The sequence below is a fragment of the Neorhizobium sp. 05N33 genome (assembly GCF_056397445.1).
In genome coordinates this window covers 56,231-103,141 of record NZ_JBFTNK010000016.1, presented here as the reverse complement: position 1 = coordinate 103,141, position 46,911 = coordinate 56,231, and the positions used below count along the sequence as shown (strand labels likewise).

At 61.3% G+C, this 46,911-nt stretch carries 48 protein-coding genes and 4 tRNA genes (1 of these 52 running past the window's edge); 32 read left to right on the top strand and 20 right to left on the bottom strand.

Annotated features, from left to right (window positions below; translation table 11 throughout):
- Positions 1-153: 153 nt before the first annotated feature.
- Complete coding sequence (gene sthA, locus AC1DLT_RS26815; RefSeq protein ID WP_477488762.1) at positions 154-1,641, bottom strand: Si-specific NAD(P)(+) transhydrogenase; 1,488 nt, start codon at positions 1,639-1,641, stop codon at positions 154-156.
- 217 nt (positions 1,642-1,858) lie between these two features.
- On the opposite strand from sthA, the gene AC1DLT_RS26810 reads away from it, so the two are divergent.
- The 7 genes from AC1DLT_RS26810 to AC1DLT_RS26780 all read left to right on the top strand — a co-directional run bounded on the left by AC1DLT_RS26810 (position 1,859) and on the right by AC1DLT_RS26780 (position 10,527).
- Positions 1,859-2,599: a FadR/GntR family transcriptional regulator gene (locus tag AC1DLT_RS26810; RefSeq protein WP_038542456.1), complete on the top strand. Its 741-nt coding sequence runs from the start codon at positions 1,859-1,861 to the stop codon at positions 2,597-2,599.
- 89 nt (positions 2,600-2,688) lie between these two features.
- Positions 2,689-4,194, top strand: a complete 1,506-nt coding sequence (locus AC1DLT_RS26805) for an ABC transporter substrate-binding protein (RefSeq protein ID WP_477488764.1) — start codon at positions 2,689-2,691, stop codon at positions 4,192-4,194.
- A gap of 85 nt (positions 4,195-4,279) precedes the next feature.
- Positions 4,280-5,227 (top strand): ABC transporter permease, encoded by a 948-nt coding sequence (locus tag AC1DLT_RS26800; RefSeq protein WP_345921987.1) that lies wholly within the window; start codon positions 4,280-4,282, stop codon positions 5,225-5,227.
- Positions 5,224-6,099 (top strand): ABC transporter permease, encoded by an 876-nt coding sequence (locus tag AC1DLT_RS26795; RefSeq protein ID WP_046601392.1) that lies wholly within the window; start codon positions 5,224-5,226, stop codon positions 6,097-6,099. The genes AC1DLT_RS26800 and AC1DLT_RS26795 overlap by 4 nt, the downstream gene beginning before the upstream one ends.
- Positions 6,100-6,136: 37 nt before the next feature.
- Complete coding sequence (locus AC1DLT_RS26790) at positions 6,137-7,921, top strand: gamma-glutamyltransferase family protein (protein WP_477488761.1); 1,785 nt, start codon at positions 6,137-6,139, stop codon at positions 7,919-7,921.
- 3 nt (positions 7,922-7,924) lie between these two features.
- Positions 7,925-8,689 carry a DUF1028 domain-containing protein gene (locus AC1DLT_RS26785; RefSeq protein ID WP_477488760.1) on the top strand — a complete coding sequence of 255 codons (765 nt, stop codon included), beginning with the start codon at positions 7,925-7,927 and terminating at the stop codon, positions 8,687-8,689.
- Between the two features lie 26 nt (positions 8,690-8,715).
- A complete protein-coding gene (locus AC1DLT_RS26780) occupies positions 8,716-10,527 on the top strand; it encodes an ABC transporter ATP-binding protein (protein ID WP_477488759.1) in 1,812 nt (603 codons plus the stop codon).
- Between the two features lie 110 nt (positions 10,528-10,637).
- Here the strand turns inward: AC1DLT_RS26780 and radC are convergent, their stop codons facing one another.
- Positions 10,638-11,441: a RadC family protein gene (radC, locus tag AC1DLT_RS26775; protein ID WP_477488758.1), complete on the bottom strand. Its 804-nt coding sequence runs from the start codon at positions 11,439-11,441 to the stop codon at positions 10,638-10,640.
- A 3-nt stretch (positions 11,442-11,444) separates the two neighbouring features.
- Positions 11,445-12,281 carry a type I methionyl aminopeptidase gene (map, locus tag AC1DLT_RS26770; protein ID WP_477488757.1) on the bottom strand — a complete coding sequence of 279 codons (837 nt, stop codon included), beginning with the start codon at positions 12,279-12,281 and terminating at the stop codon, positions 11,445-11,447.
- Between the two features lie 175 nt (positions 12,282-12,456).
- On the opposite strand from map, the gene AC1DLT_RS26765 reads away from it, so the two are divergent.
- Entirely contained in the window at positions 12,457-12,705 is a 249-nt protein-coding gene (locus tag AC1DLT_RS26765) for a type II toxin-antitoxin system Phd/YefM family antitoxin (RefSeq protein WP_038542472.1), read from the top strand.
- A complete protein-coding gene (locus AC1DLT_RS26760; RefSeq protein WP_477488756.1) occupies positions 12,695-12,976 on the top strand; it encodes a type II toxin-antitoxin system RelE family toxin in 282 nt (93 codons plus the stop codon). Before AC1DLT_RS26765 ends, AC1DLT_RS26760 begins: the two co-directional genes overlap by 11 nt.
- Here the strand turns inward: AC1DLT_RS26760 and sfsA are convergent.
- Entirely contained in the window at positions 12,952-13,680 is a 729-nt protein-coding gene (sfsA, locus tag AC1DLT_RS26755; protein WP_477488755.1) for a DNA/RNA nuclease SfsA, read from the bottom strand. The genes AC1DLT_RS26760 and sfsA overlap by 25 nt on opposite strands.
- Positions 13,681-13,692: 12 nt before the next feature.
- On the bottom strand, positions 13,693-15,552 hold the full coding sequence (locus AC1DLT_RS26750; RefSeq protein WP_477488754.1) for a PHA/PHB synthase family protein: 1,860 nt from the start codon (positions 15,550-15,552) through the stop codon (positions 13,693-13,695).
- A gap of 123 nt (positions 15,553-15,675) precedes the next feature.
- Here AC1DLT_RS26750 and AC1DLT_RS26745 point away from each other — a divergent pair, with 123 nt between their 5' ends.
- The 5 genes from AC1DLT_RS26745 to recJ all read left to right on the top strand — a co-directional run bounded on the left by AC1DLT_RS26745 (position 15,676) and on the right by recJ (position 21,176).
- Positions 15,676-16,077, top strand: coding sequence for a hypothetical protein (locus tag AC1DLT_RS26745; protein ID WP_038542480.1), 402 nt, complete (start codon positions 15,676-15,678; stop codon positions 16,075-16,077).
- A 162-nt stretch (positions 16,078-16,239) separates the two neighbouring features.
- Positions 16,240-17,457: an LL-diaminopimelate aminotransferase gene (locus AC1DLT_RS26740; RefSeq protein ID WP_038542482.1), complete on the top strand. Its 1,218-nt coding sequence runs from the start codon at positions 16,240-16,242 to the stop codon at positions 17,455-17,457.
- Between the two features lie 63 nt (positions 17,458-17,520).
- The gene (locus tag AC1DLT_RS26735) at positions 17,521-18,843 is read left to right on the top strand and encodes a homoserine dehydrogenase (RefSeq protein WP_477488753.1); all 1,323 of its coding nucleotides are present in this window, start codon (positions 17,521-17,523) and stop codon (positions 18,841-18,843) included.
- 205 nt (positions 18,844-19,048) lie between these two features.
- The gene (locus tag AC1DLT_RS26730) at positions 19,049-19,255 is read left to right on the top strand and encodes a hypothetical protein (RefSeq protein ID WP_247136842.1); all 207 of its coding nucleotides are present in this window, start codon (positions 19,049-19,051) and stop codon (positions 19,253-19,255) included.
- Between the two features lie 88 nt (positions 19,256-19,343).
- Complete coding sequence (recJ, locus tag AC1DLT_RS26725; protein WP_477488752.1) at positions 19,344-21,176, top strand: single-stranded-DNA-specific exonuclease RecJ; 1,833 nt, start codon at positions 19,344-19,346, stop codon at positions 21,174-21,176.
- A 53-nt stretch (positions 21,177-21,229) separates the two neighbouring features.
- Here the strand turns inward: recJ and AC1DLT_RS26720 are convergent.
- From AC1DLT_RS26720 to gloA, 4 genes are all read right to left on the bottom strand, one after another.
- Positions 21,230-21,304: transfer RNA gene (locus AC1DLT_RS26720), tRNA-Glu, on the bottom strand.
- Positions 21,305-21,466: 162 nt separating this feature from the next.
- Positions 21,467-21,541: transfer RNA gene (locus AC1DLT_RS26715), tRNA-Glu, on the bottom strand.
- 121 nt (positions 21,542-21,662) lie between these two features.
- Positions 21,663-22,169 carry a hypothetical protein gene (locus tag AC1DLT_RS26710; RefSeq protein WP_477488751.1) on the bottom strand — a complete coding sequence of 169 codons (507 nt, stop codon included), beginning with the start codon at positions 22,167-22,169 and terminating at the stop codon, positions 21,663-21,665.
- Positions 22,170-22,389: 220 nt separating this feature from the next.
- Positions 22,390-22,830 carry a lactoylglutathione lyase gene (gene gloA, locus AC1DLT_RS26705; RefSeq protein WP_477488750.1) on the bottom strand — a complete coding sequence of 147 codons (441 nt, stop codon included), beginning with the start codon at positions 22,828-22,830 and terminating at the stop codon, positions 22,390-22,392.
- 223 nt (positions 22,831-23,053) lie between these two features.
- Between gloA and AC1DLT_RS26700 the strand changes: the two genes are divergently transcribed.
- The 5 genes from AC1DLT_RS26700 (at position 23,054) to AC1DLT_RS26680 (ending at position 24,752) form a co-directional block, all read left to right on the top strand.
- Entirely contained in the window at positions 23,054-23,632 is a 579-nt protein-coding gene (locus tag AC1DLT_RS26700) for a cold-shock protein (RefSeq protein WP_037084473.1), read from the top strand.
- Positions 23,632-24,108: a DUF192 domain-containing protein gene (locus tag AC1DLT_RS26695; RefSeq protein ID WP_477488749.1), complete on the top strand. Its 477-nt coding sequence runs from the start codon at positions 23,632-23,634 to the stop codon at positions 24,106-24,108. Before AC1DLT_RS26700 ends, AC1DLT_RS26695 begins: the two co-directional genes overlap by 1 nt.
- A 90-nt stretch (positions 24,109-24,198) precedes the next feature.
- Positions 24,199-24,275, top strand: a tRNA-Pro gene (locus AC1DLT_RS26690).
- 51 nt (positions 24,276-24,326) lie between these two features.
- Entirely contained in the window at positions 24,327-24,632 is a 306-nt protein-coding gene (locus tag AC1DLT_RS26685; RefSeq protein ID WP_038542496.1) for an ETC complex I subunit, read from the top strand.
- 43 nt (positions 24,633-24,675) lie between these two features.
- Positions 24,676-24,752, top strand: a tRNA-Arg gene (locus AC1DLT_RS26680).
- 65 nt (positions 24,753-24,817) lie between these two features.
- Here the strand turns inward: AC1DLT_RS26680 and AC1DLT_RS26675 are convergent.
- Positions 24,818-25,120: a hypothetical protein gene (locus AC1DLT_RS26675; RefSeq protein ID WP_477488748.1), complete on the bottom strand. Its 303-nt coding sequence runs from the start codon at positions 25,118-25,120 to the stop codon at positions 24,818-24,820.
- Positions 25,121-25,451: 331 nt separating this feature from the next.
- Here AC1DLT_RS26675 and AC1DLT_RS26670 point away from each other — a divergent pair, with 331 nt between their 5' ends.
- On the top strand, positions 25,452-26,108 hold the full coding sequence (locus tag AC1DLT_RS26670) for a hypothetical protein (protein ID WP_477482574.1): 657 nt from the start codon (positions 25,452-25,454) through the stop codon (positions 26,106-26,108).
- Between the two features lie 50 nt (positions 26,109-26,158).
- On the opposite strand, the gene AC1DLT_RS26665 is transcribed toward AC1DLT_RS26670, so the two are convergent.
- From AC1DLT_RS26665 to AC1DLT_RS26650, 4 genes are all read right to left on the bottom strand, one after another.
- The gene (locus tag AC1DLT_RS26665) at positions 26,159-26,932 is read right to left on the bottom strand and encodes an amino acid ABC transporter ATP-binding protein (protein ID WP_038542553.1); all 774 of its coding nucleotides are present in this window, start codon (positions 26,930-26,932) and stop codon (positions 26,159-26,161) included.
- Positions 26,933-26,980: 48 nt separating this feature from the next.
- Positions 26,981-28,102 (bottom strand): amino acid ABC transporter permease, encoded by a 1,122-nt coding sequence (locus AC1DLT_RS26660; RefSeq protein WP_405029310.1) that lies wholly within the window; start codon positions 28,100-28,102, stop codon positions 26,981-26,983.
- A 40-nt stretch (positions 28,103-28,142) separates the two neighbouring features.
- Complete coding sequence (locus tag AC1DLT_RS26655) at positions 28,143-29,336, bottom strand: amino acid ABC transporter permease (RefSeq protein ID WP_477488747.1); 1,194 nt, start codon at positions 29,334-29,336, stop codon at positions 28,143-28,145.
- 114 nt (positions 29,337-29,450) lie between these two features.
- Entirely contained in the window at positions 29,451-30,476 is a 1,026-nt protein-coding gene (locus AC1DLT_RS26650; RefSeq protein ID WP_038542559.1) for an amino acid ABC transporter substrate-binding protein, read from the bottom strand.
- Between the two features lie 363 nt (positions 30,477-30,839).
- Here AC1DLT_RS26650 and AC1DLT_RS26645 point away from each other — a divergent pair, with 363 nt between their 5' ends.
- Positions 30,840-32,030 (top strand): cystathionine beta-lyase, encoded by a 1,191-nt coding sequence (locus AC1DLT_RS26645; RefSeq protein WP_477488746.1) that lies wholly within the window; start codon positions 30,840-30,842, stop codon positions 32,028-32,030.
- Here the strand turns inward: AC1DLT_RS26645 and AC1DLT_RS26640 are convergent, their stop codons facing one another.
- Both AC1DLT_RS26640 and AC1DLT_RS26635 read right to left on the bottom strand, forming a co-directional pair.
- Complete coding sequence (locus tag AC1DLT_RS26640) at positions 32,031-33,194, bottom strand: FAD-dependent monooxygenase (protein WP_477488745.1); 1,164 nt, start codon at positions 33,192-33,194, stop codon at positions 32,031-32,033. It lies immediately after the preceding gene.
- Positions 33,195-33,207: 13 nt separating this feature from the next.
- Positions 33,208-33,453, bottom strand: coding sequence for a zinc-finger domain-containing protein (locus AC1DLT_RS26635; protein WP_007758304.1), 246 nt, complete (start codon positions 33,451-33,453; stop codon positions 33,208-33,210).
- Between the two features lie 172 nt (positions 33,454-33,625).
- Between AC1DLT_RS26635 and AC1DLT_RS26630 the strand changes: the two genes are divergently transcribed.
- From AC1DLT_RS26630 to AC1DLT_RS26605, 6 genes are all read left to right on the top strand, one after another.
- Positions 33,626-34,414 carry an alpha/beta fold hydrolase gene (locus tag AC1DLT_RS26630; RefSeq protein ID WP_477488744.1) on the top strand — a complete coding sequence of 263 codons (789 nt, stop codon included), beginning with the start codon at positions 33,626-33,628 and terminating at the stop codon, positions 34,412-34,414.
- A 116-nt stretch (positions 34,415-34,530) separates the two neighbouring features.
- The gene (gene cysE / locus AC1DLT_RS26625; protein WP_038586319.1) at positions 34,531-35,352 is read left to right on the top strand and encodes a serine O-acetyltransferase; all 822 of its coding nucleotides are present in this window, start codon (positions 34,531-34,533) and stop codon (positions 35,350-35,352) included.
- A gap of 166 nt (positions 35,353-35,518) precedes the next feature.
- Positions 35,519-35,722 (top strand): DUF3126 family protein, encoded by a 204-nt coding sequence (locus tag AC1DLT_RS26620; RefSeq protein ID WP_038542569.1) that lies wholly within the window; start codon positions 35,519-35,521, stop codon positions 35,720-35,722.
- A 441-nt stretch (positions 35,723-36,163) separates the two neighbouring features.
- On the top strand, positions 36,164-36,838 hold the full coding sequence (locus tag AC1DLT_RS26615; RefSeq protein ID WP_477488743.1) for a response regulator: 675 nt from the start codon (positions 36,164-36,166) through the stop codon (positions 36,836-36,838).
- Complete coding sequence (locus tag AC1DLT_RS26610; RefSeq protein ID WP_477488742.1) at positions 36,835-38,283, top strand: sensor histidine kinase; 1,449 nt, start codon at positions 36,835-36,837, stop codon at positions 38,281-38,283. The genes AC1DLT_RS26615 and AC1DLT_RS26610 overlap by 4 nt, the downstream gene beginning before the upstream one ends.
- Before the next feature lie 117 nt (positions 38,284-38,400).
- Positions 38,401-38,793, top strand: coding sequence for a hypothetical protein (locus AC1DLT_RS26605; protein ID WP_038542575.1), 393 nt, complete (start codon positions 38,401-38,403; stop codon positions 38,791-38,793).
- Positions 38,794-39,168: 375 nt separating this feature from the next.
- On the opposite strand, the gene AC1DLT_RS26600 is transcribed toward AC1DLT_RS26605, so the two are convergent.
- Positions 39,169-39,798 carry an outer membrane protein gene (locus AC1DLT_RS26600; RefSeq protein ID WP_477488741.1) on the bottom strand — a complete coding sequence of 210 codons (630 nt, stop codon included), beginning with the start codon at positions 39,796-39,798 and terminating at the stop codon, positions 39,169-39,171.
- A gap of 499 nt (positions 39,799-40,297) precedes the next feature.
- Between AC1DLT_RS26600 and AC1DLT_RS26595 the strand changes: the two genes are divergently transcribed.
- From AC1DLT_RS26595 to AC1DLT_RS26575, 5 genes are all read left to right on the top strand, one after another.
- On the top strand, positions 40,298-40,648 hold the full coding sequence (locus AC1DLT_RS26595) for a phasin family protein (RefSeq protein ID WP_038542579.1): 351 nt from the start codon (positions 40,298-40,300) through the stop codon (positions 40,646-40,648).
- Between the two features lie 256 nt (positions 40,649-40,904).
- Complete coding sequence (gene clpS, locus AC1DLT_RS26590; protein WP_007758328.1) at positions 40,905-41,258, top strand: ATP-dependent Clp protease adapter ClpS; 354 nt, start codon at positions 40,905-40,907, stop codon at positions 41,256-41,258.
- Positions 41,259-41,268: 10 nt separating this feature from the next.
- A complete protein-coding gene (gene clpA, locus AC1DLT_RS26585) occupies positions 41,269-43,800 on the top strand; it encodes an ATP-dependent Clp protease ATP-binding subunit ClpA (protein ID WP_038542581.1) in 2,532 nt (843 codons plus the stop codon).
- 89 nt (positions 43,801-43,889) lie between these two features.
- On the top strand, positions 43,890-44,639 hold the full coding sequence (locus AC1DLT_RS26580; RefSeq protein WP_477482569.1) for an AzlC family ABC transporter permease: 750 nt from the start codon (positions 43,890-43,892) through the stop codon (positions 44,637-44,639).
- The gene (locus AC1DLT_RS26575; RefSeq protein ID WP_477482568.1) at positions 44,636-44,974 is read left to right on the top strand and encodes an AzlD domain-containing protein; all 339 of its coding nucleotides are present in this window, start codon (positions 44,636-44,638) and stop codon (positions 44,972-44,974) included. Before AC1DLT_RS26580 ends, AC1DLT_RS26575 begins: the two co-directional genes overlap by 4 nt.
- 3 nt (positions 44,975-44,977) lie before the next feature.
- Here AC1DLT_RS26575 and AC1DLT_RS26570 read toward each other — a convergent pair whose 3' ends face one another.
- The 3 genes in view from AC1DLT_RS26570 to AC1DLT_RS26560 are tightly spaced (at most 44 nt apart) and all read right to left on the bottom strand, a layout consistent with a single transcriptional unit that may run on beyond the window.
- The gene (locus AC1DLT_RS26570) at positions 44,978-45,409 is read right to left on the bottom strand and encodes an HIT family protein (RefSeq protein WP_477482567.1); all 432 of its coding nucleotides are present in this window, start codon (positions 45,407-45,409) and stop codon (positions 44,978-44,980) included.
- 44 nt (positions 45,410-45,453) lie between these two features.
- The gene (locus AC1DLT_RS26565; RefSeq protein WP_247033337.1) at positions 45,454-46,650 is read right to left on the bottom strand and encodes a GNAT family N-acetyltransferase; all 1,197 of its coding nucleotides are present in this window, start codon (positions 46,648-46,650) and stop codon (positions 45,454-45,456) included.
- A gap of 8 nt (positions 46,651-46,658) precedes the next feature.
- A protein-coding gene (locus AC1DLT_RS26560) for a glycerophosphodiester phosphodiesterase (protein ID WP_477482565.1) crosses the window boundary here: on the bottom strand, positions 46,659-46,911 show its end. The gene runs 485 nt beyond the window's last position; the window shows 253 of its 738 coding nt (coding positions 486-738); its start codon lies off the right edge, out of view — the gene reads right to left on this strand; its stop codon occupies positions 46,659-46,661.

Below are 46,911 nucleotides of genomic sequence, written 5' to 3'. Positions count from 1 at the left end.
CATCAATCTTGCGAAGCAGGTGATCCTTCGGCACCAGACCCTCGAGCGTCACCATCTCAAGAGCCGTCTGGCAAGGGGCAGGTTTCTTCAACATGTCCCAATGAATCACAAACCCCCGGACCACGCCAGGGGTTTGTCAGCAGTCTGACCGCCTCACTTGGAGGCGGCTTTTTTCTTCTCGCTGGCAGGTTCCGTGGTGGTCGCGGTCGTGTCCGTGGACTGGGAGGTTGCGACCGGTGCTTCCTTCGGGCCTTCGCCCATGCGGTTCCAGGCGTCGAGGCCGGCGATCTTGTAGGCTTCGGCGAGCGTCGGGTAGTTGAACGTGTTCTCGACGAAATATTCGACGGTGCCCTTGAGGTTCAGGACTGCCTGGCCGATGTGGACGAGTTCAGTCGCCCCTTCGCCGACGATGTGGACGCCGAGCAGGCGCCGGGTCTTCAGCGAGAAGATCAGCTTTAGGAGGCCGGTATCGAGGCCCATGATGTGGCCGCGCGAGGTCTCGCGGAAGCGGGCGATGCCGCATTCGTAGGGAATGCCGCGCTCCTTCATTTCCTCTTCGGTGAGGCCGCAGGTAGAGATTTCCGGTACGGCGTAGATGCCGTAGGGGAAATATTTCTGCGGTTCCTTGGCAATCGCGCCGACGGCGACGCGCGCCGCGACGCGGCCCTGTTCCATCGAGGTTGAGGCGAGGCTCGGAAAGCCGACGACATCGCCGGCGGCATAGATGTTGGGAACGGAGGTCTCGAAGGTTTCGGGATTGACCTTGAGGCGGCCGCGGCTGTCGGCCTCGAGGCCGGCTGCGGCGAGGTTCAGTGTGTCGGTGGCGCCCATGCGGCCGGCGGCGAACAGCACCATGTCGGTAATGATCTGGCGGCCGCTGTCCACGTGCACCATAACCTTGCCGTCCGGCAGCCGTTCCACCTTGTCCGCCTTCTGGCCGAGCAGCAGCTTCATGTTACGGTCGCGCAGTTGGTAGGTGAAGTCTTCGACGATTTCCTTGTCGATGAAGTCGAGCATGGTCGATTTCGGATCGATGACGGTGACGGCGGTATCCAGGGCACTGAAGATGGTCGCATATTCGATGCCGATAACGCCGGCGCCGATGACCACCATCGAACGGGGGAGTTGCTCGATTTCGAGCAGCTCGTCGCTGTCGAGAACCGTCTTGCCGTCGAAGGGCATGTAGTCGGGACGGAAGGGTTTGGTGCCCACCGCGAGCAGGATCGACTTGCCCATGACGTGCATGACGTCGCCGTCGTCCTTGGCGATTGCCATCGTGTCGGGCGTGACGAAAGTCGCCTTGCCACGGATACTCTGGACGCGGTTTCGGGCGAACTGGTGTTCCAGCACCTCGACCTCGTGGTCGAGCGTGATCAGCAGGCGACGACGCAGATCCTCGGCGCTGATTTCCTGCTTGACCCGGTAAGCCTTGCCGTAGAAGCCGCGCTCGCGCCAGCCGGACAGGTTGAGCGCCGTTTCGCGCAGCGTCTTCGACGGGATCGTTCCCGTATGGACCGATACGCCTCCGACCCTCTTGCCCTGTTCGACGACCAGAACCTTCTTGTCGAGCTTGGCTGCCTGGATGGCCGCGCGGCGACCGGCCGGTCCGCTGCCGACGACGATGAGGTCGTATTGGTTCATGGGATGCTCCGCTCCGAATCTGACGGCTGCCGCAATGCGGCAGCACTCACGAATCCCTTTGTAGCCGCCTATTCTAAAGTTTTGATTGCGGCCCGTCCAAGCCTTGATTTCAATCTGTATGCATCAATTTTGTGCACTGCAAGAATTGCCGAAAAATTAACTTGACGGAGGTTAGGAAATGCCGTCCATTCGGACCAATCAGAAATTGGTACGATAAATGGTACAGGATAAAGCCGGCGAGGCTCATGACAATTCGAGCTATGCGCTGGATCGCCTGAGGGAGCTTTTAAGGGCGGGGGAATTCGGTTCTGAGGGCCGCCTGCCGACCGAACGGGCGTTGACCGATATGCTGGGCATCAGCCGGCGCGCGGTGCGACGTGCACTCGAGGTGCTCGAATCCGAAGGCCTCATCTGGCGTCGCCAGGGCTCAGGCACCTTTATCGGCGAAAGGCCGAGCGAGTGGAGCAACCATGTGGGCGCGATCGTCGCCGGCACGGACTTCATGGAGATCATGGAAGTCCGTTTGAGGATCGAACCGCAGCTCGCCCAGCTGGCGGCGATGCGTGCCAAGCCGGCGGATATCGTCAAGATGCAAGAGATCGCCTTGAAGATCATCGAGAGCAGCGATGCCGACGCCCGCGAACTGTGGGATGGAACGCTGCACCGGTTGATCGCCCAGAGCGCCGGCAACCAGCTTTTCCTGTCGATCTTCGACGTCATCAATCGTGTCCGCCAGGACGAGGCATGGCGGGCGATCCGCGAGCGCGCCCGTTCGAGCGGCGACGCGGTCAACATCTCGTTTGCGCAGCACAAGACCATCATCGAGGCGATCGCCGAACGTGATCCGGTACGGGCAGGGGAGGCGATGCGCGAACACCTGCTGATGCTTCAGGAGCGGCTCATCCGCGCGACGTCCCTTGGCTCCGTGGAACAGGGATCGCTCAGCGAAGCAAGCTGAATGGCCGCCACGCGGCCCACCACCAGAAGCCGGAAACCGGCCAAGACTAAAAACAGGAACCTAAAAACAAGAGAGGAATGTTCATCATGATGCGACTTACCAAGCTTACGACCGCGCTGCTGGCCGGCGCGCTTTTCGCCTTTCCGGCGCTTGCGGTCGATTTACGCATCGGGCTGCAGGACGATGCCGACGTTCTCGATCCGGCCCAGTCCCGCACCTTCGTCGGCCGTATCGTCTATACCGCCCTGTGCGACAAGCTGGTTGACGTTTCGCCTGACCTGAAGATCGTTCCCCAACTCGCCACCGAGTGGAAATGGTCCGCCGACGGCAAGGAACTGACGATGAAGATCCGCGAGGGCGTCAAGTTCCATGACGACACCCCGCTCGATGCCGCCGCCGTGGTTGCCACCATTGAACGTAATATGACCCTGCCGGAATCTCGCCGCAAGAGCGAACTGACGTCCGTCGCCAAGGTCGAGGCATCTGGTCCGCTGGAAGTCAAGTTCACGCTGAAGGCTCCCGACGTGACGCTGCTCGCCCAGCTCTCCGACCGCGCCGGCATGATCGTCTCGCCGACCGCTGCCAAGGCGCTCGGGGCCAATTTCGGCTCCAAGCCTGTCTGCGCCGGTCCGTTCAAGTTTGTCGAGCGCGTCCAGCAGGACCGCATCGTGCTCGAAAAATTCAAGGACTACTGGAACAAGGACAAGATTTTCATCGACAAGGTCACATACCTGCCGATCCCGGATACGACCGTGCGTCTTGCCAACCTGCAGTCGGGTGACCTCGACTTCATCGAGCGTCTGGCTCCGACCGACGTTACCGCCGTCAAGGGCAATTCGGGCCTAAAATACGACGCGACCGTCAACATCGGTTATATGGCGCTTTACGCCAATATCGCCAACGGTCCGCGCGCCGACAACCCGTTCGGCAAGGACAAGCGCCTGCGCCAGGCCTTCTCGCTGGCGATCGACCGCGACGCCATGAATCAGATCGTTTATGAAGGCACCGCCGTTGGCGGCAATCAGCCGTTCCCGCCGAATAGCCCGTGGTTCAACAAGGCAATCCCGGTTCCCGCCCGCGATGTCGCCAAGGCCAAGGCTCTGATCAAGGCCGCCGGTTTCGACCGTGTCCCGGTCGAGCTGCAGATTCCGAACAACCCGGTCGCCCAGCAGATGATGCAGATCCTGCAGTCGATGGTCGCCGAAGCCGGCTTCGACGTCAGCCTGAAGTCGACCGAGTTCGCGACGCTGCTCGAAGAGCAGACCCGTGGCAATTTTCAGCTCAGCCGCTCCGACTGGTCTGGCCGTGTCGATCCCGATGGCAACATCCATCAGTTCATCACCTGCAAGGGCGGCATCAACGACGTGAAATACTGTAATCCGGACGTCGACAAGCTGCTCAATGAAGCGCGCGCCTCGACCGACGACGCGGTCCGCAAGCAGAAATACGATGCTGCGGGCGTGATCCTCAACGAAGACATGCCGGTCATCTATCTCGGTCATCAGTCGTGGATCTGGGCTTACAAGAAGAACGTCACGGGTTTCGTGCCCAATCCTGACGGCATGATCCGCCTGCAAGGCGTCAAGAAGGGCTAAGCCTCCCGTGCCGCGTGGGGAGTGGACCCATGCGGCACTTTTCCGCATCACTTTGTAACAATGTTGCTCAACGGGGGACGGCGTCATGCCTGTCTACATCGGAAAGCGTCTGCTGGTCGCCATACCGACCTTGCTGATCATCTCCATTTTTGTCTTTTCACTGCAGAAACTGCTGCCCGGCGATCCCATTCTGGCGATGGCCGGCGAGGAGCGTGACCCTGCGGTCATCGAATTCCTGCGCGACAAATACCGGCTGAACGATCCGGTCGTGGTGCAATATTTCTATTGGCTCGGCGGTGTGCTGACCGGCGACTTCGGCATTTCGCTGCGCACCAACCAGCCTGTCCTGGAACTGATCCTTCAGAAGCTGCCGGTGACGATCCAGCTTGCCGTGATGGCGATGTTCTTCGCCATGCTGATCGGCATTCCGATCGGTATCTTGGCAGCGGTCAAGAAGAACACCTTCATCGACTACATCGCCAATGTGCTGGCGCTGACGGGCCTGTCGATCCCGAACTTCTGGCTGGGTATCATGCTCATCCTGCTGATCTCGGTGCAGCTCGGCTGGCTGCCGGCCTCCGGCTTCGAGTCGATCTTCGTCGATCCTGTCCGGTCCCTGCAGACCATGATCATGCCGGCCTTCGTGCTCGGCAATGCGCTCGCCGCAACCCTGATGCGCCATACCCGCTCGGCGATGATCGGCGTGCTCAGCGCCGATTATATCCGCACCGCCCGCGCTAAGGGCCTGTCGCCGCGGGAGGTCATTCTGAGCCACAGTTTCCGCAATGCGCTGCTGCCGGTGGTGACCCTGTCGGCGCTGCTGTTCGGGGAACTGCTCGCCGGCGCGGTGCTGACCGAGCAGATCTTCACCATTCCCGGCTTCGGCAAGCTCATCGTCGACGCCGTCTTCAACCGCGACTATGCGGTCGTGCAGGGCGTCGTGCTGTGCACGGCGGTCGGCTTCATCCTGATGAACCTTTTCGCCGACGTTCTTTACGTCCTGCTCAATCCGCGTCTGAGGGCCACCCTATGACCACGATCGACCAAGCGCCGCCGGTTGCGGCGGCCAAGCGCGACAGGAGCCGCGCCTGGCGCAAGATGAAGAAGAACCGGAGCGCGCTCGTCGGCGCCGTCTTCGTCCTGTTCTTCGCAATCCTCGCGGCCAGCGCGCCGATCCTGCCGATCATCGATCCCGTCGCGACGAGCTGGACGGCGATCCGCAAGGCGCCTTCGGCCATGCACTGGCTCGGCACCGACGATCTCGGCCGCGACATCCTGTCCCGCATGATCTGGGGGGCCCGGGCGTCGCTGATGGCCGGGGTGTTCTCCGTCGTCATCGCGGTCGGCATCGGCGTGCCCTTCGGCCTCGTCTCCGGTTATTTCGGCGGCTGGGTGGATATGGTGATCTCGCGCATCACCGAAGCGCTGCTCGCCATGCCCTTCCTGATCATGGCGATCGCGCTCGCCGCATTCCTGGGCCCGAGCCTGATGAATGCGATGATCGCCATCGGCCTGTCCGCCATGCCGATCTTCGTGCGGCTGACCCGCGGTCAGGTCCTGGCGGTCAAGACCGAGGATTATGTCGAAGGCGCACGCGCCGTTGGCCTGAACCACTTTGAAATCATGACCCGCTACATCCTGCCCAACGTCTTTGCCCCGATCATCGTCCAGGCGACGCTGACGATCGCAACCGCGATCATCGCCGAGGCGAGCCTTTCCTTCCTCGGCCTCGGCCAGCAGCCGCCGGCCCCGTCCTGGGGCTCGATGCTGAACGTCGCCAAGAACTTCCTGAGCCAGGCGCCCTGGATGGCGATGTGGCCGGGTGCGGCGATCTTCCTCGTCGTGATTGGTTTCAATCTCCTGGGCGATGGCCTGCGCGATGCGCTGGATCCCCGCGAAGCATGATGATCGCGCGAAGCGTGATGTGAAAGGACCTATACCCATGACTGAATTCACCACACGGCCGGAAATCCTCGGCACGTTCGGGGTGGTCACCTCGACCCACTGGATCGCCTCGGCCGTCGGCATGGCGATCCTCGAGAAGGGCGGCAATGCCTTCGATGCAGCCGTTGCAACCGGCTTCGTGCTGCAGATCGTCGAGCCGCATCTCTGCGGCCCGGGCGGCGACATGCCGGCCGTCTTCTATTCGAAGAAAAAGGACAAGGTCGAAGTCATCTGCGCCCAGGGGCCGGCGCCGGCTGGCGCCACCATCGAGCATTACACGTCGGAAGGCCTGAAGCTGATCCCCGGCGACGGCCTGCTCGCGACCGTCATCCCCGGCGCCTTCGACGGCTGGATGCTGATGCTGCGCGACTACGGCACGATGAGCGTGCGCGACGTGCTCGAGCCGGCGATCTATTACGCCGAGCACGGCCACCCGATGCTTGCCCGCGTTTCCGCCACCATCAAGGGGCTGGCGAACTTCTTCGAGACCGAGTGGCCGACATCCTACGCTACCTGGCTTCCGGGCGGCGTGGCTCCCGAAGCGCAGAGCAACTTCAAAAACCCGGTGCTTGCCGAGACCTGGAAGCGCCTCATTGCCGAGGCCGAAGCCAAGACCGGCCGCGAAAACCAGATCGAGGCCGCTCGGGACGCCTTCTATCGCGGCTTCGTGGCCGAGGCGATCGATCGTTATGTCTCGACGGCGGAAGTCATGGATGCAAGCGGCGCCCGCCACAAGGGCGTGCTGACTGCCGATGACATGGCCAACTGGCAGGCGACCGTCGAGGCGCCGCAGACCTACGATTATCACGACTGGACCGTCGCCAAGACGCCGGCCTGGGGGCAGGGGCCGGTGCTTCTGCAGTCGCTGGCGCTGCTGAAGGGCTTTGACCTCTCGGCGATGGATCCGGCCGGACCGGATTTCGTGCACGTGGTCGTCGAGGCCATGAAGCTCGCCTTCGCCGACCGCGAAGTCTATTACGGCGACCCGGATTTCGCGCAGATCCCGACCGAATATCTGCTGTCGGAAGGCTACAATGCCGAGCGCCGCAAGCTGATCGGCAGCCAAGCCTCGCTCGAATTGCGGCCAGGCCTCGTGCCGGGTTACGACCATCAGTTCGACCTCACCATGGGCATGCTGGCGGAAGTGAGCGGCAAGGGCGCGGTCTACGAGCCGACCATGTCGCACCTTACCGAAAAGCGCGGCGACACGGTGCATATCGACGTCATCGACCGCTGGGGCAACATGGTCTCGACCACGCCTTCCGGCGGCTGGCTGCAATCCTCGCCGATCGTGCCCGGCCTCGGTTTCGCGCTGAACTCCCGCGCCCAGATGTTCTGGCTGAAGCCCGGCCTGCCGACCTCGCTCGAACCGGGAAAACGCCCGCGCACGACGCTCACCCCATCGCTGGCGCTGCATCAGGGCCGCCCGACGCTGGTGTTCGGCACGCCCGGCGGCGACCAGCAGGATCAGTGGCAACTGCCTTTCTTCCTGCGTTACGTCCACCACAAGCCGAACCTGCAGGCGGCGATCGATATGCCGCTCTTCCACACCACCCATTTCCCCGGCTCCTTCTATCCGCGCACCAGCCAGCCGGGAAACATCATGGTCGAAAGCAATATCGGCGCCGACGTGCTCGCGGAGCTGCGCCGCCGCGGCCACCAGATCACCGTTGCTGATCCCTGGAGCGTCGGCCGGCTGACCGCGGCGCGCCGCGATGCGGATGGATTGCTGCGGGCCGCGGCGACGCCGCGCCTGATGCAGGCCTATGCGGTCGGGAGATAAGCCATGACATGGTCGATCGTCGCACGCGATCCGCAAACGGGTCATTTCGGGATTTCCGTCGCCAGCCGCTTCTTCGCGGTCGGCGCCGCTGTGCCGCATATCAAGGGCAGGGTGGGGGCCGTCGCCACCCAGGCCTTCGTCAGCCCGCTCTACGGCACCGACGGACTGAAACTGCTGGAAGAGGGCAGGAGCCCGCAGGAGATCATCGAGGTGCTGACTGCGCGCGATGACGGCCGGCGTCAGCGCCAATTCCATCTGATCGACGCCAACGGCCGCAATGCCGCCTATACCGGCGAGATCTGCATCGACTGGGCCGGCCATCTGGTCGACGACAACGTCTCTGTCGCGGGCAACATGCTGGCCGGACCGCAGGTGATCGCCGAGACGCTGCGGGTCTACAAGGAAAAAGCGGCCGAAGGCGCGCCGCTTGCCGAGCGCCTGCTCGCTGCCATGGATGCCGGCGAGGCAGCCGGCGGCGACAAGCGCGGCAGGCAGTCCGCCGCGATGGTCCTCTATCGCGACCAGGATTACCCCTGGCTGCGCATCAATGCCGACGATCACACCGATCCGCTCGGCGAACTGCGGCGGCTCTATGCGGTGGCCCAGGAACGGTTCCTGCACGTCGCCGAAACCATGCCGACCCGCGAGAACCCGCATGGCATGATCGACCGACGGGTCATCGACCAGAAGATCGCCGAACTGGAAGCCGCCCGCGAGGCGGAAGGCCGCGCCTCGGCCTCCTTTGCCACCCCCTGGAAGCCCCAATGACGGAAGCCCCCAAGACGGAAGTCCCAATGACCGAGACACCTGTTCTTTCCGTCAGGAACCTGACGACATCCTTCCTGGTCGACGGCGAATGGAAAAGCGTCGTCCGCGACGTCTCCTTCGACGTGCACCCGGGAGAGACGGTTGCGATCGTTGGCGAGAGCGGCTCCGGCAAGAGCGTTACCTCGCTGTCGATCATGCGGCTGCTTGCGGCCAACACGAGCAAGATCGAGGGCAGCATCCTGCTCTCCGGGCGGGATCTCCTGTCGATCTCCGAAAAGGAGATGCGGGGCGTGCGCGGCAACGACGCCTCGATGATCTTCCAGGAGCCGATGACTTCGCTCAATCCGATCTTCACGATCGGGCGGCAGATCTCGGAAGTGCTGACGCGCCACAAGGGACTGTCGAAATCGCAGGCGCGCGCCGAAACCGTGCGGCTGCTCGAAAAGGTCCGCATTCCGAACGCCGGCGCCCGGTTCGACGATTATCCCCACCAGTTCTCCGGCGGCATGCGCCAGCGCGTGATGATCGCGATGGCACTGGCGTCGAAGCCGAGGCTGCTGATCGCCGACGAGCCGACGACCGCGCTCGATGTCACCATCCAGGGACAGATCCTCGATCTCATCAAGGTGCTGCAGGAGGAGGAGGGCATGTCGGTGCTCTTCATCACCCATGACATGGGCGTCGTTGCCGAGATCGCCGACCGCACCATCGTCATGTATCGCGGGGAGGCGGTCGAAAGCGGCCCGACCGAAGAAATCTTCCATTACGGCAAACATCCGTACACGCGCGCGCTTCTATCCGCCGTGCCGCGGCTCGGCTCGATGCAGAACCGCAAATGGCCGACCCGTTTCCCGGTCGTCGACATCGCGACCGGCGAGACCGCCGAGCCCAAGGAAGTCGCCGGCACCGTCGATACCCGCAAGACCCCTGTGCTGGCGGTCAAGAACCTCGTCACCCGCTTCGCCGTCCGCTCCGGCCTCTTTGCGACGCAGACGGGTTCCGTCCACGCGGTCGAGAACATTTCCTTCGATCTCTTCCAGGGCGAGACCTTGTCGCTGGTCGGTGAATCGGGCTGCGGCAAGTCGACGACCGGCCGCTCGATCATGCGGCTGATCGAGCCCACCAGCGGCGACGTGGCGCTCGACGGCTACGATGTCCTGCGCCTCGATCAGACGGGGCTGCGCGACATGCGCAAGACCATCCAGATGATCTTCCAGGATCCGTTCTCGTCGCTCAACCCGCGCATGACGGTCGGCGCTGCGATTTCCGAACCCTTCGTCAAGCATAAGCTCGGCAATACGAAGGACGCCAAGGAAAAGACCGCTGACCTGCTCCGCAAAGTGGGCCTTTCGCCGGACATGGCGGGGCGCTATCCGCACGAGTTTTCAGGTGGCCAGCGCCAGCGCATCGCCATTGCCCGTGCCCTGTCGCTCGATCCGAAGGTGATCGTCGCCGACGAAAGCGTCTCGGCGCTCGACGTCTCGATCAAGGCACAGGTCTGCAACCTGCTCCTCGACCTGCAGCAGAGCCTCAACCTCGCATTCCTGTTCATCAGCCATGACATGGCGGTCGTCGAACGGGTCAGCCATAGGGTAGCGGTCATGTATCTCGGCGAGATCGTCGAGATCGGCCCGCGCGCGGCGGTGTTCGACAATCCTCAGCATCCCTATACGAAAAAGCTGATGGCCGCCGTTCCGGTGCCGGACCCGGCCCGCCGCGGCATCCGTCGTGGCATCTCCAATGACGAATTGAAGAGCCCGGTCCGTCCGGTGGGTTTCCAGCCGCCGGCGCGCCAGTATCGCGAGGTTTCCGAAGGCCACATGGTGCAGGTGGCGTGACGTAACGATCTGCAACGAAAGATGCTTTTTCGGTAAACTGCCAGCGCTCGATCCCTAGGGCGCCGAGATCGGAAAAGGCATGCGGGTCCTCTTCACCCCCACGCCAAAACTCAGATCAGCCTCAGCCCCTTCAGGCTGACATGGCCGTCCTTGCCGATGATGATGTGGTCGTGCACCGTGATACCGAGAGGTTTCGCGGTGTCGACGATCGTCTTCGTCATGTCGATATCGGCACGGGAAGGAGTGGGGTCGCCACTCGGGTGGTTGTGGACGAGGATGATCGCAGTCGCTGACAGTTCAAGCGCCCGGCGCACGACTTCGCGTGGATAGACTGGCGTGTGATCAACGGTACCGTGGCCCTGCACCTCGTCGGCGATCAGCGCGTTGCGCTTGTCGAGAAAAAGGATGCGGAACTGTTCGCGGGGCTCGTAGGCCATGACCGCGTGGCAATAGTCGATCACGGAAGACCAGGACGACAGGACCTGCTTGCCGCGCAGTTCGCTTTTCAGCATCCGCTGCCCGACGGTCGCAACGAGCTTCAGGTCGAGCGCCACCGCCTCGCCGACGCCCTTAATCTCCTGCAGCAATCCGAGCGGCGCGCCGAGAACTCCGGCAAGCGTTCCAAAGCGGGCGATCAGCGCCTTGGCAAGCGGTTTGGTATCCCGGCGGGGGATCGATCGGAACAGCAGGAGTTCGAGGATCTCGTAGTCCGCAAGCCCCGTATCGCCATGTTCGCGATATTTGGTTTTGAGGCGTTCGCGGTGGCCATGGTAATGCGCCGCCGGCTCGTCGTCATCCGTCGCTACAGGTTTCTTGATGGCTTTCGGCTTGGTTAGCTGTTCGGCGAAAAAGCCGCGCTCGTCCTCGACGAAGGACGCCTGTTCGTCCGGCGGAGGAGCGGAGCGGTTGGCCATCCGTTACCTCGAAAGCGGCGGCAGGCCGGGCCGGTCGAAGCCTCCCGGCGAGAGCGTGAAAATTTCGCAGCCGGTGGCGGTGACGCCGATTGCGTGTTCGTATTGCGCCGACAGCGATCGGTCGCGGGTGACCGCGGTCCAGCCGTCGGAAAGCACCTTCACGTGCGGCTTGCCGAGATTGATCATCGGCTCGATGGTGAAGATCATCCCTTCCTTCATTTCCGGACCTTCGTCGGCGCGGCCGTAATGGAGGATGTTCGGCGAGTCGTGGAAAAGCCGGCCGACACCATGGCCGCAGAAATCGCGCACCACCGAGCAGCGTTCCGCTTCCGCATAGGTCTGGATCGCCTCGCCGATCGCCCCGGTGCGGGCGCCGGGACGGACTGCCTCGATGCCGCGCATCAGGCATTCGTAGGTGACTTCGAGCAGGCGTTCCGAGGCGCGCTTGATTTGGCCGACCGGATACATGCGGCTCGAATCCCCGTGCCAGCCGTCGAGGATATAGGTGACGTCGATATTGACGATATCGCCTTCCCGCAAAGGCTTGTCATCCGGAATGCCGTGGCAGACGACGTGATTGATCGAGGTGCAGGAGGATTTCGTGTAACCGCGATAATTCAGCGTCGCCGGCAACGCACCATGGTCCATGCCGAATTCGAAAACGAAGCGATCGATGGCATTGGTGGTGACGCCGGGCTGCACGATCGCCGCCAGCTCGTCGAGGCAGCGCGCCGTCAGCAGGCCGGCCTTGCGCATGCCGGCAAAGTCGTCCGCAGTATAGAGCCGGATCGCGCCCGTGTTTTTGAGGGGGGCGGAAACCGCCTCGATATAGTTGACCATGGTTCTTCTCTCGCAATCTCTCCGTTCATAAAGCAGCCGGCCCCGGTTCGTCCATCACGATCGGTGATTTCAGCGCTTTTCTTCCCGACAATCCGAACGAGTAGATTTGAAACGAGCCTTTTAAAGTGCTTCTTATGGGTCTATACAAGGTGCGAATTGGAGCATTGGAGCCACCATGGTCAGCATCGTCCTCGCCGAAGTTACCGCCAGCGTTTCCGAGCTGAAGCGCAACCCCATGGGTACCGTCGCAGCAGGAGACGGAGCTCCTGTCGCCATCCTCAATCGCAATGAGCCCGCCTTCTACTGCGTGCCTGCAAAGGCTTACGAAGCGATGATGGACCGGTTGGAAGACCTTGAGCTCAATGCACTTGCCGACAGCCGGGCAGGCGAGACCGTCATCAAGGTAACGCTGGATGAGCTATGAGCTCGCGTTTCTGGATGTTGCGCTGAAGGAATGGCGCAAGCTCGACTCGAATATCCGTGAGCAGTTCAAGAAGAAATTGACCGAGCGCCTCGAAAATCCGGGCGTCGCTGCTGCCCAGCTTCATGGATCCAAAAACCGTTACAAGATTAAGCTGCGCGCCATCGGTTATCGCCTCGTTTATGAGGTTCGAGATACCCAACTGGTCGTACTGGTGATCGCCGTCGGCCGGCGAGATCGAGACGCGGTCTACAAGGCGGCCGAAAAGCGATAGCCGAGATCTTCGACCGGGATCAGCCCCGCAGGCGTTATTTCCTCCGGTGAAACGCGGCAATGCACTGCATAGGCCTCGACGCCGCGGGACTTGGCGCGCTCGAAGGCGAGCGCATAGAACGGGTCGAGATCTCCGCAGATGCGGAAACGCGAGCAGTCGTGCCGCTGGATGAGGTAGATCATCACCGCCCGGTGACCAGCCTCCGCCATGTCGCCCAGCTCTTCCAGGTGTTTGGCGCCGCGTTTGGTGACGGTATCGGGAAATTCCGCCAGTCCTGGTTCGCGGCAGAAATGGACGTTCTTGACCTCCACGTAAGCATTCGGCAGATCGCCATCCAGAAGCAGGAAGTCGATGCGCGAGTTGCGGCCGTAGCGCTGTTCGCGCAGGATCGTCTGGTAGCCGGCAAGGCTCGGGATCAGCCCGGCGCGGATCGCCTCTTCCGTCAGCCGGTTCGGCAGGCCGGTATTGATGCCGACGCGCTCGCCGTCCACCTCGACCATCTCGAACATGTGCCGGTATTTGCGGGTGGGGCTGTCATGCAGCGACACCCAGATCTTTGATCCCGGCGTCGTCAGCCCTCGCATCGAACCGGTATTCGGGCAGGAGCCGGTAAACGGCGTGCCATCCTCCAGCACGGCGTCGAACAGGAAACGTTTGTAGCGTTGCAGGAGGGTCGCAGGCACCAGTGGGGGATCGAAGCGCATCTGCGAAAATGATCAGATGCGTTCCAGCACGTAGGTGCCGGGCGCATCGGCAATCGCATTGAGCGCCTTGCCGCCGGGCTTGCGGGCCGGCACGCGCTCGTCGTCCTTTGCCTCGGCCCAGGCATGCCAGTGCGGCCACCAGGATCCCTTGTTTTCCTCGGCGCCCGTCAGCCAGTCTTCGTATTGGCCCTCGGCCTTGCCGCCGGTCCAGTACTGGTATTTCTGCTTGTCGGGCGGGTTGACGACGCCGGCGATATGGCCCGAGCCGGTCAGCACGAAATCCACCGGCCCGCCGAACAGCGAGGAGCCGAGGAAGACCGATTTCGGCGGCGCGATATGGTCTTCCCGGGTGGCGAGATTGTAGACCGGGATCTTGATGTCCTTGAGCGAGATCGTCTTGCCGGCGAGCTTCATCTCGCCCTTGCTGAGCGTGTTGTCGAGATAGCAGTTGCGCAGGTAATAGGCGTGGTTGGCAGCCGCCATCCGTGTGCTGTCGGAATTCCAGTAGAGCAGGTCGAAGGGCATCGGTTCCTTGCCCTTGAGGTAGTTGCTGACCACGTAGGGCCAGATCAGTTCAGAGGCGCGCAGCATGTTGAAGGCGGTGGCCATCTTCGAACCGTCGAGATAGCCGACGGCATTCATCTGCTTTTCCATCGCCGCGATCTGTTCCTCGTCGACGAACACCTTGAGATCGCCCGCATGGGTGAAATCCACCTGGGTGGTGAGGAAGGTCGCCGATGCGATGCGGCTGTTCTTCTTCTGTGCGTGATAAGCAAGCGTTGCGGCAAGCAGCGTTCCGCCGACGCAATAACCGATCGCATTGACCTGGCGTTCGCCGGTAGCCTTCTCGACCGTGGTCAGCGCGAAGTCGATCCCTTCGCGCATGTAGGATTCCCAGTCCTTCTTCGCATGGCGTTCATCCGGATTGACCCAGGAGATCACGAAGACCGTATGGCCCTGGTCGACGCACCACTTGATGAAGCTCTTCTGAGGGTTGAGGTCGAGAATGTAGAACTTGTTGATCCACGGCGGGCAGATGAGGAGAGGGCGCTTCAGCACCGTTTCCGTCGAGGGTTCGTACTGGATGACCTCGCAGACCTCGCTCTGGGCGATCACCTTGCCCGGCGTCAGCGCCATGTTGCGGCCGATCGCGAATTTCGTCGCGTCGGTATGGCGCAGCCTGAGGTCCCCGCCGCCGGCCGCGATGTCCTCGGCGAACATCTTCATGCCCGCCACTAGGTTGGCGCCATTGCTGGCGACGGTCTCGCGATACACTTCCGGATTGGTGAGAGCGAAATTGGCCGGCGAAAGGGCGGCCGTCACCTGCTTCACATAGAAGGCGGCCTTGTGCCGGGTGTGCTCGTCAAGCCCTTCGGCTTCGTTGACCAGCTTGTCGGCCCAGGAAGCGGTGACGAGGTAAAGCTGCCGGAGGAGGGCGAAGAAAGGGTTCTTCATCCAGTCATCGTCGGCGAAACGTTTGTCTTTCGGCAGGGTGTCGGCTTCGGGGGCGACTGGCTGGCCGGAGAATTGGCCCGAAAACTGATTGAGAGTGCGTGTCCAGATGCCGATATAGCTGGAGAACAGCAGGGTCTGCGCCTCGAGCGTCCGCTTCGGATCCGAAATCCAGTATTCCGTGACCTTGGAAAGGGTCTTCACGAGGTCTGTCACCGGGTCCGCGACCGAATCGCCGACCTCGCCGCGTTCGCGGGGGCCGAGCCATTCCGATGCCGCCTTGCCCAGGTTTTCGAGCGCCCTGGCGAAGTTCATGGCGAGCGCCTGCGGGTCCTTGACCACATAGGCCTCGACCGATTTGGGGTCGAATCCCGGAAATTCCTGTCCGGCCCGCCCGTTATCCTCGGTCTTTTCCGCCACGCACGGCCTCCCCACAGTTTGTTAGTTGTTTTCGTTTGTACATTGTGCCTGAAAGCGAATACAAGTGCCAGCGATCGGCGCCTTCAGGTGCATTTGGCCGATGACGGAAACTGGGTTACGGAAATGGAAAAACTGAGGCATCGGGTCGGCAGCTTACCGCTTTTCATCGGTCTTGGCGCGCTCTCTCTGCTGGCCGGCTGCAACAGCAGCACTTTTGCTCTGGATGACGGTATTCCGAACACCGCACCGCCGGCCGTCGTCGTCCAAAGCAAGAACGCGCCGCCACCCGGTCCGGTCACCAAGCAGAACACCGGCGTCTATCCGAGCTTCGATCCGACGCTGCGCGCTGCGGCCGAGCAGATCGAGGACGAGGATTACAACAAGAGCGAGCCGCGCCTTGCATCGCTCGCCCGCCTGCGCAGATCCGGTTCGATCTCCGAAGCCGAATATCAGCGCCGGGTCGCCGAATACCGCAAGCTTGCCGCTGAGCACGGCAAGGACGCATTGGCGCATATCGCCAAGTAGCCCATATCGCCAAGTCGTCCGGGCAAACCAAGTCATCCGGGCCAGCCGATATCGGCAATTAGCACTTGCGTTTCGGCGCTTTTGGTCGCAAAGCAAAAAATCGCCAATCATGCGACACCGGCGCGTCGCGTCTGACGCTGCGCGCCTTCCACGGGGAGAAAGATGGAAGAGTTTCATAAAGTCCGACGCCTGCCGCCATACGTCTTCGAACAGGTTAACCGTTTGAAGGCCAGCGCGCGAGCGGGTGGCGCGGACATTATCGATCTCGGCATGGGCAATCCCGACCTTCCGACCCCGAAGGCGATCGTCGACAAGCTGTGCGAAGTGGTCCAGGACCCGCGCACCCACCGTTATTCGTCGTCGAAGGGCATTCCCGGCCTTCGCCGTGCCCAGGCTGCCTATTATGCCCGCCGTTTCGGCGTGAAGCTCAACCCGGATACCCAGGTCGTTGCGACGCTTGGCTCCAAGGAAGGCTTCGCCAATATGGCGCAGGCGATCACCGCGCCGGGCGACGTCATCCTCTGCCCCAACCCGACCTATCCGATCCACGCCTTCGGCTTCCTGATGGCCGGCGGCGTGATCCGCTCGATGTCGGTCGAGCCGGATGACAGCTTCTTTCCGCCGCTCGAACGCGCGGTAAAACATTCGATCCCGAAGCCGCTGGCGCTGATCCTCAACTATCCGTCTAACCCGACGGCGCATGTCGCTTCGCTGGACTTCTATAAGGAAGTGGTGAGCTTTGCGAAGAAGCACGACATCATCGTGCTGTCGGACCTTGCCTATTCGGAGATCTATTTCGACGGCGAGCCGCCACCGTCCGTGCTGCAGGTGCCCGGCGCGATGGATATCGCCGTCGAGTTCACCTCGATGTCGAAGACCTTCTCCATGCCCGGCTGGCGCATCGGCTTTGCGGTCGGCAATGAGCGTCTGATCTCGGCGCTGACGCGCGTCAAATCGTATCTCGACTACGGCGCCTTCACGCCCATCCAGGTCGCGGCGACCCATGCCCTCAACGGCGACGGTTCCGACATCGCCGAAGTCCGCAACGTCTACAAGCGCCGCCGCGATGTAATGGTCGACTCCTTCGGCAAGGCCGGTTTCGAAGTGCCGCCGCCGGCCGCCACCATGTTCGCCTGGGCGAAGATCCCGGAAAAGTTCCGCCACCTCGGCAGCCTCGAATTCTCGAAGCTGCTGGTCGAGAAGGCGGACGTTGCGGTCGCGCCGGGCATCGGCTTCGGCGAGATGGGCGACGACTATGTTCGTCTGGCGCTGGTCGAGAACGAACACCGCATCCGCCAGGCGGCCCGTAACATCAAGAAGTTCCTGTCGACGGCCGACGAGACGATGCACAACGTCATCTCGCTCAACACGCGCCGCTGATCGGACCAGCATTTCCGGCGGCCCGCGTGGGCCGCCACCTCCCAGGCAATCAGGAAGAATAGCATGGCAGACGCCCTCAAAGTCGGCATTGCGGGTCTCGGCACTGTGGGTGCCTCGCTCGTCCGGATCATCCAGACCCGCGCGAATGAATTGGCAACGACGTGCGGCCGTGCGATCGAGATCACCGCAGTCACGGCACGCGACAGGTCGCGCGACCGCGGCATCGATATTTCCGGCATCACCTGGTTCGACACGCCGGAAAAAATGGCCAACGAGGCCGATATCGACGTCTTTGTGGAACTGATAGGCGGCGCCTCGGGTGCCGCCGCCGATTCCGTAAAGGCAGCGCTGACCCGTGGTCTCCATGTGGTGACGGCCAACAAGGCGTTGCTTGCAGCCTCCGGTGTCGAGCTTGCCAAGATCGCCGAAGAGAAAAGCGTCCTTCTCAATTTCGAAGCAGCCGTCGCCGGCGGCATTCCGGTCATCAAGGCGCTTCGCGAGTCCCTGACCGGCAATACCGTGTCGCGCGTCTACGGCATCATGAACGGCACCTGCAACTACATCCTGACGCGGATGGAGAAGGAAGGCCTGTCGTTTGCCGATTGCCTCAAGGAAGCCCAGCGGCTTGGTTACGCAGAGGCTGATCCGGCCTTCGACATCGAGGGCAACGACACGGCCCACAAGCTTGCAATCCTGACGACGCTCGCCTTCGGCACCCAGATCGCCGCCGACGAGATCTATCTCGAGGGCATCAGCAATATCTCGATCGAGGACATTCATGCGGCAGCCGATCTCGGCTACCGCATCAAGCTTCTGGGCGTCGCCCAGTTGACCGACAGCGGTATCGAGCAGCGCGTCCACCCGACCATGGTGCCGCATGACTCGGTCATCGCCCAGGTCGACGGCGTGACGAATGCGGTGGCGATCGAATCCGATATCCTCGGCGAACTGCTGATGGTTGGCCCCGGCGCCGGTGGCAACGCGACCGCGTCCGCTGTCCTCGGCGATATAGCCGACATCGCCAAGAGCAGCCCCGGCGCCCAGCGCGTTCCGGTGCTCGGCACTCCGGCCGCCTCGCTTGCGCCCTACAAGCGCGCCCGCATGCAGAGCCATGAGGGCGGCTATTTCATCCGCCTGACGGTCGCCGACCGCACCGGCGTCTTTGCCAGCATCGCCGCCCGCATGGCTGAAAACGGCATCTCGCTGGAATCGATCATGCAGCGATCCAAGCCGGATGCGGCGGCTGACACGCCGAAGACGATCATCCTCGTCACCCACGCGACCACCGAGGATTCGGTCCGCAAGGCGGTCGATGCCATCAAGGCCGAGAGCTACCTCGTCGGAGAGCCCCAGGTGATTCGCATCGAGCGGCCCAAGGCTTTTTAAGAAAGCGGGCCGCTTCGAAAAGCGGATGCGGCTGTTTCCTGTGGGTAACCCCGGAACCTTTCGGGAACATCGTCGAAAACAAAGGCCGCAAAGGCTCTCGGACTGGCCGCTCGGAGGCCTCTGGACGTAAATTGCCAATGGCAATCACCGTCGAGGAGGCACTTGCGCGATCGCCATGAATACGCGGGCCGTGAAGACGCGAAACTTGAACACGCGGAACAAGGGATACCGGCTGCGGCTCGGTGGAGCCTGCCCCAAGCCACATGGCTCGCCGCCCACCCATCGCATCCACGCCAACGATCAGCCGGGCGGAGACGAGTTTGCAGGGCGGCGCAGTTTCGCTTTCCTGCTGGTATTCTTCGCGATGGCTGCAGGTATCAGCGGCTCCGCATTCGTCTGGTCGATGCTGTGATCGGCCGGTTACCGAAAGATAGCCCGATCCGCCCGGTGATCCCGTCAAATCGATTCCTCTTGCTCTCGCGATACGCTAGAAGCGCTCCATGACCAGAATTTTCTCCGCGCTTTCGTCCACGGCGGAAACGGTTGATCCCGTCCCGCGCGCATTCCTCGGCGTCGAACGCTCCGCGGGCGACCAGCGCTGGGTGTCGCGCCTCGATCAGGCGGCCCAGAACCGGGCGCTGGCGATTGCCCAGATCCACGGCATACCCGATCTCGTCGCCCGGGTGCTCGCCGGCCGCGGCGTTACGCTCGACGATGCTCCCGCCTTCCTCGACCCGACCATCCGCTCGCTGATGCCGGATCCTTATACGCTCACCGATTGCGAAAAGGCGGTGCTGAGGCTCGCCGCCGCGATCGCCCGGCAGGAGAAGGTGGCGATCTTCGGCGATTACGACGTCGACGGCGCATCCTCTTCGGCCTTGCTTTATCGGTTCCTCCGCCATTTCGGCGTCGAGGCGGAAATCTATATTCCTGACCGCATCTTCGAAGGCTACGGCCCCAACCCGACGGCGATCCGCCAGTTGATCGCCAACGGCGCCAGCCTCATCGTTACCGTCGATTGCGGCTCCACCAGCCATGACGCGCTTGCCGCGGCGCGTGACGAGGGCTGCGACGTCGTGGTCATCGACCACCACCAACTCGGCCACGAGCTGCCGCCATGCCTGGCGCTCGTCAACCCGAACCGCGAGGACGACCTCTCCGGCCAGGGCCATCTCTGCGCCGCCGGCGTTGTCTTCCTGGTACTGGTCGCCGCTGCGCGCCACATGCGGCAGATCGGCGATCCGCGCGCCGGATCGCTCGACCTGCTCGCCTGGCTCGACATCGTCGCGCTGGCGACCGTCTGCGACGTGGTGCCGCTGAAGGGTCTCAATCGCGCCTACGTGGTCAAGGGCCTGCTTGCCGCCCGCCATATGGGCAATGCCGGGCTTTCGGCGCTGTTCCGCAAGGCGGGGCTTGGCGGCCCGGTGACGCCCTATCATTTCGGCTTCCTGATCGGCCCGCGCATCAATGCTGGCGGACGCATCGGCGATGCGGCACTCGGCAGCCGACTGCTGACGCTGGAAGACCCGATCGAAGCCGAGGTGATCGCCGCTCGGCTGGACGAACTCAACCGCGAGCGCCAAGCCATGGAAGCCGCCATGCTTGCCGAGGCGGAAGCCGAAGTGCTGGCCGAATACGGCAACGGCGAGGGAGCAAACGTCATCGTCACGGCGCGTGACAAATGGCATCCCGGCATCGTCGGGCTGATCGCGGCGCGGCTGAAGGAAAAATTCAAGCGGCCAGCCTTCGCGATCGCTTTCGATCCATCTGGCAGGGGCACCGGGTCCGGCCGCTCGATCAACGGCTTCGACATGGGCCGCATGGTCCGCGCTGCGGTGGACTCAGGTTTGCTCGTCAAGGGTGGCGGCCATGCCATGGCGGCGGGGCTGACGGTCGAGCGCAACAATCTCGGCCGCCTGCGCGCCTTCTTCGAGGAAATGGCGGGCGAGGGCGTGCCGGCGTTGGTCGCCAATCACGTGCTGAAGATCGACGGCGCGCTTTCCGCCTCCGGCGCGACGCTCGAACTTTTCGACCAGCTCGAACAGGCCGGGCCCTATGGTTCCGGTCATTCGCAGCCCGTTTTCGCGATCCCTGCCCACCGGCTGAAGGATGCCCGCCTCGTCGGCACCGCGCATATCAAGGTGACGCTGGAGGCGGCCGACGGTTCGCGCCTCGAAGGCATCGCCTTCCGGGCCGCCGAAACGCCGCTTGGCAATATGCTACTGAATTCCCGGGGCGCGCAGATCCATGCCGCCGGCTGCCTTAGCGCCGACCAATGGCAGGGCACGCGCCGCATGCAGCTCCGCTTGCTCGACGCGGTGAAGGCGCCGTAAGGAGGCGCGTCAATTTTTTTGGGATGAGGATCCGCTTTTGCGCAGAGAGGAAGTGGCACGCCCTAGGGGAGTCGAACCCCTCTTCCCAGAATGAAAATCTGGTGTCCTAACCGATAGACGAAGGGCGCGTGCGCTTCGTGGTGGCGCCCTTATAGTCAGGGCGTTTCTATCCCGCAAGCGCAAAATTGCATTTTCAAGCGCTTGCGAACGCAAAAAATCGCGCGGTAGCAAAACGACGTGCGAAAGCCGGATATGGGAATGAAAACAAAAACTTGGGGAGGAGAAAGAAGTGGCACGCCCTAGGGGAGTCGAACCCCTCTTCCCAGAATGAAAATCTGGTGTCCTAACCGATAGACGAAGGGCGCCTGCGCTTCGTGGCGCTCTTATAGAGAGGGGATTTCTTTCCCGCAAGCGTCAAAGCCATCTTTTTTACAAAAAAATGACGGCCTTTTTGCCGCGGCCTACTCACGCGAAAAAGGCGCTGAATCAGCAGCTTAAAGGAGTGCCCTGGGCGTCGGCCCCGCAGGCTGCAGCGTGCGTGGCCTGCGGCGTGCTGTAGACACTGGCGGTGGTGGCGTTGAAATTCCGCCTCGGCAGGTTGGCCGGAACCGGACCATCGCCGGATGGTCCGGCAGCGGCCATCGGCGGGTTTGATGAAAAGATCGTGCCGCTATCGGCGCGCACGCCGGTCGGCTGTGTCGCAAGACCGGCGATCGAGGCTTGCTGAGGCTGTGCAGGCGCCGGCGGGAACGTATTTTCCGCAGTGGGCACGGCAGACGCCGCCGCCGATGTCTGGGCCTGCTGCGCCGAGCCCTTGGCAATCGCCGGATCGACATAACGGCTAGCGGCGGTGGTGCCGCCCTTGGCAAGGATGCCCTTGGCGCTCGCCGGTACCGTGGTGCGCGGCGCGGGCGTCGTGGCGTCAGCCGTCTTTTTCGTGGTGGTGCAGCCGCCAAGCATCAACGCAGAAAGGCAGGCGATCGCCAGCGTCATGCGGACATTCGAACAAAGGAAAGGCGTTTTCGGCAAGATGTGCCCCGTCAGCTCGTCTCGCGCACGTCATGTCGCGAATCATCATCTTGAGAACATCTCGCGGAAGCGCGGCATGGGCAAGCCGGCCGGGGCAGGCGGGTCGTGACGAGGTTAGCCTGGGGCAAGGTTGGGGGAAGGAACGCGGCGGTTGCATAAAAAGAAGCCGCCGCGTTGAAAAATCCTACCAGCTGCCGATATTCGGTGCAGAAGCCCAGGGTTCGGCGACGGGCAGGTTGTCGCCCTTCTGGAGGAGTTCGATCGAAATGCCGTCCGGCGAGCGGACAAAAGCCATCCGGCCTTCGCGCGGCGGACGATTGATGACGATGCCGTTGTCCGAAAGATGCTGGCAGAAATCGTAGATGTTATCGACCTCATAGGCGAGGTGACCGAAGTTGCGACCGCCGGTATAATCTTCGGTGTCCCAATTGTAGGTCAGCTCGACGCAGGGAGCGAGAACCTCCTTGGCGTCGGTGAGATCGTCGGGGGCCGCGAGAAAGACCAGCGTGAAGCGGCCCTTCTCGTTGTCGCTGCGACGGACTTCCTTGAGGCCGAAAACGGTCGTGTAGAAATGAAGCGAGGCGTCCAGGTCTTTCACCCGGACCATGGTATGAAGATAACGCATTATGGTGTCTCCCTCCGACAAGGCCAATCGCCGATGAACCTCTATGCGGGTCCGCACTGGATATGGCGCAGACGCCAGCCTGGAGCAAGCCACTCTAGATAGAGATGAAGGTGGATAAAGCCAAGGCAGGGACTTGCGCTAAATGGTTAGCAAGATGTTAATCTATCCTCTGAGAATCAGTTGATCGTCACGTCGTAACGCGTAATCGAGGGGCCGACAGGATATGGCAGACAGAATGTCATCGAAAGACGTTGGCAGTTTCGAAGAGCTTCCGGGCGAGCCGGTCGAGCTGATCGAAATCACCGGCGTCGTCAAATGGTTCGATGTGGCGAAGGGGTTCGGCTTCATCGTTCCCGACAATGGCATGCAGGATGTGCTTCTGCACGTCACCTGCCTTCGCCGAGACGGATACCAGACCATTCTGGAAGGCACGCGCATCGTCGCGATGATCCAGAAGCGGGATCGTGGCTATCAGGCCTTCCGCATACTCTCGATGGATCAGTCCACCGCGGTCCACCCCTCGGATCTTCCACCGGTGCGCACCCACGTGCAGGTGACGGCGACCAGCGGTCTGGAACGGGCTCTGGTGAAGTGGTTCAACCGCACCAAGGGTTTCGGCTTCCTGACGCGCGGCGAGGGGACGGAAGACATCTTCGTGCATATGGAAACGCTGCGCCGCTTCGGCCTCACCGAGCTGCGCCCCGGCCAGGTCGTGCTGGTCCGTTTCGGGCCGGGTGACAAGGGCCTGATGGCGGCGGAAATCCATCCCGACAATCCAAATCCCGTGAGCCGGTCGCACTGATGCGTATCTCGTTTCCAGCATTCAAAAGCGCCCTTGCGGCGCTTTTTCTTATCTTGGCAGGCGGTGCGGTTGCGCAGGACGTGACCTTCCCGCGCGACGAGCTGTCGATCAAGACCGCCGCCGGCCAGACCTACAAGTTCACGATCGAACTCGCTTTCACCGATGCGCAGCGCGAGCGCGGACTGATGTACCGCAAGGTGATGGCGCCGGATGCCGGAATGCTGTTCGATTTCGGCACGCCGCGGCCGGTCTCCATGTGGATGGAGAACACCATCCTTCCCCTCGACATGCTGTTCATCCAGGGCGACGGCACGATCTCGCATATCCGCGAGAACGCCGTGCCCTATGCGCGCGACATCATCGATTCGCACGGTCCGGTGAAATTCGTGCTGGAGCTCAATGCCGGCCGTTCGAAGGTGCTCGGGATCAAGGTGGGTGACAAGGTGATCAGCAAACGCATCGGCAATCAGTGGTAATTTTCAAACTCTTGGCTTCAGAATGGCCAAGGGTCCATTTTGCAGTTGCGGCACAAGGGGGAACCGTGTATCTCGCAACCACCGTAGGAACGGAGTGTAGCGCAGCCTGGTAGCGCATCTGGTTTGGGACCAGAGGGTCGGGAGTTCGAATCTCTCCACTCCGACCATGCTTTTGGGTGAGGCTCCTTATCCGTTCCATTCCATGGAGCGTTACAGGAATGGCCGCCAAGATCTATCGTCCCGCAAAGACCGCCATGCAGTCCGGCAAGGCCAAGACCCATCTCTGGGTGCTGGAATTCGACCAGGAGCAGCCGCGCCGCATCGATCCGATCCTTGGCTACACCTCTTCGGGCGACATGAAGCAGCAGCTTCGCCTGACCTTCGAAAGCCAGGAACAGGCCGAAGCCTATGCCAAGCGCGAAGGCATCGAATACCGCGTCATCCAGCCGAAGGATCCGAATCGCCAGATCGTTTCCTACACCGACAATTTCCGCTTCAGCCGCACCCAGCCCTGGACGCATTGATTTTTTAGCCGCTCGGGCCTTCCCGAGCGCTGCTGCCGAGATCGGCCCCTTAGCTCAACTGGATAGAGCAGCTGCCTTCTAAGCAGCAGGTCGCAGGTTCGAGTCCTGCAGGGGTCGCCATCGCTTTATTGCTGAAATCGTTGGATTTTCTGTCATGTTTCGCAGCCGGAGACTGATCCGCGCGACTACCTGACATAATAAACAGACACACCCACCGGGTAGGCATAGACGCCTCGGTAAAAGAACCCCTTGCGATACAGACAACCCCGCAACCGCACCGCGGGCAGACTGACCTCGGCTATTGCTCCTGCCTCTGCCAGACCGGCTTCTGGAAGGCATCGCGCCAGCGCCCTGTTGTACGCCTGCATAAGTTGAGGGCTGCTTTCCACGGGCACTGTTCCGTAGAGCTGCAAATTCGACCGGGCTTCTGCCACCATCGGCATGCACATCAGGCTAAGCGCCACGCCCATTGCGAGCTTGAGGTTCATCTGTTCGCTCTCCGCTTGATACGATGCCGCGTGGAACGCGATGTCGGGCGATTTGTTCCCAAGCTCCTTGAAAGGCAGTCCGCAGCTGCCGCCAAAATGGCCGGGCTCACGAAATCCTATTCTTGCCGCATTGCGGATTCGGAATGGCCGCATTGTTTCGTATTATGGGTGATGTCAGTTCCGTAGCGTCAGCGCGCGGAAGGCAGACCGGCGATCTTGCGGCCACAGGCCTCGGCAAACGCCTTCAACACATTGAAATGGTTTTCATTCGGGCAGTTCCGACTGCCCGGACCCCTTGCATTGTTTTTGAGCTTTCGAGCGGGGATTTGATATGAACAGGATATTGTCTGCCGGCGCAGTTCTTGCGCTTGCGTCTTTTTTGACGGCCGGTCCGGGGTTTGCTGAGGACAAGCCGCTGATCTGGAAGCCGATCCGCAACTCCGACACCAGCTATTCCGTCAAGCTCGGCCTGAAGCTGCCGACCCGGCTCGAAACCGAGGCCGGCATCTCGATGGGTGTCGATACGACGACGAGTGGCACGCCGGTCGACACGCCGATCAAGTTCTGGAGCAATTTCACAGCGCAAAAGATCCAGACGCCCGCCTATCAATTGAACCGCGGCATCGGCGTCGATCTCGACGGCAATACCGGCAGCGCCGGGATCACCATGAATTATTACGAAAAGGAGATCGCGACCCCGACGATCGATATCGAAAGGCGCAGCAGCTACGGCATGCGTTATGACGGGGCGTCGGGAGAATGGCGTGGCGTCGATGCGAGCCAGTCGGTTAGCCTGTTGCACAGCCCAAGCCGCACGGCGCTGGTCGGACGGGCAAGCGGCAGTAACGGTTTTCGCACGGTCGGGGCAGGTGTCGCCGTCGAAAAGACACTCGGCCGGTACATGACCCTCAGCGGCGCGCTGGACCGGACGTCGGATGCGCCCGATCCCGTTGCAAGCGTCAACGCCCGTTATTCCTTCCGCTGGTGAAACGAAAATGGGGCGCCGAAGCGCCCCATGATTGCGTGCCCCTAAAGCGGTCAGTGCAGGATCTGGCTCAGGAAGAGTTTCGTGCGCTCGTGCTGCGGGTTGTCGAAGAATTCCGCCGGTGAGTTCTGTTCGACGATCTGGCCCTGGTCCATAAAAATCACCCGGTGGGCGACCTGACGGGCAAAGCCCATTTCGTGGGTGACGCACAGCATGGTCATGCCCTCTTCGGCAAGGCTCACCATCGTATCCAGCACTTCCTTGACCATTTCCGGATCGAGTGCCGAGGTCGGCTCGTCGAACAGCATGATCTTCGGTTTCATGCACAGCGAGCGGGCGATCGCCACGCGCTGCTGCTGGCCACCAGAGAGCTGGCCCGGATATTTGTTGGCCTGTTCCGGGATCTTGACGCGGGCGAGATAATGCATGGCGATCTCTTCCGCCTGCTTCTTCGGCATCTTGCGGACCCAGATCGGCGCCAGCGTGCAGTTTTCCAGGATCGTCAGGTGCGGGAAGAGGTTGAAGTGCTGGAACACCATGCCGACTTCGCGGCGCACTTCGTCGATCTTCTTCAGGTCGTTGGTGAGCTCGATGCCATCGACGATGATGTTGCCGGCCTGGTGTTCCTCAAGGCGATTGATGCAGCGGATCATCGTCGACTTGCCGGAGCCGGACGGGCCGGCAATGACGATGCGCTCGCCCTTCATCACCTTCAGGTTGATGTCGCGCAGCACGTGGAAATCGCCGTACCACTTGTTCATGCCGATGATTTCGACGGCAACGTCGGTAGCCGAGACGGTCATTTTTTTGGGTTGGGCGTCTGCCATTTATATCCCCTTAGTTATCGTTTGTGGCTAGGCACAGCTTCAGGCCAGCTATCGCTTCAGGTTGGTGTCGAGGTGCCGCTCCATGAAGGCGGAGTAGCGCGACATGCCGAAGCAGAACAGCCAGAAGATGAAGCCTGCGAAGATGAGGCCGGTGATCGGTGTGACCGGGCTGATCCAGGTCGTGTCGGTGAAGTTCAACTGCACGATCCCGAGAAGATCGAACATGCCGATGATCGATACCAGCGACGTATCCTTGAAGAGGCCGATGAAGGTGTTGACGATGCCCGGAATGACCAGTTTCAGCGCCTGCGGCATGATGATCAGCCGGATCTTCTGCCAGTAGCTGAGGCCGAGCGAATCGGCGCCTTCGAACTGTCCTTTCGGAATTGCCTGCAGGCCGCCGCGAACGACTTCGGCCATGTAGGCGGAGGCGAAGATCGCCACGCCCACCAGTGCGCGCAGGAAATTGTCGATCGTCCAGCCGGTCGGCAGGAAGAGCGGCAGCATCACGTTCGCCATGAACAGCACCGTGATCAGCGGCACGCCGCGGATGACCTCGATGAAGGTGACGCAGATGACCCGGATCACCGGCATCGTCGAGCGTCGTCCGAGCGCCAGCAGAATGCCGACGGGGAGGGAGACGGCAATGCCGACGAAGGACAGGATCAGCGTCACCATCAGGCCGCCCCACAGCGGGGTTTCGACCTTCTGGAGCCCGAACACGCCGCCATGCAGCAGGAAGAATGCGACGATCGGCAGGCCGACGAAGAGCAGCAGCGCGTTCAGGCCCTTGCGAGGCAGCTTCGGCATCAGGATCGGCACGAGAAGGGCGATGAACAGGATCGCCACCAGCATCGGCCGCCAGCGTTCGTCCAGCGGATAACGCCCGAACATGAATTGCTGGAAACGATCGCCGACGAACGCCCAGCAGGCGCCGCTCCAGCCGTTCGGCTTGATGCCGCCCTGCACGGCGGTCGTGCAGAACGAACGGTCCGTCCCGAACCAGGCCGCCTGGACGAACAGCCAGTTGATCATGCCCGGCAGGAGCCAGACCAGAAGCGCAACCGCAAGGATCGTCAGTGCGGCGTCTTTCGGCGTGGCCAGAAGGTTGATGCGGATCCAGCCAGAGGCACTCCTGGTGCTAAGCGGAGCGGGTGCGGGGGCGATCATTTCCGGGCGGACATAGGCAAGATTTTTCGTGTTCATGATCTTACCTCTCCACCAGGGCCATTTTGGAGTTGAACCAGTTCATGAACAGCGAGGTCGTGATACTGATGCTGAGATAGACGGCGAGCCAGATCGACACGATTTCGATCGCTTGTCCGGTCTGGTTCATCGTCGTGCCGCCGGTCGCGACCAGTTCCGGAAAGCCCACGGCAATGCCGAGCGACGAGTTTTTCGTCAGGTTGAGATATTGGCTGGTCAGCGGCGGGATGATGACCCGCATTGCCTGCGGTACGACGACGAGGCGGGTCGTGGTGGCGGGCTGCAAGCCGAGTGCCGCGGCCGCTTCGCTCTGCCCTTTGGCCACGGCCCGGATGCCGGCGCGGATCGTCTCGGCGATGAACGAGGCCGTATAGAAGGACAGGGCCAGATAGAGGGCCACGAATTCCGGGGCGATCACCGATCCACCGGAGAGGTTGAAGCGGCCTGCGATCGGGAAATCGAAGGTCAGCGGAGCACCGGCGGCAAGGAAGACGAGGACAGGCAGGCCGACGATCAGCCCGATCGCCGTCCAGATCGTGTGGAACTGCTTGCCGGTGCGCATCTGCCGCCGTTTTGCCCAGCGCGCGACGAAGAAAGTCGCAACGATAGCGACCAGCAGCGCAATGGGGATCACCCATGCGGCGTCACCCCAGACGGGCCTCGGGAAGGCGAGCCCCCGGTTGTTGAGCACCATGCCGAGCGGCAGTTTGACCGAGTCCCGAACCTGCGGCAGGGACGAAAGCACGCCCTTGTACCAGAAGAAGATGATCAGCAGCACCGGAATGTTGCGGAAAACTTCCACATAGACGGTGCAGAGCTTTGCGATCAGCCAGTTCTTCGAAAGACGGCCGATGCCGATGATGAAGCCGATGGTCGTGGCGGTGATGATACCGAAGAATGCCACCAGGATCGTATTGAGAAAACCGACGAGGATGGCGCGCCCGTAGGTCGAATCGCTCGAATAGTCGATGAGCGAGGCGCCGATGTCGAAACCGGCGCGGCCTTTCAGGAACTGATAGCCGGAAGCGGTATGGGAACTTGCCAGGTTGGCGACGGTGTTGTCGAAGATCGACCAGCCGACGCCGACGACGATGACGAGCGTGAGGATCTGGAAGAAAATAGCCCGGATCTTTGGGTCGTAGATATAGGATCTGAGAGTTCGCGCTTCGGAAGGCGCAATTGCAGCGTGATCTGTCATGCTGGCCTTTTCCCCTGTGACCTCGTTTTTGAGGTCTTTTTCTTTTTATGCGTTTTTCTTTTTATGCCGGGGATAAGGCGGCTGAGCCGCCTTATCCCGTCTTGGTTTGGCCGATTAACGAACCGGCGGAGCGTATTGCAGGCCGCCCTTGGTCCAGAGCGCGTTCAGGCCGCGCTGGATCTTGAGGGGAGTGTTCTGGCCGATGTTGCGCTCGAACACTTCGCCGTAATTGCCGACGGCCTTGATGATGTTGTAGGCCCAGTCGTTGGTCAGGCCGAGGTCGGTACCGATCTTGGTATCCTTTTCGACGCCGAGGAAGCGGCGGACGTCCGGGTTGGTGGAGGATTTGCGGATGTCATCGACATTGGCCTTGGTGATGCCGAACTCTTCAGCCTGCACCAGTGCGTAATGCGTCCACGAAATGATGTCGAACCACTGGTCGTCGCCCTGGCGAACGGCCGGGCCGAGCGGCTCCTTGGAAATGATTTCCGGCAGAATGATGTGCTCATCCGGGTTCGAAAGCGACAGGCGCAGCGAATAGAGGCCGGACTGGTCGGTCGTGTAAACGTCGCAACGGCCTTCCTGGTAGGCCTGGTTCACTTCCGGCAGCTTTTCGTAAACGACCGGCTTGTATTCGAGCTTGTTGGCCTTGAAAAAGTCGGCGAGGTTAAGCTCGGTGGTGGTGCCGGACTGAACGCAAACGGCAGCGCCGGAGAGTTCCAGAGCCGACTTCACGTTGAGGCTCTTCGGCACCATGAAGCCCTGACCGTCGTAATAGTTGACGGTACGGAAGTTGAAGCCGAGCGCGGTATCGCGGTTGATCGTCCAGGTCGTGTTGCGGAACAGGACGTCGCCTTCGCCCGACTGCAGCGCCGTAAAGCGGGTCTGCGAGGTGGTCGGGGTGTATTTGGTCTTCGTTGCGTCATTAAAAATGGCAGCAGCAACGGCTTTGCAGTAGTCAACGTCGAAACCGGACCAGTTGCCCGATGCGTCCGGTGCGGCAAAGCCGGCGAGACCGGTGTTGACGACGCACTGAACGAAACCCTTGGACTTGACGGTATCCAGCGTGGCGGCCGATGCCGCCGATGCGAAGCCAAGGACCGCTGCGCCAATCGCGGCTGACAGAAGCGTCTTTTTCATTTTCCCAACCTTTATCTGTGGTTTTCTGTGACTTGATGGCACCAACCGCTCCCCTGTCTTTTCGAATACGGCCGGCCGCCCGCTAACCCTCCCGGTGCAGGCGTTGCTATCTCATTCGCAAAACAACGCAGGGTCAAGTGTCGCCATTTCGAATTGCGTCTGAAATGAGGTAAATTCGTTAACCCGGCTCAGAAAACGCTCAGTTACCTAAAGTTTAGGCAACGTATGATCAAAAGAGGTGCGTTTTCCGTGAGATGGAAGGTTGCCTGATGTGACTGATTTAAGCGCCTGTCGCGGGGTTGACCGGACCTTGTTGCGGCGGCAAAACTTTGTGTCTCCATTGCCAAAGAAAGCTCTCCCGACATGAAAAAGACGAACGAGTCCCTGTTCACCGGCGCTGGCCCCAATACGCGTCTCGCCCATATGGGCAACGACCCGTCCGACTACCACGGTTTTGTCAATCCGCCGGTCGTTCACGCTTCGACCGTGTTGTTTCCCGACGCTGCGACAATGGAGAAGCGGGCACAGAAATACACCTACGGGACCCGCAGCACGCCGACGACAGATGCGCTCTGCGCGGCCTTTGACGAGCTGGAGGGCTCGGCCGGCACCATTCTTGTTCCCTCGGGGCTGGCAGCGATTTCGGTGCCGTTTCTCGCCTATCTCTCGGCCGGCGACCACGCCCTGATCGTCGATTCCGTCTACACGCCGTGCCGTAATTTCTGCAATACGATGCTGAAGCGCCTCGGCGTCTCGATCGAGTATTACGATCCGGAAATCGGCGCCGGCATCGAAACGCTGATCAAGCCGAACACCAGGCTGGTCCATACCGAAGCTCCGGGCTCCAACACCATGGAGATGCAGGATATCAGGGCGATCGCCGACGTGGCTCACCGACACGATTGCGTCGTCACCATGGACAATACCTGGGCGACGCCGCTTTATTTCCGGCCGCTCGATTTCGGCGTCGACGTGTCGATCCATGCGACGACGAAATATCCGTCCGGCCATTCGGACATCATCATGGGCTCGGTTTCGGCCAACGCCAGGCACTGGCCCAAGCTCGAGGAAGCCCGCATTGCGCTCGGGATCTGCGGCTCACCGGATGATTCCTACCAGATCCTGCGCGGCCTGCGCACCATGGGCGTGCGTCTCGAACATCATCAGAAGAGCGCGCTCGATATTGCCACATGGCTGGAGAGCCGCGACGATGTCGCGCGCGTCCTGCACCCGGCGCTGCCGAGCTTCCCCGGCCACGCGATCTGGAAGCGCGATTTCAAGGGCGCCAGCGGCGTCTTCTCTTTCGTGCTGAAGGCGCAGGGCGACAGGGCGAAAGCCAAGGCGCATGCTTTCCTGGACGCGCTGTCCTTCTTTGGCCTCGGTTATTCCTGGGGCGGTTACGAGAGCCTCGCCGTGCCGGTCAATCTGTCGGACCGCACCATCCGCAAGGCGCCGCCGGAAGGTCCGGTCATTCGCCTGCAGATCGGCCTGGAAGACGTGGCCGACCTCAAGAAGGACCTGGAAATCGGCTTCGCGGCGGCGGCCGAGATCTGATCACCGCGCCTTGAAGCCGTAAAGCCAGTCGAAATCCGCCGCAAGCGATTGCGGCGGACGCAGCGACAGGACGATGTCTCGGCCGAGCCGGATCGGGCCGCGGGCGTGATAGGCGAAGCGGTTGAACAGGCCGCGGGCGCGAACCTTGGCGATCCGCCCCGTACGTTCGCTCTCGAAATCGGCGAGCGCTTGCGCAAGGGGCAGGGGACCGGTCATCCGGTTTGCGAGTACGAACGCGTCCTCGATCGCCATCGATGCGCCCTGGGCCGCAAACGGCATCATCGCATGCGCCGCATCGCCGATCAGCACCCTGTCGCGACCGTTGTGCCAGCGCCCGGCACTCACCTCGTAAAGCGGCCAGAAGGTCGGCTGTTCGGCCCTTTCGATCAGTTGAACGATACGCCGGTCCCAGCGATGGAACTGGCCGAGCAGCATGCGCCGCTGTGCATCGCCGGCTTGCGCATCCCAGGTCTTGCCGGGGCTGATGCCGGAGGCGATGGCGACGATGTTGAACCCGTCGATCTCCTTGAGCGGGTAGGCAACCACATGGGTCGACGGCCCGAGAAAGGCGGTGACCTGGCCTGCATCCAGCCAGTCGGGCCTGGCGCTGGCGGGGATTGTGAAGCGCCAGGCAACATTGCGCGAAAAATCCGGCTCCGGGCTGTCCGGTATGTCGGCGCGCAGATTGGACCAGACGCCGTCGGCGCCGACGATCAGGGGATAGGTTCTGCCGATGATTCCCGCCAGCGTCCCGTGCGGATCCTTGCGGACAGGCGTGTCCAGGTGGATGCTACAGAGCGGGTTCTGTTCGACCGCGGCAAGCAATGCCTGTTGAAGCGTCGCACGGTGGAGGACCCCATAGGGCGCACCCCAGCGCTCGCGGGCAAACCGCCCGACCGGCACATGCGCAAGCGGTCTGAGCGACGTCCCCGAAACGAGCGCAATCCGCTCCGGCTCGGTCCAGACGGCTTCGAGCGCGGGCAGGACGCCGAGTTCGGAGAGCACGCGCGAAGCGTTCGGCGATATCTGCAGGCCGGCCCCGACCTCGATCAGGGCGGGCGCCTCCTCGAAAATGTCACAGGCTATACCATGGCGGGCGAAGGCGAGCGCGGCCGTCAGCCCGGCCATGCCGGCGCCGATGATCGCTACTCTTTCGATAGGCATCTCGGAATGCCGATCAGGCGGCCTTGACGTGGAAGACGCAGCCCGGCGGATCGGTCTGTTCGGCCTTCAGCGACGGATTATAGCGGTAGAGGGTCGAGCAATAGGAGCAGACCTTCTCGTTGTCGTCGCCCATGTCGATGAAGATATGCGGATGGTCGAAGGGAACCGAAGCGCCGGTGCACATGAATTCCTTGACGCCGATCTGGATCAAGCGATGTCCGCCGTCGTTCTGGAAATGGGGAATGCTATGCCCGGCCATGATGGTCTCCGATACTTGAATGCGGCGCGTCTGATTTGCGCCGGACATTAGCCGTCCGCTTGGCGATTGTGTAGTGGGAAAACCGCCGCAGGCGCGTCGATTTCGTGTCGGGCACGGGTTCAAACGCCGCGGTTCATCCCTTATGTTCCCGGCGTCAATGAGGACTGCCCCGATGAATCTCAACGCGCCTGCCTTCTCCACGTTTTCCCATGAGGGTCTCGATCTTGCCTATTTCGACGAAGGCGATCCGTCGGGCGATCCGGTGCTGCTCATCCATGGGTTTGCCTCGAGCGCGCTGGTCAACTGGGTACATCCGGGCTGGCTGAAGACGCTCGGCGACGCGGGTTACCGGGTAATCGCCATGGACAATCGCGGGCACGGGGCAAGCGACAAGCCGCTCGATCCGGAAGCCTATCGGCCATGGGTGATGGCCGAGGATTCGATGGCACTCCTTGACCACTTGAGGATCCCGGAAGCGCATGTCTTCGGTTATTCGATGGGCGCCCGCATCTCGGTCTTTTCGGCACTCGCGCATCCGCATCGAGTACGTTCGCTGGTGCTTGGAGGCCTCGGCATCGGCATGACCGACGGGGTAGGGGATTGGGACCCGATCGCAGACGCCTTGCTCGCCCCTTCGCTCGATGACGTCAGCCATGCCCGCGGTCGCATGTTCCGCGCCTTCGCCGATCAGACGAAGAGCGACAGGGAGGCTTTGGCCGCCTGTATTCGCGGCTCGAGGGACCTGGTCACCCGCGCCGACATGGGCCGTATCGACGCGCCGACACTGATCGGGGTCGGAACCAAGGACGACATCGCCGGTTCCGCGCAGGAGCTCGCCGCTTTGATGCCGCATGCGATTTCCCTCGATATCCCCGGCCGCGACCATATGCTCGCAGTCGGCGACCGGGTGTTCAAGAAGGCGGTTCTGGACTTTTATGCGGAACTCTCCGCAAGGCCGTAGGTTTCTTCATTCTTACGATCAACGGAATGCGATTTTGCGCCCATTGGTCTCGGCGTAAACTTATTCTATATACTGGCCGTACGAAGCTCTACCGTACGGCAAACGAGGAGACGGCGATGGCCGCGAGAACTGAAATCCGCCAGGAGCCGGTCGCGACGATGGATCCCATCTGGGATACGTTGCGCCAGGAGGCGCGCGCAGCGACCGAGCAGGACCCGCTGCTCGCCGCATTTCTGTATTCTGCCGTGCTCAACCATCGCTCGCTTGAGGAATGCGTCGTGCACCGCATCTGCGAGCGCCTCGCTCATGCGGATATTCCGGACGTTCTCCTGCGCCAGACCTTCATGGAAATGTTGGCCGACTGGCCGGAATGGGGCGCGATCATGCGCGTCGATATCCAGGCGGTCTACGACCGCGATCCTGCCTGCCTGCGGTTCATGGAGCCGGTCCTCTATTTCAAGGGTTTCCACGCGATCCAGACCCACCGGCTGGCGCATTGGCTGTTCAACCGCGGCCGCCGCGATTTTGCGCTCTATCTGCAGAGCCGCTCCTCCAGCGTCTTCCAGACGGACATCAACCCGGCAGCCCGCATCGGCAAGGGCATCTTCCTCGACCACGCCACCGGCCTGGTGGTCGGGGAGACGGCCGTGATCGGCGATAACGTCTCGATCCTGCACGGGGTGACGCTCGGCGGTACCGGCAAGGAAGGCGCCGACCGCCATCCGAAGATTGCCAACGGCGTCCTCATCGGTGCCGGCGCCAAGATCCTCGGCAATATCGAGGTCGGCTCGTGCTCCCGCGTCGCCGCGGGCTCGGTGGTCCTGAAGGCCGTTCCGCCGAAGTCGACCGTCGCCGGCGTGCCGGCAAAGGTTGTCGGGAGTGCCGGGTGTTCGGAACCGTCGCGCCTGATGGACCAAATTCTCGGGGCTGACGACTGATTCGTCTGCGTTCGCCTTGCCGCTCGCCCGACATCGACGGCTCACGGAATATCGTGAGCCGCTGAACATCGGGGAAAGAGCGGCAAAGGCTATTTCTGGCGGCTTTACTTTCGCCGTTGTCCCATGCCAAAAGCGCCGCAACCGAGAACCGCTGACGGAGAGAGACGTGAAACCGGACGAAATCAAGAAGCTCGACGCCTATTTCAAGCGCGTGATCAATCCGCAGGCCATCGTCAAGGCGCGTCCGCGCAAGGACGACTCGGCCGAAGTTTACCTCGGCGACGAATTTCTCGGCGTCGTCTACATCGATGACGAGGATGGCGACCGCTCCTATAACTTTTCGATGGCGATCCTCGACGTCGATCTCTAATCGATCTCCTTGCGTTGTCGGCGCAAAAAGAGGGCTCAAAATCAGGTCCTTGGCCGCTCTTGCGGCGGCCTGAGCACCTAGATCCACATGGTGTTGCGTGGGTTGGGTTACACCCACCGACGGCCGCAAAGGCAATGCACCGAAAGCCGATGTCCTTTTCGAAAACCTTACCGCCAGATCATCAGGGGCGATACCGCCTCTGACAGTGATCGCCTGCGCACCAAATTGCCCGGAAAATTGCAGTCGCTGTTATTCTCTACAATCTTACTCGCGCCAAAAAATATACGCTGGACAAGCACCTCATGCTCAGCGCGCTCTGATCGGACGCTGCTTCTCAAAATTCTAGCGATTCTGCAGGCTCGCCTGACTTCGTAATGTTCGGGCAATTTTCGCCATATCACTGGATGAGCGCCGCCGCGGCAGAGGATCCGGAGACCTACATTGCGCATATTATTGCTTGAAGATGAGCCGGAAATGGCGGCGGCATTGATCACCGCACTTGGACGCCGTGACATCATCGTCGACCATGTGAGCACGCTTGCCGATGCCGAATTGATGGCTCGGATCGGGACGTACGACGTGCTCGTATTGGATCGCCGGCTGCCGGATGGCGAAGGCCTCGATCTCATCCCCGTGCTTCGCTTCCAAAAAAATACCACCCCGGTCCTGATGCTGACGGCACTTGCTGGTGTCGATCACCGCGTCGAAGGGCTCGATGGCGGAGCCGACGACTATCTCGGCAAACCTTTTGCGATCGAAGAACTGCTGGCGCGATTGCGCGCGCTGCAGAGGCGCTCGCCGACGGTTTCCGCCGAGCGATTTTCCCTCGGCAATCTGACGGTCGATCCACGCAGCAACGAAGTTGCCGTTGCCGGAGGTTTCATCGATCTGGCGCGGCGAGAGTATCTGGTCGTCGAGGCGTTGATCCGGCGCGCGAACCGCATCGTCACACGATCGATGCTGGTGGACGCCGTCTATACGATCGACGACCAGATCGAGTCCAATGCCCTGGACGCGCATGTCTCGCGAATCCGGCGCAAGCTCGGCATCGCCGGAGCATCGGTGGAAATCCGTGCGGTCCGCAACATCGGATATCTGTTGCGGGTCAGCTCATGAGACCGCGCACTGGCCGCTCGCTCAAATGGGTACTGACCCGGCGCCTGATTGGTCTTCAGGCATGCCTCCTAGTGTTCTTCTTCGCCTTGCTCGCCGGATGGGTCTGGATCATCGATCCCGAACTCGAAGACACCAATGAATCGGTCATCCGCGTACTCGCAAAACACGTGGTACGCCAAGCCGACGGCACGCTCGATATGGCTGACGTGCCGGAGCTTGGCGAATTGACACGTCGGTATCCTGATCTGTGGTTCATCATCAGGGATGACAGGAACAATCTCTATCGATGGGGCGTCTTTCCGAAAGAGTTGCTGACCGAAGTTTTCCCAATGTCAATCGAAGGGGCAACATTGAAGGGCGGCCCGAGTGCGCACGTGGCGGTCGGCAATCGCGACACGCCGATCGGTCGGCTTCAGTTCGTGGCATCGACAGACCGCATCGGTGCGAAAAACCAGGATGTCAATATCTGGATCAGTCTCGACATCGATGTTCCCGAGGGCGGCGGCGGCGCGGAAACGTTCTGGCTGACTGTGGTACCGGCGACCGGCGTTATTCTGGCCATTCTGGTGGTTCCGATCCTGCTCGTGACCGGCGCGGCAACGCTGATCGCCACACCTTACTCGATCGGACGGTCGCTGACCGGTCTGGTCGAGACAGCCAACCAGGCAAAGGCGATCGAATTCGAAACCCGGTCGGCTCGCCTCAAGGTTTCGAAAGTTCCAAGCGAGATCGTTCCGCTTGTCGATGCCTTCAATCACACACTTTCCAAGCTTGATCACGGCTACAGGCAGCATAGCCGCTTTCTGGCCGATGCCGCACACGAACTGCGCACGCCGATCGCGATCGTGCGAACGCGGGCAGACCTTTTGCCGGAAAGTGCGGACAGTCGGCAACTGCTGCGGGATATCGATCGTCTTTCCAGGGTCGCGCACCAGCTGCTCGACATCCAGGCTATCGGCGCTGGTTCTCAGGCAGCACAGATGGTCGACTTGAACCAGCTGGTCGGACGGATCGCTGCCGATCTCGCACCTGGAATTATCGATGCCGGCTACGATTTCCTCTTCGAGCCGGCTCCTGCCGAGGCACCCTTCATGATCTATCCCTCGACGATAGAGCTTGCGGTGACCAACTTGATCCGCAATGCAGTCGATCATTCCGGGTACAAGGGCGCGATCGCGGTCTCGGTCGATGCGCAGGGCTTCATCGACGTCTGTGATGAGGGTCCCGGCATCCCTCCAGCGGAACGTGGCCGCGTGTTGGAGCCGTTCTACCGGCTGAATACGCACTCGTCCGGCGCAGGCTTGGGGCTCAATCTGGCGCGCAAGGCGGCGGAGCTTCATTTCGGGCGGTTGCTGTTTGCCGATACCAACAGCGGGTTTCGGGTGCGCCTTGAGATCGGTGGGTTGGACGGCAGCCGGGCCCCGACCGATAGCAACTCCCTTTGAGGGTGGGACTAGCTTGCCTGCGGTCGGTAGCCGTCATTCGCAGAGGCCTTCGACATCGGTAATGCACTCGCAATCTTCGCCACGTAGCGAGCGGTAGAGCCAACTGGAGCCGCCGCTATGCACAAGAAATTACTATGGAAAATACGTCGAACGCAGTCGTTCTTTGCTCTCGCAGCCGTTGCGCTGCTGGTAAGCTGTGCATCGCAGATCATGAAAAACTATGTCGGAGGGCCGCTGGAGGCGGTGATACTGGACTACGGGCCACCCGACAACGTCGTTGAAATCGGTGCCGGTCAAAGGGCCTATCAATGGCGGCGCGTCAACACGGAAGCGGTGGCGGGCACCACCAGTGGCGAAGTTCGCCAAACACGTCATGGCGAACGTTATGAGGTCTCCCAGTCGCCAGGCTACGTCAAGGAGACCGAATGCTTCTACACCTTCTACGCGCGGGCCTCCGGGACGCAATGGTTCGTCACGAATTTCCGTAGGCCGCAACTCGAATGTGAGTGACCGACCTACCGCAGCCGAAGATCGCCGCGGCGGATTTCATGGAATTATGAAAATCAAAGCCCTGCAGCGCCTCTCGAAAAGACGAGCGGCGCTGCAGGGCTTCAGGTGGTGCGCGAGAAATGCCATTCAGCCGAAGGGCGGGTGGTCTCAGATATAACCTGCTGCGTGCTGCAATAATCCAAACTTGTTCCCAAGCCCTCAGATCCGGATGATTTTAGGCCGGCTTGGCCTGAAATCTGATTCCGAAAACGGCTCATGCGGCTTCCGCCGCAAGAGACGCTGCAGCACTTTGAATGGCGGCATGATGCGGTCGCTAACACGATTCCGTTTCGAGGAATTATGCGCTAAGGCACGCGCTACCCTGAGTGACATGCCTTAGAAGCGCAGGTTTATGCCTGCCTTGATCACGTGGCTGTTGATATCCGCACGTGTGGTACCGGCATCTGTGGTCGTCTTGACGTCCGGGGTCACGATGTAATTGTACTCGACCTTTGCAGAAAGGCCATTTCCGAAAGCCTGCTCGACGCCACCGCCGACCAAATAGCCGCCTTCCCAGCCCGGGCCGCGCCGAATGTTGTTGCCGTTGTCGAATTTGGTCATCGCATAACCGGCAGTGCCGTAAAGGAGCGTCTTGTTGAGGCCCACCCCGACCTTGGCTTTGGCGGCCAGCCGCCACTGCTCTTCAAGTTTGCCTCCGTGCACATTCTGATCGGCGCCGCCCAAATGGGCGCCCTCGACTTCTGCACCCAGCACGGCGGAGTTGAACTGGAGATTGTATCCGGCCTGTGCCCCGGCGGCGAGGCCCCTGCCATCGGAAAAGGGATTGAGATGGCTGGAGGCAACACCGGCATGTCCGCCGACATAAGCGCCGGTCCAATCGTACGTGGCCGGTTGGCCGTAGGGCGCCTGGACGTAGGAATTGTCCAAATCGGCTGCCACGGCAGCTTGGGAAAGCAACATGGCGAAAGCGGCTGACAAGCCGAAACGTGTTCTCATCGAAGGCATCTATGACTCCAAACAAAGCGCGGCGCCCTTCAGCGCGGCGTGAAGTGAACATGGGGGCGTGAAAGAAGGCTCCCGCGAACCCTTCGAGACATGTCCCGAAGGATGGGTGTCATTCTGCTTGCGGGGATTACCGGTGGATTACACAAACCAGGGCGTTGGGCGGAGGGACGGCCAGGACATATTTTTTTGTTGCTGAAGCTTTTCGTCCTTGAACAGCTGCAAACGGACAAGCAGTCGATTTGAGCAGGATGATTTTAGCGGGGTCGCTTTTCTTTGATTCGTGTGGAGCGACCGACCGGAAAGAAAATAGCTGCGACGTTTTGCGCGGTGGTTGTGATTTGCTGATATATCTTCGCAAAATCAGAAACCTGACTCTGTCTATGCATTTGCATAGAGCCGATTGCAACCAAAGGTGATTTTGCGCCGCACAAATCAGCCTTGACTTTTATCCGTAGGCCGCTTTCAATCAGCAAATACGAATAGAACAAAGGGACAGGCGATGTTCAATTTCGATGAGGCCAACAAGAAGAGCAAGGAAGCGATGGACGGAATGCTGAAGAGCTATTCCGAGATCGCCAAGGGTTATCAGGCGATCGCTACCGAAGCGACCGATTATTCCAAGAAGTCCTTCCAGGATATGACGGGTTTCATGGAAGAGCTTGCCTCCACCCGCAGCGTCGAGGCGGCCTTCGAGCTCCAGACCAAATACGTGAAATCGGCTTATGAAAGCTTCATTGCCGAGTCGACCAAGATCACCGACATGTATGCCGATCTCGCAAAGACGGCCTACAAGCCCTACGAAGCGCCGGTCGCCAAGTCGACCGCCGTGGTGACCGCAAACGCCGCGTAACGCCCATAGCGGCCCCTTCAAACGACGCTTTCATCATAGAAGGCCGGCGGCGTTCAGCGCTGCCGGCCTTTTTGATTCATGCCAATGCGGAAATATCCGACTTTCGGCATGTTCCATCATCTCTTTAGCGGAATAGTGATTGCGTGGCCGCAAAGGGGGCTTAAAATCCGCGTTCAATGAACTAAGTTAGGAAGACTAAAGTCCGGCCGTTCGGCCATTCGGACGAACCCGCCGGATGACTGGGGAATGAATGAAGATGATCGCACTGCCGATCTTGATGCAAGCTGAAAAGGGTGGCGACGGAGACAACGCAAATCGCGGTACCTCGGTCATCACTCGTACGAAGCCGAAAACAAAGAAGCCAAATCTCTACCGCGTACTGCTGCTGAATGACGATTATACGCCGATGGAGTTCGTCATCCACATTCTGGAACGTTTCTTTCAGAAGGACAGGGAGGCAGCGACGCGTATCATGCTCCACGTCCACAATCACGGCGTGGGGGAATGCGGAATATTTACATACGAAGTAGCGGAAACCAAAGTGTCCCAGGTCATGGACTTCGCCCGGCAACACCAGCATCCGCTGCAATGTGTCATGGAAAAGAAGTGAGGAACCCGACGTGCCAACATTTTCGCCTAGTCTAGAAAAGGCGCTGCATCAGGCACTGACCTTTGCCAACGAGCGGCATCACGAATATGCCACGCTCGAGCACCTGCTTTTGGCGTTGATCGACGATGCCGATGCAGCCGCGGTCATGGGCGCTTGTAACGTCAATTTGGAAACCCTGCGCAAGACCGTCGCCGACTATGTCGATAATGAACTTGCCAACCTGATTACCGGTTATGACGAGGATTCCAAGCCGACCTCCGGCTTCCAGCGCGTCATCCAGCGCGCCGTCATCCACGTCCAGTCCTCCGGCCGTGAGGAAGTGACCGGCGCCAACGTTCTCGTCGCGATCTTCGCGGAACGGGAAAGCCATGCGGCCTTCTTCCTGCAGGAGCAGGAAATGACCCGCTATGACGCGGTCAACTATATTTCTCACGGCATCGGCAAGCGTGCTGGCACCTCCCAGACCCGCACGCCGCGCGGCGCCGAGGACAGCGAGTCGGAAGCCAAGCCCTCCGCCCGCGATCAGGAGGAAGGTTCGGCCAAGAAACCGCAGGATGCCCTCAAGGCCTATTGCGTCAATCTGAACGAAAAGGCCCGCGACGGCCGCATCGATCCGCTGATCGGCCGCCATGCCGAAGTCAACCGGACGATCCAGGTCCTGTGCCGCCGTTCCAAGAACAACCCGCTCTACGTGGGTGATCCGGGCGTCGGCAAGACGGCGATCGCCGAAGGCCTCGCCAAGCGGATCATCGAAGGCAAGGTGCCGGAGGCTCTCGCCGACGCCACCATCTTCTCGCTTGACATGGGTACGCTGCTCGCCGGCACCCGTTATCGCGGCGACTTCGAAGAACGGCTAAAGCAGGTCGTCAAGGAACTTGAAGAGTATCCGGGCGCGGTCCTGTTCATCGACGAGATCCACACCGTCATCGGCGCCGGTGCCACTTCCGGCGGCGCGATGGATGCCTCGAACCTGTTGAAGCCGGCGCTGTCTTCGGGCGCGATCCGCTGCATCGGTTCGACCACCTATAAGGAATACCGCCAGTTCTTCGAAAAGGACCGGGCTCTGGTTCGCCGCTTCCAGAAGATCGACGTCAATGAACCGTCGATCGACGATGCGATCGAAATCATGAAGGGCCTGAAGCCCTATTTCGAGGAATACCACAAGCTGCGTTACACCAACGACGCGATCAAGGCGGCTGTCGAGCTTTCGGCGCGCTACATTTCCGACCGCAAGCTTCCGGACAAGGCGATCGACGTGATCGACGAGACCGGCGCGGCCCAGATGCTCTTGCCCGCTTCCAAGCGCCGCAAGCTGATCACCGAGAAGGAAATCGAGGTGACGATCGCCACGATGGCGCGGATCCCGGCAAAGACCGTCTCCAAGGATGACGAGATGGTTCTCGCCAACCTCGAAAAAGAGCTGCGTTCGGTTGTCTATGGCCAGGATGCGGCGATCGAAGCCCTGTCGACCGCGATCAAGCTTGCCCGTGCGGGCCTGCGCGAGCCGAACAAGCCGATTGGCTCCTACGTCTTTTCCGGCCCGACTGGCGTCGGCAAGACGGAGGTCGCCAAACAGCTTGCCGCCTCGCTCGGCGTCGAGATGCTGCGGTTCGACATGTCGGAATATATGGAGCGCCACACGGTCTCGCGGCTGCTCGGCGCACCTCCCGGTTATGTCGGCTTCGACCAGGGCGGTCTCCTGACCGATGGCGTCGACCAGCATCCGCACTCAGTGGTCCTGCTCGACGAAATCGAGAAGGCGCATCCGGATATCTACAATATCCTGCTGCAGGTCATGGACCATGGTTCATTGACCGACCACAACGGCAAGAAGATCGATTTCCGCAACGTCATCCTGATCATGACGACCAACGCGGGCGCGTCGGAAATGGCCAAGGCCGCCATCGGCTTCGGTTCGTCCAAGCGCACCGGCGAGGACGAAGAGGCGATCAACCGCCTGTTCACGCCGGAATTCCGCAACCGCCTCGATGCGATCATCCAGTTCGCACCGCTGCCGACCGAGGTCATCCATCAGGTCGTTCAGAAGTTCGTCATGCAGCTCGAGACGCAGCTCTCGGAACGCAACGTCACCTTCGACCTGCATCAGGATGCAATCGCCTGGCTGGCGGAAAAGGGTTACGACGAGAAGATGGGTGCCCGCCCGCTCTCTCGCGTCATCCAGGAATACATCAAGAAGCCGCTCGCCAACGAGATCCTGTTCGGCAAGCTGCGTAAGGGTGGTGTGGTCCGCGTCACGGTAGGCAAGGGCGAGGATGGCAAGGACAAGCTCATCCTCGACTCGATCTCCGAGGCGACCCCTGTGAAACCGAAGCCGGAGGCCGAGGTGGAAGAGGCCGCCGAGGAAGCCGAAACCAAGGTCGTCAAGGCCAAGGCGCCGAAGAAGTCGGCGCAGAAGGACAAGGACGGCGGCCCGGCCAGGGCTCGCGCCATGGTCGATGCGGACGTGATCGCTTCGGATGACGCGCCCAAGACGCCGCCCCGCAAGGGCACCACGGTGCCGCGCGTGCCGAAGAGCAAATAACTCCTTCGGATGGAATTTTGGCGATGCCGGGCTTGTCCCGGCATCGCTGTTTTCATGACTGACCGTTTCCCATACCCGCCGGAATACTTATGTCTCCAGACAGTGACGATCGCAGCGCCCTATCCTGGTTTTTTACCGGCATGCGGGGCCTGCTTTCGCTTCCGGCCCTCATTCTTCTAACCTCGATCGTCGGCTTCAGCGCCTTTGCGCTGGAATCGGGCCTGACGCGTGGCGAGGCGGTGTTCATGTCGCTGGCGATCTGGGCGCTGCCGGCGCAGGTCATCCTGATCGGGACAATGGCGAGCGGCGCCAATATTGCCGCCTGCTTTCTCGCGGTGACGCTCTCCTCGATCCGCATGACGCCGATGGTCGCCTCGGTCGTCCCGGAGATGCGAACAAGGCGCACGCCGATCTGGCTGCTGCTGATCCTGTCGCATTTCATCGCCATCACGTCCTGGGTCTTCGCGATCACCACGCTTCGCAACGTGCCGCGCGAGCACCGGGCGATCTATTTCGCCGGTTTCGGCGTGACGCTGACGTTGACCGGCACACTGGTCGTTGCGGTCTTCTACGATATCGTTTCGGCCTTTCCGCCGGCCGTCGCGGGCGTACTCTTCTTCCTGACGCCCGTCTATTTCAACGCCTCCATCTGGGCGAGCGCGCGCCAGCCGGTGGTGCAGATAGCTTTCGTCATGGGGGTGATCCTCGGCCCGACGCTGGCGCTGGTGACCCCGCAATTCGACGTGCTGTGCGCTGGCCTTGGCGGCGGCACTGCCGCCTATCTGATCGACAGGGCACGCCGCAACAGAAAGCGTGCCGGGCAGGAGACCAGGCGATGATTGCCGAATACTGGACCTTTATCGTCATTGCGATCGCCGGTTTCCTGGCGACCGATATCTGGCGGTGGCTCGGGGTTTTTACCGGCAACCGGCTGAACGAAGACTCCGAAGCGCTTTATTGGGTGAGGGCGGTGGCGACTGCGCTGGTCATGGCCGTCACCGCAAAACTGATCGTTTTCCCGAACGGCACGCTCGCCGGTTCGCCGCTCTGGCTGCGGCTGGGGTCGGCCGGCATCGGTTTCGCCATCTTCCTGGCGACCGGCCGCAAGGTCTGGATCGGCGTTGCGGTGCCGATGGCGCTGCTTGTCGCCGGTCTCTGGTGGGTTGGTTTCTGAAGCTTAATTGCCCAATTTGCCAATGATCTTCTCGGCATTCGCCGCAAGTACGTCGTTATTCTCCATCTGGCCCGAATGGGGTTTCAACGGCTGTCCCTCGTAGCGCGGGACGACGTGGAAATGTAGATGGTACACAGTCTGGCCGGCTGCCGGTTCGTTGAACTGGATGACCGTGATGCCGTCCGCCTCGAAGGCTTGCCTGGCAGCTCTGGCGAGCTTCTGCACCACCGGGATGACCTTCGAAAGCACGGCAGGATCGGCATCGAGAATATTGCGCGACGGGGCTTTCGGGAGCACCAGCAGGTGACCGGGCGACTGCGGCATGACATCCATGAAAGCGAGCGTATCGGCATCCTCATAGACCCTATGGCACGGGATCTCGCCGCGCAGGATTTTTCCGAAGATGTTGTTGCTGTCGTAAGCCTGTCCGCTCATCGCGATGTCCTCTCCTAGTTTTGCCGGCCCGATCTTTCCGGGCCCTAATCCTGTTCCTGCTGGCGTTCGCCCTTGCGGAACGGGCTGTGCTCGGCGAGATATTCCGTCATCTGCTCCACGTCTTCGCGCTCGTGTTCCAGATAGTCGGCGATCGCGCGCCTCAGCCCCGCATGGGCGATATAGTGCATCGAATGCGTGGTGACAGGCAGGTAACCGCGCGCCAGCTTGTGTTCCCCTTGCGCGCCCGCTTCGACGCGCTTCAGGCCCTTAGCGAGCGCGAAATCGATCGCCTGGTGGTAACAGACCTCGAAATGCAGGAAGGGATGGTCCTCGACACAACCCCAGTGGCGGCCGTAAAGCGCGTCCCCGCCGATGAAATTGATCGCGCCGGCGACGTATTTTCCCTCGCGTTTGGCCATCACCAGCAGGACGTCCTCGGGCATACGCTCGCCGATCAGCGAATAGAATTTTCGCGTCAGGTAAGGCCGGCCCCATTTGCGACCGCCGGTGTCCATGTAGAATTCGAAGAACTGGTCCCAGATGTCCTCGGTGAGGTCCTTGCCGGTCAGCCAGTCGATCGAAATACCGTTTTCCAGGGCCGAGCGCCGTTCCTTCTTCAGCGCCTTGCGTTTGCGCGAGGCGAGCGTTTCGAGGAAGGCGTCGTGGTTCTCGTAACCTTCGTTGATGAAATGGAACTGCTTGTCGGTGCGGTGCAGGTAGTCGGCCTCTTCGAAAGCAGCGACCTGGTCTTCCGCGACGAAGGTCACATGTGCGGAAGAGATGCCGAGCTGGCGTGTCACCTCCTGGAGACCGGCCGCCAGCGTCAGTTCGGTCGAAGCCCGGTCGTAACCTTCGCAGACGAGCAGGCGCGGCCCGCTCGCCGGCGTGAACGGCACGGTGCACTGCAGTTTCGGATAATAACGCCCGCCGGCGCGCTCAAACGCGTCGGCCCAGCCGTGGTCGAAGACGTATTCGCCCTGGCTATGGCTTTTCAGATAACCAGGAACCGCGCCGATCAGCGTGCCCTTGTCGTCTTCGAGGAGAAGATGATGGCCGAGCCAGCCGGTCTTGGCGGTAGCGGAGCCCGATTCCTCCAGCGCCGAGAGAAAGGCGTGCGACAGGAACGGATTGTAGGGCGTTTCCGAAGAGGAGGACTTGGAAGTGCCCGAAAGGCGCGACCAGCTTGCCGGGCTGATCGCGCAGAAGGATTTTTCGATGCGGATGGTGAGATTGCCGGTCATACTCTGCTTTACACGGAGGGGGAGGAAACCTCCCGCGGATCAAAACCTTCGAAGGTCATCTGGTCAGCATATTTATAGGTATGTTCGCGGCCGTTTGCATCCCTTACGGTCCAGGTAATGACCGGAATTCCGGTCGCCCTCTGGGCTGTGATGAACGTGTTCGGCAGGTGGGGGTAATGGTAGGAAATGAAGTCGAGGCCGAGCTGCATGGCCTCGTCGTGCTCGAAGAATTCCTCCGGCTTGTCGCCCATGGCGGTGAGG

Bases quoted from the DNA above. Each gene is read 5' to 3' on its own strand.
- sthA (WP_477488762.1), bottom strand. From the start codon at position 1,641: ATGAACCAATACGACCTCATCGTCGTCGGCAGCGGACCGGCCGGTCGC.
- AC1DLT_RS26810 (WP_038542456.1), top strand. From the start codon at position 1,859: ATGGTACAGGATAAAGCCGGCGAGGCTCATGACAATTCGAGCTATGCG.
- AC1DLT_RS26805 (WP_477488764.1), top strand. From the start codon at position 2,689: ATGCGACTTACCAAGCTTACGACCGCGCTGCTGGCCGGCGCGCTTTTC.
- AC1DLT_RS26800 (WP_345921987.1), top strand. From the start codon at position 4,280: ATGCCTGTCTACATCGGAAAGCGTCTGCTGGTCGCCATACCGACCTTG.
- AC1DLT_RS26795 (WP_046601392.1), top strand. From the start codon at position 5,224: ATGACCACGATCGACCAAGCGCCGCCGGTTGCGGCGGCCAAGCGCGAC.
- AC1DLT_RS26790 (WP_477488761.1), top strand. From the start codon at position 6,137: ATGACTGAATTCACCACACGGCCGGAAATCCTCGGCACGTTCGGGGTG.
- AC1DLT_RS26785 (WP_477488760.1), top strand. From the start codon at position 7,925: ATGACATGGTCGATCGTCGCACGCGATCCGCAAACGGGTCATTTCGGG.
- AC1DLT_RS26780 (WP_477488759.1), top strand. From the start codon at position 8,716: ATGACCGAGACACCTGTTCTTTCCGTCAGGAACCTGACGACATCCTTC.
- radC (WP_477488758.1), bottom strand. From the start codon at position 11,441: ATGGCCAACCGCTCCGCTCCTCCGCCGGACGAACAGGCGTCCTTCGTC.
- map (WP_477488757.1), bottom strand. From the start codon at position 12,281: ATGGTCAACTATATCGAGGCGGTTTCCGCCCCCCTCAAAAACACGGGC.
- AC1DLT_RS26765 (WP_038542472.1), top strand. From the start codon at position 12,457: ATGGTCAGCATCGTCCTCGCCGAAGTTACCGCCAGCGTTTCCGAGCTG.
- AC1DLT_RS26760 (WP_477488756.1), top strand. From the start codon at position 12,695: ATGAGCTATGAGCTCGCGTTTCTGGATGTTGCGCTGAAGGAATGGCGC.
- sfsA (WP_477488755.1), bottom strand. From the start codon at position 13,680: ATGCGCTTCGATCCCCCACTGGTGCCTGCGACCCTCCTGCAACGCTAC.
- AC1DLT_RS26745 (WP_038542480.1), top strand. From the start codon at position 15,676: ATGGAAAAACTGAGGCATCGGGTCGGCAGCTTACCGCTTTTCATCGGT.
- AC1DLT_RS26740 (WP_038542482.1), top strand. From the start codon at position 16,240: ATGGAAGAGTTTCATAAAGTCCGACGCCTGCCGCCATACGTCTTCGAA.
- AC1DLT_RS26735 (WP_477488753.1), top strand. From the start codon at position 17,521: ATGGCAGACGCCCTCAAAGTCGGCATTGCGGGTCTCGGCACTGTGGGT.
- recJ (WP_477488752.1), top strand. From the start codon at position 19,344: ATGACCAGAATTTTCTCCGCGCTTTCGTCCACGGCGGAAACGGTTGAT.
- AC1DLT_RS26710 (WP_477488751.1), bottom strand. From the start codon at position 22,169: ATGACGCTGGCGATCGCCTGCCTTTCTGCGTTGATGCTTGGCGGCTGC.
- gloA (WP_477488750.1), bottom strand. From the start codon at position 22,830: ATGCGTTATCTTCATACCATGGTCCGGGTGAAAGACCTGGACGCCTCG.
- AC1DLT_RS26700 (WP_037084473.1), top strand. From the start codon at position 23,054: ATGGCAGACAGAATGTCATCGAAAGACGTTGGCAGTTTCGAAGAGCTT.
- AC1DLT_RS26695 (WP_477488749.1), top strand. From the start codon at position 23,632: ATGCGTATCTCGTTTCCAGCATTCAAAAGCGCCCTTGCGGCGCTTTTT.
- AC1DLT_RS26685 (WP_038542496.1), top strand. From the start codon at position 24,327: ATGGCCGCCAAGATCTATCGTCCCGCAAAGACCGCCATGCAGTCCGGC.
- AC1DLT_RS26675 (WP_477488748.1), bottom strand. From the start codon at position 25,120: ATGAACCTCAAGCTCGCAATGGGCGTGGCGCTTAGCCTGATGTGCATG.
- AC1DLT_RS26670 (WP_477482574.1), top strand. From the start codon at position 25,452: ATGAACAGGATATTGTCTGCCGGCGCAGTTCTTGCGCTTGCGTCTTTT.
- AC1DLT_RS26665 (WP_038542553.1), bottom strand. From the start codon at position 26,932: ATGGCAGACGCCCAACCCAAAAAAATGACCGTCTCGGCTACCGACGTT.
- AC1DLT_RS26660 (WP_405029310.1), bottom strand. From the start codon at position 28,102: ATGATCGCCCCCGCACCCGCTCCGCTTAGCACCAGGAGTGCCTCTGGC.
- AC1DLT_RS26655 (WP_477488747.1), bottom strand. From the start codon at position 29,336: ATGACAGATCACGCTGCAATTGCGCCTTCCGAAGCGCGAACTCTCAGA.
- AC1DLT_RS26650 (WP_038542559.1), bottom strand. From the start codon at position 30,476: ATGAAAAAGACGCTTCTGTCAGCCGCGATTGGCGCAGCGGTCCTTGGC.
- AC1DLT_RS26645 (WP_477488746.1), top strand. From the start codon at position 30,840: ATGAAAAAGACGAACGAGTCCCTGTTCACCGGCGCTGGCCCCAATACG.
- AC1DLT_RS26640 (WP_477488745.1), bottom strand. From the start codon at position 33,194: ATGCCTATCGAAAGAGTAGCGATCATCGGCGCCGGCATGGCCGGGCTG.
- AC1DLT_RS26635 (WP_007758304.1), bottom strand. From the start codon at position 33,453: ATGGCCGGGCATAGCATTCCCCATTTCCAGAACGACGGCGGACATCGC.
- AC1DLT_RS26630 (WP_477488744.1), top strand. From the start codon at position 33,626: ATGAATCTCAACGCGCCTGCCTTCTCCACGTTTTCCCATGAGGGTCTC.
- cysE (WP_038586319.1), top strand. From the start codon at position 34,531: ATGGCCGCGAGAACTGAAATCCGCCAGGAGCCGGTCGCGACGATGGAT.
- AC1DLT_RS26610 (WP_477488742.1), top strand. From the start codon at position 36,835: ATGAGACCGCGCACTGGCCGCTCGCTCAAATGGGTACTGACCCGGCGC.
- AC1DLT_RS26605 (WP_038542575.1), top strand. From the start codon at position 38,401: ATGCACAAGAAATTACTATGGAAAATACGTCGAACGCAGTCGTTCTTT.
- AC1DLT_RS26600 (WP_477488741.1), bottom strand. From the start codon at position 39,798: ATGCCTTCGATGAGAACACGTTTCGGCTTGTCAGCCGCTTTCGCCATG.
- AC1DLT_RS26595 (WP_038542579.1), top strand. From the start codon at position 40,298: ATGTTCAATTTCGATGAGGCCAACAAGAAGAGCAAGGAAGCGATGGAC.
- clpS (WP_007758328.1), top strand. From the start codon at position 40,905: ATGATCGCACTGCCGATCTTGATGCAAGCTGAAAAGGGTGGCGACGGA.
- AC1DLT_RS26580 (WP_477482569.1), top strand. From the start codon at position 43,890: ATGTCTCCAGACAGTGACGATCGCAGCGCCCTATCCTGGTTTTTTACC.
- AC1DLT_RS26575 (WP_477482568.1), top strand. From the start codon at position 44,636: ATGATTGCCGAATACTGGACCTTTATCGTCATTGCGATCGCCGGTTTC.
- AC1DLT_RS26570 (WP_477482567.1), bottom strand. From the start codon at position 45,409: ATGAGCGGACAGGCTTACGACAGCAACAACATCTTCGGAAAAATCCTG.
- AC1DLT_RS26565 (WP_247033337.1), bottom strand. From the start codon at position 46,650: ATGACCGGCAATCTCACCATCCGCATCGAAAAATCCTTCTGCGCGATC.